Genomic DNA, 57,671 nt, shown 5'->3' on the forward strand with positions numbered 1-57,671 from the left:
GGTTTTTGGATGATTTCCAATGGCATATCGACACTGTTCTCCCAGAGCTGACTCAGCAACTTGGACAGCGATTTTTGTTGCAGAGAGAGATTGAGCTTTACGGACAGCTGATCGAAGTGAAAAGTGTCAAAATGGAGAACATCGACATACGCGAAAACGAAATTGACATTGTCATGCTCTCTCCATTGACCGTATATAGCACATATGAAACGTTCGACGGAAGAAAGAAAACGCAATTTTTTGACCCCGATGATGAGGTGTTCCCCCACCTGATTGAATTGAATTTCCGTCATAAATATGAAGCGTACTACGGCGTTCCGCCGACGGAAAGACTGTTGATCGAGCCGGTTCACGTTCATCATCGTCATCGTGTGGTGACAATGTTCAAGAATATGTATATTACAGGGTGGCTTGGCTATTACCGCCTCTGTTCTTCGCCAGAACAGTTGACATTTTTATATCATGTTGGTCTAGGCGGCCGAAATTCACAAGGATTTGGCATGTTTCGCGTCAAAAGTGGATAAACGAGTCATGGGATTGTCGTCGACCTCCAATCGTGCAAAAATCCCGGGGGATCGACGACAATGGTTTTTAGCGCCTCAAGCCTACAGCCATCAAGGTTGAAAGCCGTTGACAGAATTTTTGAAACGTGGTATGCTGAAAACAGCTCCAAACCGAAAAGCTTGATGGAACAAGCATTTTTGGGGGTTTTTATCGTACCTATGAGGGATTGAAACACGCGCCGAACTACGACGTGATCGCGACGCCGATCAGCGTTTTTATCGTACCTATGAGGGATTGAAACGGTAATGGCCTTGGATTTTTGCCTTTCAAAAAATATGTTTTTATCGTACCTATGAGGGATTGAAACAATCCAGCGTTCAACTCTATCATCTGTTTCAACGCCTCGTTTTTATCGTACCTATGAGGGATTGAAACGAAGACGCATATCGCTACTTGGCTAGAGTGCTTCCGTTTTTATCGTACCTATGAGGGATTGAAACTGATGATGTAAGAACTGGAACGAAGACAAAAGTGACGTTTTTATCGTACCTATGAGGGATTGAAACCCTCTTTTTCCTCTGGTGTATGTTTCGAAATTGGCTGTCCGTTTTTATCGTACCTATGAGGGATTGAAACAAAACTTCTCCGAACCAGCCCCCAATATCTTCACCAGTTTTTATCGTACCTATGAGGGATTGAAACAGGCATTGGGCACGATCAATTTGCGCTGGGAGTATCGTTTTTATCGTACCTATGAGGGATTGAAACAGCAGGACATGGAAATATGCTGACGGCGTTGCGATGTTTTTATCGTACCTATGAGGGATTGAAACCCGATAATCGCTGTAATATTGATTCCGCGTTCTTGGTTTTTATCGTACCTATGAGGGATTGAAACAGCCACATTCAGCTTAACTGGGTGTAACCCCACACCGTTTTTATCGTACCTATGAGGGATTGAAACTGATTCACTTCTGGTAAATTATTTGGATTTGGTAAGAGTTTTTATCGTACCTATGAGGGATTGAAACGTTCCTCCAGTGTAGCCGTTGCAATTTGTTCCGCCGGTTTTTATCGTACCTATGAGGGATTGAAACATTCGTATTCTTCTTCTGTTGGCATCGGAATATTTAATGTTTTTATCGTACCTATGAGGGATTGAAACATGGTGTGAAGCAAAATGTAAATTTGGACATGGTAAGGTTTTTATCGTACCTATGAGGGATTGAAACTTTTTCACGCTCCGCGGCCCCCTTACCCGCTTCGTCGTTTTTATCGTACCTATGAGGGATTGAAACAGCTATACAAGGATGGGCGAGTGCGGGCTGGATATAGTTTTTATCGTACCTATGAGGGATTGAAACTGAGAGCTTCCTCGCTTCCGCAAGTCGGCGACAAGCGCCGGTTTTTATCGTACCTATGAGGGATTGAAACAGTTCCTCCAATCTTAATCCATAATAGCCTGTACCTGTTTTTATCGTACCTATGAGGGATTGAAACACATACAATCACGAACACTTGCGCAAGGAAGCCCCTGTTTTTATCGTACCTATGAGGGATTGAAACTGAGTAATAAGGTCGCTCGTTCTTATCGCCTCTCGTTTTTATCGTACCTATGAGGGATTGAAACCCGCTTCCACACCATATCCTTCAAAATGATAGGTGGTTTTTATCGTACCTATGAGGGATTGAAACAAAAATGCTATCCCTGCTGAAGAAATGAGAGCCGGAGATGTTTTTATCGTACCTATGAGGGATTGAAACAAGACTAAGCAAGCGGTCTCTGGGATCAATTTGATTTGTTTTTATCGTACCTATGAGGGATTGAAACGCCCGGCGACGGTCGAAGTCGATCGTCACATATACAACGTGTTTTTATCGTACCTATGAGGGATTGAAACCAATCCAAAAAATAATGAATTCGTTTTCCATCCATGTTTTTATCGTACCTATGAGGGATTGAAACCACTTGTAATGTAATCACTCGACGCGCTCACCGCGTTTTTATCGTACCTATGAGGGATTGAAACTGTCCGCTATCTCCCATACATCCATGCCATCCGAGTTTTTATCGTACCTATGAGGGATTGAAACGCCAAAACGGCCAATCCATCCATTCCCGATCCAATGTTTTTATCGTACCTATGAGGGATTGAAACAAGATTTGGACGAAAAGTTCGAGGCGTTTGCGAAAGTTTTTATCGTACCTATGAGGGATTGAAACCCCATCGCCACAGCCAATTTATCGTAGTCCAATACAGTTTTTATCGTACCTATGAGGGATTGAAACGCCCGGCGACGGTCGAAGTCGATCGTCACATATACAACGTGTTTTTATCGTACCTATGAGGGATTGAAACCAATCCAAAAAATAATGAATTCGTTTTCCATCCATGTTTTTATCGTACCTATGAGGGATTGAAACTGCGATGAGATGCTTGGTTTCTCCGAAACTCACGGTTTTTATCGTACCTATGAGGGATTGAAACTCCGATACACGAAGACCCTATGCATTTGATTCCTGAATCGTTTTTATCGTACCTATGAGGGATTGAAACTCCCATGACGCTTGGGACGGTGAAGAGTTCGACGGCCTCGTTTTTATCGTACCTATGAGGGATTGAAACTTGTACCTTTGATCGTAACGGCTGGATGAAATCTGGTTTTTATCGTACCTATGAGGGATTGAAACACTGTAAGCGTTAGTGTTGTCTTTGCTTCGCAAATGTTTTTATCGTACCTATGAGGGATTGAAACTCAGCATGATAAGAAGCGTATGTGTTTTGCAACACGTTTTTATCGTACCTATGAGGGATTGAAACTCGATGTTCACCGTTTGCGGCATCGAGACGCTATCGTGTTTTTATCGTACCTATGAGGGATTGAAACAATCGTCCGGATGAATTGCTTGATCCGAATCCGAATCCGAGTTTTTATCGTACCTATGAGGGATTGAAACTATTGCAATTGTTGAATAAACATATCATAAGGAATTTGGTTTTTATCGTACCTATGAGGGATTGAAATGCCATAGCAGCATTGAACTCTTCAATGCTTTGAGGTTTTTATCGTACCTATGAGGGATTGAAACTCATGATCTTGCTTCCGTTCGATGAGCTTGTCCAGGGTTTTTATCGTACCTATGAGGGATTGAAACATCATGGATCATGCGGATCATTCCAAGCCATTAAATGTTTTTATCGTACCTATGAGGGATTGAAACCTCCGGCTGCCCGAACATCTTCGATGCCCGCGTCGAGGGTTTTTATCGTACCTATGAGGGATTGAAACTCCATGCCGTAGGCCTTGGCTTCGCCGTTCGCGTCGTTTTTATCGTACCTATGAGGGATTGAAACTTTTCGCTTGCGGCGGTCAAGCCAATCTATGATGTTTTTATCGTATCCACAAGGAACTGAACCCTCTCCATCTTCGCGCGCAGGTGTGATGGGGGGCTCGTTGTTATCGCAGAGTTAGTTTAGACCACATCTCTCATGTGCTTCGTTTGCGGTGATGAAGCATTGTGCGTAACGGATGGGTGCCTGCGGAACAGGCAGTACAGCATTCTAAGTTGGGCAAAGGCATTTCTAGTCTCACGGGTTGCCTTTCTAAGTGACAGGAGAAAAAAATAAGATGGCAGCGATCTATGTTGGCGGCATCTTTCGATCGAGGGAATCCCTTCTGAGCAGGGGATTCTTTTTTTGTGTTTCGTCCTCCGACGTTGTTTTGCGTCGCTCCTTAAAAGGGGGAAGCAACGGAAAAACCAGCTGGAAGAGACGCTCTTTTACTTTCGAGGGGCCTTGTTATTTTCCATTCGCCTTCGCGGAGTTGGGTGGAAAATTCGTTTTTCACCCGTCTCTTCAGTGGAAAAATGTTTGAAATTGTTAAAAAATATCCTCCTCTATAATTGAAAAATAGGATATAATTGATATAAACATAGCTATATTTTCCTGAGATGAAAGAAATATGGAGGGGAAGGGCGGTTGTACCAGCATATTGTTGTAACGTGTGGTGTGTCGTTGCTGACAGGAAACAGGAACGTTTTCTCGATGAATCGGGATGAAATCATGGGGGAGATTCGTCCTTGGTTGAGCGCGACCAACATCGACGAGGAAAAACAACGAAAAATTGACGAATGGATTCGCCATGCCAGGCAGTTTGCTCATGAGGCCGCCCGAGATCCCAATCGTGTGTCGGCGGAGTATTCGATGATTTATGAACTTCGTCGACAAGGGAAATTGGCGGAGAGGCCGACGGTTGTCCTCATTGCGACAGACACGGTGGGAGGACGGATTGTGGAAGCCGTGTTGACGAGATTGCTTGAGGAAGACTTTGCGGCAAATGTTCGCGTCATGTACGTGGATGTGGATGTGAATCATCCAAGACGGATGCAAGAGACATTGGGGGAATACATGTGGAAGGTGGCGGATGCTCTCTCCCACGGGGAACCGTCAACAACTTGTTTTGCGCCGATTGGCGGGTATAAAGTGATGACATCGTTGGGCTACATCGTCGGGGCGTTTCTGCACTACCCGACGGCTTATATGCATGAGGACGGCCAAGTGTTGCATGAGATTCCTCCTGTGCCCATACATATTGACGAGCAATTTGTTCATGATCACTTTGATCTGTTGCGGAAATGCCAAAAGGACATGGTTGATGCGGATTCGCTTTCTTACCGCGAAAAACAATGTATTCTTCAATATCCGTTTTTGTTCCAGCAAGAGGATGGTCTTGTGTATTTAAGTGCATTTGGACAATTTTTGTTTGAACATGAAAAATATAAACATTTGTTTGCGACCACGTACCTTGTATCCAAACAAGTCGCCAATATGTTGCAACACAATCATCACCAGTTGCTGTTTGTGCACCAACAAATGCGGGAGCTGGTAAAGAAGCTGAAGCATGAAGAGGGAGACATGGGCGTTTTGTACCACGAAAAGTCATTCAAAACGATTGATGTCCGAAAAGTGAAATATCACTTGTACAAAGGAGCGAGCAACGGACAGACGGCGTTTCGCCTTGCTTACCGATACGATGAAAAAGAAGATTGCTTGTATGCCAACTATTTATGGCTTGACCATAACCGATATGAGCGGGAAGCGGAAAGAGGAAAAGGGATTTATGAAGAGGATTCTGAGTTTATCGATATCACGAAACAATTGGCGGGAGTGGGGAGATAAGCGTGGGGAGAAGGGTATTGTTGTCGTTTCTTGGATTGAGCGATTATGAATATTGTTATTACACATACGAGGGCAAATCGTCTTCTTATACGCGTTTTATCCAGACAGCGGTGTATGAGTTGTTTCGCGGGGATGGGCCGATGGATGTGGTGGTGTTTGCGACGAAAGAGGCGCGGGAGCGGAATGGGCAAGACCGCTTGAAAGGGGAGGAGCGGCTGGAGGGCTTGACCACCGCTTTTCAGCGCATCGCCCCTGAGGCGAATGTGAAGCTCGTGGAAATGGAAAGCCGTCAGGATGAACAGGCCAATTGGCGATTGTTTGACTGCATTCTGAATGAAATTCGGGAAGGGGATACGATTTATTTTGACATCACCCACAGTTTCCGTTCCATCCCGTTTGTCGCGCTCATCGTGTTGAACTACGCCCGCTTTGTGAAAAAAGCGGACATTGGCGCGATCGTTTACGGCTGGTTTGAAATGCTTGGGCGTCCAGCCGATGTCAAACAGCTGTCTCCAGAACGGCGGTTGGCGCCGATTGTCAATTTGACGGGCATGGCGGGGTTGCTCGATTGGACGAACGGGGTCGACCAATTTTTACGCACCGGAGATGCTTCCATCATTCGGGCGCTGACCAAGAAGGAAAACAGTGAAGTGTTCCGCAATCCGTCTTCGAGCCAAGAGATGCGGAAGGAGGTGGCGGGGTTAAACAAGTTGACGGAACAGCTCGATCAGACGGAGAAAGTGATCCGCACGTGCAGAAGCCTGCAAATCGATGAGGAAGTGCAGAAATTTCGCCAGCAGCTCGACCGTGTTCGTTCGTCGCCGACGGAAGCGATCAAACCGCTCGTTCCGTTGCTGGATGCCATGGAGAAAAAGTACGCGATGTTTGATGATGACCCGATTATGAACAGCTGGAAAGCCGTGCGTTGGTGCTTGGACCACGGATTGATTCAGCAGGCGCTGACGATGTTGGAGGAAAATGCGGTGACAGCCGTTTGCCGAGTGTTGGGGTTTGATTTGCGGGATGAGAAGGCCCGGGGAGATGTTCATTCGGCTATTGAAATTTTATTGCGAGATATTCCGAAAGAGAAATGGCGCGTTCGTTCCGTAGAGCGGGTTGAACAAATAATCGATTTCTTATCTCCTTATAAGGGGGATTTGAAACCATTTAGCATGCTTAAAGAGCGGCGCAATGACATCAATCATGCTGGGGCGCGCCCGCAGCCGTTAAAAGCGGAAAAATTTTGGCCGGATGCCGAGACGACATTTAAGGAACTTTTTACATTCTTTGAGAAAATGTCGATGTTGGCAAAGTCGATGCAAACGTAAAGGAGAGCGGATGATGGAACGTTTGAAATGGAACGAAGCGTCTGCCATTGTTCAGTCGCCGTATCAGCTTGTTCTGTTGACGCCGGCCGCCATTCACGGGTTTGATCCGAAGGCAAAGGCGGAGTTTCGCATTCCGTCGCTGCGCGGGGTATGGCGGTACTGGTGGCGGACGTTGCAAAGCGAGACGAACCACCGCGATTTGCTTGCCAAAGAAGAAGAATGGTTTGGCGGCACGCGAGAGACGAAGCAGCAATCCCCCGTTCATTTATCCATGGCGGGCGTGATGGAAGGAACGAAACGGGAAAACATGTTGCCGCACCGCACATCTCCTGTGCCTGTCCCCGCCCTTCCTGCCGGTGGGGAGGTGACGGTGACGCTTTCGGTGCGGAAGCGGCATGAGCAGCTGCTTCCGGCGTATGAATGGCACTTTCAGTATATGCTTCACCTGGCGGGATTCGGGCAGCGGTCGCGCCGCGGGTTCGGAGCTGTGCAATGGACGGGGCATCAGTGGAATAACGTTGGGGAATACGCCAAAAGTTTGCGTACGGTGCTTGAGCACATCGGAGTGGCGGAGGCGTTTTCCTTTGCGGAGGACGGCTGCCTCGTGGCGCGCCGCGAGGACATTCGGACGCTGCACCCTGTGTTGTCCGCAGTGTGGATTGGGGAGGGGAAAGAAAGCGCCGCGGAAGTGACAAGGGCGTTTGGAAAAGCGTCGCATGAAGCGAACCGCTATGGAAATCTCGGTTTTGTGCAAGGAAGCCAAAAGCTTGCTTCCCCATTATGGTGCACGGTGAGAAAAATTGGGAATCGGTACCACCCGATTGTGACGGAAGTGAGAAGCGGCGGCTCGCGCTACAGCGAGCCGCGCTATGAGCGAGATCGAAACCGGTTTTTAGAGATCGTTGGGGTGAGGATATGACCAATCGCTATATCGTCATTTTTACGGTCGGGCCTGTGCAGTCGTTTATCGCTTCAGCCCGCAAAACGGAAGATTTTTGGAGCGGAAGTTATATTTTGTCCCACTTGGTGCGAGAGGCGATCAAACAGTTTTACCAATTGGACGCCAACTGTGAAGTCGTATACCCGCTCGTCACAAGGGAGGAGTTGCGGTCGCCGTCTTTGCGCGATGCTCGCATTGCGTCCATCCCGAACCGTGTGACGGCCGTTATGGAGGGAACAGAAGAAAAGGTTGGCGGCTGGCTGCGCGAAGTGGAGGACAATGTTCGCCAAGTGTTTCTGGACTTCTGCTTTCAAGCGCTTCAACGTGTGTTTCCACATCTCACTGCTGAAGAGTATGAATGGCTGGAGATGATGGTGGAACAGCAAGTGCAGTCGTTTTTAGAAGTGTACTGGGTCGCTGAACCGTATGAGCCGTCCGCTTCGTTCCGGACCGTGCGTGAACGCGCCGAGCGGCGGTTGGGGGCGTTGAAAAACGAGAAACATTATATCCCCGTTTCCCAATCCGGCCTTGTTTGTTCCGTCTGCAAAGAAAGAGAAGCGCTGCGGCCTGCTGGAATTGGGGAAACGGATCATTACGGTGAAATCAAACGAAAAACGCTTCATCTTTGGAAGCAACGGGCGGCGAAATTTCAAGAAGTTGGAGGCGAAGAAGACGACCGACGTTCGGGGCGGATCAAGGACAACGAATTTTTATGCGGCATTTGTTTAGGAAAACGGGTGGCGCGCGATTATTTTTCCACTTTGTTTGGCGCTTCTGTTTTGTCGTTTCCGTCTGTTCTTGAGATCGGAGCGGGCGATTATTACGCTGTGCTCATGATGGACGGGGACAACATGGGGAAATGGTTCTCCGGGGAGCGGAAAGAGGAGTATAGCGAAACGAGCCAAAAGTTGGCGCGATTTGCGAAAGAAGTCGTTCCTCAAATTGTCGAAGAACAATGCCATGGCAAGCTTGTTTATGCAGGAGGCGATGATGTTCTCGCCTTCTTGCCGACCGAGACGGTGCTGAAAGCGGCGGAGGAGCTCCGATTGGCGTTTGGCGATGAATGGAAAGGATTAGGTCATGGAGCGACCGCCTCGTTTGGCGTGGTCATCGCTCACAAAAAGTCGCCGCTCCATCTCGTTCTTAACGCTGTCAGAGCGTTGGAGAAAAAGGCGAAACAGTATTCCAACGACAAGACGGGGCAGCAAAAGGACGCCCTTGCTTTAGCGCTTCACACCCGCTCTGGTGAGATTTCGGAAGCGGTTCTCCCATGGATGATTGGGGGAGAGAAGGTTTCACAATTATTGGATCAATGGATTCATCTGTTGAAAACATCCCTGTCGCCGAACTTTATTTTTCATTTCGCTTCCGCGTTTGCCCCGCTGCTGCATGAGCGGCACTGTCCTAAATGGGAGAATGGCGACATGCTCGCGACAGAGCTTCGGCGTTTGCTTAAGCGGTCTGTAAAAGAGGGAAGCCATCTGAGCGTCCAAGAGATCGCCAATCACGCGCAAGTTCTTTTGTCTTTGCATGAAGCGGTTCGCAGCGGCTATGACTTTTTGTATCTGTTAAAGATATTGACCTTTTTCAAACGGAGCGAGGGGAACGGGCAATGACAAAATTAGTCTTGACACCGGTAGACACGTTTTTCTTTAAAAACCATCATGCGACGCAAGCGGGGGAGGCGACGGTGATGGAGTCGATATTCCCTCCGCGCCCGAATACGATTTACGGCGCGCTGCGGGCGGCGTACATTTATGCGTACAGCACGTTTGACGACTTTGCGAGGGGCAGTGATGAACAGGTGAGGAGATGGATGGGCACCCCGACAGAGCGGGGGCAGTTCTGTCTCCATTATTGCACGCTGGCGAAAGAAGACGTCTTGTTCTTTCCCCTGCCCTTTGATTATCAAGTCATAGAGGAGGAAAAATCGCTCAAAGCGTATCCATTGCAGCTTGTCCGAGACCGGAAGCTTTCGTCATCTTCTTCAATGTGGCGACTTGCTTCTTCACGGCGTGACAAAACGAAAAGTCCACAGCACTATTACGTCCCGATGGAGGAATGGAAGCAGGCGCTTCTGGAGAATAAGCCAATCTCTTCCCTTTGTTCATTGTCATCGTTCATCGCTTGGGAAGATAAGGTGGGAATTCAACTCGACACGTCCAGCCGAACAGCCCAAAAGGGGCTTTTATACCGGGTGGCGAAAGGGCGTTTTGTAGACGGGGCGTCCCTTGTCGCTTTCGTCGGTGATGGACCGGATTTCTCTGATGTCAAGTGGGCTCGGATCGGCGGGGAAAACCGGCCGTGGTCTGTCCGCCAGCAGCCGGAAATGCTTCGTATATGGAATCCGGACGAGAAAAAGAGGATTGAACAAGACATCGAGCGGACGAGGCTGGCAAAGATTATCTTTTTGTCCCCTGCGATTTTCGCCAACGGCTCTCGTCCGATTGCGATGGACGGTGATCGGTGGACATGGCCGAACGGAGCGGTGGTGACATGGCTTGCCGCTTCCATCGGACGTCCGGAGTTGTACGGAGGATGGGACATCGTCCGACATCGGCCAAAACCGCGAAAATGGATGGTTCCAGCGGGTTCTGTCATTTACGTGAAGATCGAGCGGGATGATGATTTGCCCCATGTCTTTTCTGCCCTTGACGGTGTTCATTTCACTGATGAAGGGGCAGAGGAAGGATTTGGGTTTGCGGTGATCACGAGTGCAAAAGAAAGCGAGGAGGAGTTGTAATGTATTCGATCGTACGGCCTTTTCTTATGCATGCCATTACGTCTGTCCATGCGGGGAGTGGGAGCGAGATCGGGTTTGTCGACTTGCCTATCCAGCGGGAGAAGCATACAGGATTTCCAAAAATCGAAAGCTCCTCGCTCAAAGGCGCGCTTCGGTATCACATGACACAGTCGCTTCCTGAAGATAGGAAGAAGCTTGAACTGATTTTCGGCGCGGACAAAGGACAGGAAAGCGTCACACAAGCGAGCGCCATTGCTCTGAGTGATGCACGTGTTTTGCTGTTTCCGGTTAAATCGCTTCGCGGCGTATTTGCTTGGATTACGTGCCCGTTTGTGATTGAGCGGTGGAATCAAGAGATGAGCGTTCATCAGCAATCGATCGGGAAAGAAGTTCAACTTCTTCCGATGCCCGCACCGAACACGGTCAGTTCCGACCGGTTGATGGCGGTCAATGGACGCATTGTGTTGGAGGAGTATGCGTTTTCGGTCACCGTCTCTTCTGAAGCGAAACAGCTGGCGGAACAACTTGCCGCCCTCCTTGGGGAGCATTGCCGCCTGCGTCTTGTAGATCGACTCGTTGTTCTTTCCGATGACGATTTCACGGATTTCGTCAAATTGTCGACCGAAATTAACGCGCGCATTCGCATTTCACCGGAGACAGGGACCGTTGACAACGGTGCGCTCTGGTATGAGGAAAATGTTCCGCCAGAAACGATTTTTTACAGTTTCCTCTACATTGGTGATGTACGGGGAGACGGAATAGACGGTCTTGCGAAGGCTGCGGATATTGAACGGTACTTTCTGAATGAAAACAAATTTCCATCCGTCTTTCAGCTTGGCGGGAACAGTACATTAGGTCGCGGAATGATGAGAACGATTTGGGTGTGAACGGAGGAGAAGCCATGGAAACAAACGTGAAGCGTGTGGGGATTGAGAACGGGAGAGCCGCATTTGCGTTTCAAGAAGTGAAACAGGCAAAAGAACGATTGAGAGGAAGCTTCGAAAACTATCGTTCTTACGTCAAAAAAATGCCGTCCTTAATTCAAGTCAACGGTCTCGGACAAGCATTGGCGTTTTGTTTTCAAAAAGGGAAGGAATACAAGGCGATTTATCAATCCCTCGCAAAATGGATGAGGGAACAGTTTCCGGATCAATTTTCATCGGCAAACCAAGAACTCGTCGAGGCTGTCGTCAACTTATCGAGCGCTGATTACCGGTTATGGACGATGGAAGCCATGGCGCTGTTAGATTGGATGCGCAAGTTTGCCGACGGGATGGCGAAAGACGATGCAAAGGCGGCAGAGTAAGGAGGGGAGGGCATGCTTTTTCATCCAAAGGACACCCAAGAAGTCGTGCAGAAAGCCAACAAATCGATGGCGCATTTGGCGTACCATCTCCACTATTTTTTAGAGCATCAGTGGAATGAGAAAAAAAGAGTATGGGAGCCATCGAAAAAACTGAAGCCTGTCGCCATTCTCCCTGAATTGCAAGAAGTCGGCGAGCAGCTGCGGGTGCAACGGGAACAGGCCATGGTCGAATGGGCGCAAACGGGGGGCGTCAAAAAACTGAAAGCCCGCCTGTCCGGGCGAATCGTTCACGGGCTCGGCGCCGGGCATGTCCGGGAGACATCATTGACGATCCATCCTGTGTACGGCCTGCCCTACATCCCCGCTTCCAGTGTGAAAGGCCTTGTCCGCCATTGGTTTATCGAAGCGTATTGCGAAGGGGACGAGAAACGGCTCAGCGAACATGAGATCGGCCGGGAGATATTTGGAACGCAAGGAAACAGAGGACGGGTGCAGTTTCACGACATCTTCCTCATCGATGGTTTGCAGCTGGCGGGAGATGTGCTCGCTGTACATATGAAGGATTATTATGAAGGGAAGCAAGCAGCGACGGATGATCAAAAACCTGTCCCTGTTTCATTTTGGACTGTTATGGCCAAAGAGGTGGACGTCTATTTGACAGCCCATCGCTCCGCGCCGCAAAGCGGTGAGGAAACCACCCGCCTGTTGGAAGCCGCGGCATTCTGGACGAAACAAGCCTTGACGGAATGGGGCATTGGTTCGAAAACGTCGTCAGGCTACGGCCGGTTTTCCGAAGTGTACGACGTGACGGAAACAGAATTTCTTCCAATGGTGAAAAAAGAACGCATTCGCCTTGAACGTCAGAAAAAAGAGCAGGAAATGCTTGAACAGAAAAAACGCGAAGAAGAAGAGCAAGCCAAACTGGCTCTCCTTTCACCGGAAGAACGGCTCGTGGCCGAAATTGAACGGCTCGCCGACAGCGAAGCGGATAAGCAGCGAAGCAAAGACGTGCTGTACCAGCAAGTCCTTGAGCAGCGAAACAAACAAGCCGCCCTTGCCTTGCAGGCGTATTGGCAACGCATCGGCGAATGGGGAAAAGGCATCAGCAAAAAACAAAAGCAAAAAATTGACAAGCTTCAACAGCTGCTAAATGACGAATGACACCATCCCAGTTGTCGTCGACCCCCATTGTGTCCAAATCCGGGGGATCGACGACAAGATTTCGAACTTCAATAGAACCTGTTTTCTTTTATGGATAGATCATTTCTCTATATAAGTTGAAACTTTGTTTTACATCCAGTAGAACGCCCGCTGCATTCTATCAAAATGACTTGTTATGAAGGAAAACAGAATCGAACAATCGGAAAATCTTTATTGCAACTTATATAGATGAGCAAATGAACTGTAGTGAACTACCCCCACTTAATTTTCTAGCGAAAATTTGAAGTGGGGGCTTCCAAAGAAGTTTGACTGCTTCAAGCAATCCTTATTCTTTGAGGCGTGTCCACTTCGCCGCTAGAGCATAAGACACTCAGGTCTACAGCTTTACTTTTCTTTAAGATGTTTAATGCGCCATTGACATCAGCATTCATTAGTTTGCCAGACTTTGTTCGATACAAGCCGCGCTTAATACGTTTGCCGCTGAACTTATATTCTTTTGGATTGTCGGCATTATATTCAGGAATCTCATCGCCGTCAAAAAAGCTGGCTTGAGACGTATAGGATTCTTCCTGTTTCAAGAATTCAATGCCGTAAAATTCACAAAGATATTCTAGTTTTTCTTTTATGTTACCGAGAGGAATATTGACAAAGTTTTGATTTGTCTTTTTTCCTAGATTAATATTGCGTTGCCATGTTTCCGCATAGCCAATGACAAGTTTGCCAATTTACAATCCGACGTTGTACATGTTCTTGGCAATATGGCACAGTTCTCGAAGAGTCAAGTATTCTTCTTTGGTCAAACCATTTAGCTGTTGTTTGATACAAAAATACATTTTTTCACCTCCCATCTAACTATATGATACTATATTTTACTGAATCTATCCTATTTTCAGCAAAATATAGTTAAGGCGATTCATCTCCCACTTACTCCGCTTCGCTTCGTTGAAGTGGGAGTCTTCTCGCCTAATTAAGATAAATTTGCAACCAAACAAAAAAGGAGACATGAACCGGACTCCTTGGTTAGAATCAATGTGCCAACCATTCCTACAGGTTCATGTCTCATGAATGGATAAGCACGTTATCAAGGAGCTCACAAGTTTTTCATAACATTGGGGTTCACCTTTTCGGTTTTGAAGCATCACGTTCGTCTCGTCGCAATCAAAAACCAGCCTCATGCCGACTAAGGGGCCCCTTGTTTGCCTCTCTTAAAAATGCACATCTACTAATTTGAAGGCAGGATTCTGACACAATGTGCTGATGTACATCCTAGCTCTCCATTTTTTCTATCTTCCATGCAGGATTTTTGCCTCTTGCCCGCGAATCGATATGTTGAACATGTTCAAAGAGGGGTGATGGAATGGCCATTGACCATGACCGGCTGTTCAAAGAACTGATCCAAACGTTCTTCGAAGAGTTTCTCCTTCTCTTTTTCCCCGACATCCACGAGCATATCGATTTCCGCCATTTGTCCTTTTTGTCCGAAGAGCTGTTCACGGATGTGACCGCAGGAGAAAAGTACCGCGTCGATCTGTTGGTCGAGACGAAGCTGAAAGGAGAAGATGGGCTGATCATCGTTCATGTGGAGAATCAAAGCTACGTGCAGCCATCGTTTCCAGAGCGCATGTTTGTCTATTTCAGCCGTCTGTTTGAAAAATACCGCACCCGCATCGTTCCGATCGCTGTCTTCAGCTATGAGGCCCTTCGCGAGGAACCGTCCGTGTTCTCAATCGAGTTTCCCTTTGGCGAGGTGCTGCAGTTCCGCTTTTTCCCGGTGGAGTTGCGCAAGAAACATTGGCGGGACTACATCCGGCATGACAATCCGATCGCGGCTGCCCTCCTTGGCAAAATGGGGTATACTGAAAGTGAGAAAGTCGAGTTGAAAAAAGAGTTTTTGCGCATGTTGGTGCGATTGGAGCTGGATGAAGCGAGGCAACGGCTCTTGTTGGGCTTTTTTGAAACGTATGTGAAGCTGTCGGAGGAGGAAGAGCAACAACTGCAAAGAGAGGTGAGGGCGATGGAAACGACAGAAAAAGAGAAAATGTTGGAGCTGATCATTTCCTATGAGCAAAGAGGAAGAAAACAGGGGTTGGAAGAAGGCATCAAACAAGGAATGAAACAGGGAATGAAACAAGGAATGAAACAGCTGATTCGTAACATGGCACGCAAAGGAATGACGGTGGAAGACATTGCTCGGTTGGTGGATCTTTCAGAGGAAGATGTTCGGGGATTGCTTAGAGAGTAGGGAAATCAAACACAAGAGGTGGCCATCTAACGAGGGTATTTCGATGTGATGATTGTGGAATTGAACTTGACAGAGATCGAAACGACAGTATCAATCTTTCGAGATATCCTGCATAGCGACTGGTACCGTGAGTTGCACGGGAAGTGAAGCCTTCGGAGCGTCAATCAAACGAGAGCAGTTTCGGCGAAATCGGACAAGGATCAAGCAGGGAATGAAGCATGGGATTGAACAAGGACGCCAAAAAGGATCGAGGAAGGGAAACCCGACATCGCGAAGGAAATGTTGATGAAAGGGTAGGATATCGACACGATCCACGAACTGACCGGGCTGCCGGCGGAAAAGATCGAACAGCCGAAGAAGTCAACCCGCCTTTGCATTGTCGTCGACCTCCAATCATGCAAAAAACCCGGGGGATCGACGACAATGGTTTTTGACGCTCCAAGCCTACAGCCATCACGATTGAAAGTCATTGACAGAATTTTTGAAACGTGCTATGCTGAAAATAGCTCCAAACCGAAAAGCTTGATGGAACAAGCCTTTTTGGGGGTTTTTATCGTACCTATGAGGGATTGAAACTCTTTTGGAATGTAATAAATGCTCACGTTATTAACGTTTTTATCGTACCTATGAGGGATTGAAACACATCTAATGATGTTGAGATTTATATTAGTGGTGTGAGTTTTTATCGTACCTATGAGGGATTGAAACATCGTTGCATGTGTCGCTATGGTGTTTTCATATTCTAGGTTTTTATCGTACCTATGAGGGATTGAAACTAGCTGGAGCATCTTTCAGGCCGATCTTAACGGTTCTCCGTTTTTATCGTACCTATGAGGGATTGAAACTAATAATTGCAGTATCTGCTCTTCGAAAAATTCATCGGTTTTTATCGTACCTATGAGGGATTGAAACTTTGACAGGTTCATGCTCAGTTTTTCCATTTTATAGTTTTTATCGTACCTATGAGGGATTGAAACGGAAATGCCAAGTGCACGAAATGAAAATCGGCGTCGTTTTTATCGTACCTATGAGGGATTGAAACTCGTCGGCATGAAAAACGTCATGCCGACTGTAAAAGGTTTTTATCGTACCTATGAGGGATTGAAACAACGAATGACATCTTTTTTGTTGTTCCGTTTACGGCATTGTTTTTATCGTACCTATGAGGGATTGAAACTCCCATACGGCAACCATGCACAGTTCCAACTAGGTTACGTTTTTATCGTACCTATGAGGGATTGAAACACAGAAGACGACGGAGACGTATCTGGGGCAACAAGATGTTTTTATCGTACCTATGAGGGATTGAAACGCGTGTCTCGAACGGAACTGGCTCAAATTTTCTTTGTTTTTATCATACCTATGAGGGATTGAAACTCGATCCCCTTCTTTCTTTAGTGTTGTTCTGCATAGTTTTTATCGTACCTATGAGGGATTGAAACTTCGATGTGTTCGTCAAGCTGTCGTTGCATTTCAAAGTTTTTATCGTACCTATGAGGGATTGAAACCCGGTATCAAAGATGAGACAACACAGAATGCGCTCGGTTTTTATCGTACCTATGAGGGATTGAAACCACTATCTCCATTTTAACAAAGTATGTTTCATGTATGAGTTTTTATCGTACCTATGAGGGATTGAAACTCAAACGCAAACCCGTTTGGAATGGCGAGTATTGGGGTTTTTATCGTACCTATGAGGGATTGAAACAGTTTTACCCCGCCTGCCACCGCGGGAAGATGGTGGTTTTTATCGTACCTATGAGGGATTGAAACACTCACGTTCGCCAATGATCGTGATTTCACCGAGTTGGTTTTTATCGTACCTATGAGGGATTGAAACTAGTTTGTGGCTTGCAAAGGTTTAACGTTGTACCCGGTTTTTATCGTACCTATGAGGGATTGAAACCGTCGGCTAAAATCGGCACGGCAGCGGTGGGAACAGCGTTTTTATCGTACCTATGAGGGATTGAAACTGATTTCCATTTTCATTCTCCTTTCAATCAGTTTTTTCTTACCCGTTTTTATCGTACCTATGAGGGATTGAAACGTGCTTCATCGAGTTCTTCTGGTGTACTTGGTGTACCATGTTTTTATCGTACCTATGAGGGATTGAAACTACGCATCTTCAGAAATAACAATTTTCAGCAAAACGTTTTTATCGTACCTATGAGGGATTGAAACTACGCATCTTCAGAAATAACAATTTTCAGCAAAACGTTTTTATCGTACCTATGAGGGATTGAAAACCGTTTGACCTTTGTAATATTTTGGCTGTTATCAATGGTTTTTATCGTACCTACGAGGGATTGAAACCGGAGTCGGCCGCTTTCTCCACGCGTTTCCGCCCAGTTTTTGTCGCGCCTATAAGAGGCGAAACCCTCTTCAATGTCACGCCATCGTATGAACGTCTTCCGTTTGAAGAAACCGGATGGCTGCACTTCCCCGATCGACCGCTTCGTTTTGCTTCGGCTGCTCATTCTTGCGCCGCTTGCTTTGCAGGAAGCCGCTTTTTTGTTTCGCACATGGAGAACGTTTTGGCATCTGCTTTTTTTGTATGGCCCCATTGATCCACCAGGCATGGTTGTTCACCGCCTTTCTTTGCCGCTGCTGCATTTCCTCAGTCCGATGCGATATACTTGACATGGGAACAATCACGCTTCTTTCTCGTTCACCGTCGTGTCGGCGGACATGCTGCGTTGGCGTTGGACGGTTTGAAAGAAGGCGGAGAAAAGCGACGGGGGTGGGATGGATGCGCCGCAAGCTTCGCGATCTCGGTTTTTCCATCGGCACGCTTCCGGTGGGGAGACGCAATCAAATCACGGATGTGCCTGGGGTGCGGGTCGGTCATGTGACGATTCGTAAAGATGTCGATGAACGGACGGTGATTCGCACCGGGGTGACAGCGGTGCTGCCGCACGGAGGCCATTTGTTTTTGGAGAAAGTGCCGGCGGCTTGTTTTGTGTTGAACGGGTTTGGGAAAACGACCGGGTTGGTGCAGGTGGAGGAGCTTGGGACGATCGAGTCGCCGATTATGCTGACGAATACGTTCAGTGTCGGGGAAGTTTGGCAAGGGACGCTCGAATCCATGCTTGCTGCGACGCCGGAGATTGGCGATACGACCGGGTCGATCAACATTGTCGTCGGGGAATGCAATGACAGCTATTTGAATACGGCGCGGGCGCTTTCGGTGACGAAGGAACATGCGAAAGAGGCGATTGCCGCGGCGCGCGTCGATATGGAAGAAGGGGCGATCGGCGCGGGGACGGGTATGATGTGCTTCGGCTGGAAAGGGGGCGTTGGCAGCTCGTCGCGGGTCGTGAGCAGGGGATATACGGTCGGGGCGCTGGTCGTGAGCAATTTCGGCCGGCGTGAGGAGTTGCGGTTCGTGCCGTATATGCCACCGTCGTTTGATGAACGGGATGTGCCGCCTGGTTCGATTATGATGATCGTCGCGACCGATGCGCCGCTTGATGCGCGGCAGTTGAAGCGGCTGGCGAAGCGGGCGGCGGTGGGGCTCGGGCGGACGGGAAGCTGCGTCCATCACGGGAGCGGCGACATTGTCATTGCGTTTTCCAATGCTTATACCATTCCCCATTTTTCGGATTCTGCTCTTCAACCGTTCCCTCCGCTCGTCCGTGATGACGCGCCGCTCATGAATGAGCTGTTCCAGGCGGCGATTGAGGCGACCGAGGAAGCGATTTGGAATTCGCTTACGATGGCCGAGACGACGACCGGGCGCAACGGGCGGGTGGGGGAGGCGATTCCGTATTCGCTGCTTCGACGGATGAGAGAATGATCGAAAACGGCCTGAAAGGGATTCCTCTCAGGTCGTTTATTTATGATCTTGGCCGCGCTGTCAGTGCCGGATGTGAAGGCGGTGCGCCCAGGCGGCGATTTTTTCTTTCATGTCTTCACGCCATGCGCGGTCGTGGGTGGTGGATCCGACCAAAGCCCCTGTGGCGATGAGGAGCAGCCCTGACAAGGCGAAAATGGCCGAAATGGATGCGAATCCTGCGATGGCTCCCGCTGCCGTCGGACCAGCGAGGTTGCCGAGAAAGCGGGAGCTGGCTGTGATGCCGAACACGCGGCCTTGGATGCGGCGCGGGCATTGCGCGTTGATCAGCGCTTGAAGGGCAGGCCATACCCCGCCGACGACAAGCCCTTGCAAGAAGCGCCAGACGTACAATTCATAAAGATGGTCCGTCCATACTTGCGGCAAGGCGAACAAGCCGGACAGCACAAGCAGTATCGGTAATGTTTTCTCCTGCCCGATCCGGTCGCCGAGTTTCCCTAAGTACGGTGCGCCGATGATCGTCGCGATGCCGGTGATCGACGAGGCGAGGCCGGATAGAAAGGCGAGATTGCGAGAATGGCCGACGAGCGACTGGACACAAAAATCGTCATCATCGAGTTGACGCCAAGAACCGCAATTTGCACGAGAAACGTGGCGATAAATAAGACGATGAGCGGCCGATGGGCGAATACTTCTTTGAAACTGGCATGGCGCTCTTGCGTCTGCGGCGCGACGGGATCTTTTTCGAGCCAAAAAATGACCGGCAAGAGCGTCAGTAAAATGCAAAGCCCGGTCACGAGAAACACCGGGCGGAAGCCGAACCAATCGGATAAGGCGCCGCCGATGAGCGGCCCGATGATGTTGCCGGCGATGCTTCCCGTCTGCAGCGTCCCGAGCGCCTCGCCGCTATGGTCTTTTGGCACGACGCGCGCCAAGTATGAAAACGAGACAGTGATAAATCCAGAGAAAAAGCCGACAAGAAATCGGAGAGCAAGCAGCGTCATCGGTGAGGCGGCGAACGCCATGCATCCGGTGATCAAGCCCATGCCGATCCCCGCGCGGATGAGGTTGGCGCGCTGGCCGTACTTATCGGCGAATACCCCCCAAATCGGCGCCATGACAGCGGCTGATAGGAACGTGACGGAAAACACAAGTCCCGTCCAGATGCTCAAGGCGTGGTGCTCAGTGACGCCCATTTGCCATAAAAAGAGCGACAAAAAGGGAATGACCATCGTCATCCCGGCAGAAACCATGAAATTGCACAGCCAAAGAACGCGGACGCTTCGCTTCCAGTTCATAGGAGGTCATCTCCTGTATTATTTCGTTTCTCTAATGATTTTACCACGATGGAAAAACAAAGGAAACGATTTTGCTTCCGAACGGGGGAAAGCGAGAGTCAGGCCGTGCGACGGTGGGGAGCAGTGCCATTTCCCTGAACAAACACCATCCCCCTTGCCTGCCCGGCAAGGGGGTCATCTATGTCAAAGGGGGAGGGGATTAGGCGTTATTGGCTTGGGCTTCCTTCCATTTCGCTAATTCACGTTCCACTTCTTCCTCAAACGGCACGGGGGACAACGCAGCATTCGTCCCGAACCGGGCGGCGGCCGCTTCGGCTTCTAAGGCGATGACGCGCTCTTCCATGCGGGCGAAGCCGCGCAGCGCCTCGTCGGCGGAAAAGGAGGCGAGCGCCGAGTCGATTTGCTTCAACGCTTGCGCGGCGTTAACGCGGGTAGCGAGCTCCAGCTGCTTAGCTGCGAGCTCGTCGTACCGCTCGCGCAGTTGGTTTAGACGGTTGGCGACTTCGGCTGTTTTCGCTTTGATGGCTTCGTATTGTTGTTTGTACGCCTCCAGTTTTTTCTCATACAACAGCTTGTCGCGCAAGGCGAGTTTGGCGACGGCTTCTTCGTTGCGCTCGAGCGCCAGTTTCGCTTGGCGGCTCCGTTTTTCAATCGTCGCCTCCGCTTGGGCGATGAGCGTCTCATAGCGCCGCTCGGCGACCCATTGCTGGGCGAGCGCCTGGCGCCCTCGTTCTAGCTGTTCTTCAAGTTCGCGCAAATATTGTTTCGTCATGGCGACAGGGTCTTCCCAGCGGTCGATTTGTTCGTTCACTTCAGCGAGAACGATCGTCTTCATTCGGCGAAAAATGCCCATTTGTTTGTGCCTCCTTTTGAATCGTTTTTTCCCATTCATCAAGCCAATCGGTGGAAACGGATGGCGCCGCTGGCATCAACGCCTCAACAGCAGATGGTTTGCGCGCTTGGCGACGTCCCAAGGCGTACACCGCGGCCAGTGCAAGCAAAAGCAACACCCATTTCGGCAGCAACGCCGCAATTCCGAGCGCGACGAGCACCCAGCCGATCCAGCGCTTCGACCGCGCCGCGGCGAGCCATACGGCCCCGGCGGCGGCAAGCAAAAGAGGGATGAGCCACTTTAGGAACAACATCGGCATCATCCAGCCTCCACGCTGCTCCATGATGAACTCCCGATGAAACGCTGAAGCGGCTCATAACGCCTGTCTCACCGTTCAAGAATCATTAGTTGAAATGTGAGGAAGAACATGAAAAACTGTTCTCCATCATCGTCCCTTGCATCGGAGAAACATCATGAAAGAATGATAACGATGGCAAGGGTCGATAGAAAAAACAAGCTTCTGAAGCATTACGCTTCAGAAGCTTGTTCGACGGCCGTGGCAAATTGGCGGCGATGTTGGATAGTCAAATAAACGAGTGTTCCCATCATCATGGCAACAACAAATAGAAGCAGCTTGCCGATGTTTTCCCACATAAACGAGAAATCACCGCTTGAGATGACCGCTTTCAATCCGAAAACCGAATACGTCATCGGAAGCCATGCGTTAAAGTGTTGCAACGAGCGTGGAATCAGTTCGAGCGGGAATGTTCCCGCGCTTGTTGTCAATTGCAAAATCAGCACGACAATCGCGATAAATCTTCCTGGATCGCCGAACACGGTAACAAGAAATTGAATGACAGATAAAAATGTGATGCTAGTGACAATGCTAAACACGATAAAGAGCGGGACGCTTTTTACGTGTAAATCGAGTCCAACCAGCAACACGACATCCGCCAGCAGTGCTTGCAAAATCCCAACGCCGAGCAAGACGCCGAATTTAGCCAAAAACCAATGCAATGGCGAACGTGGAACCCCTGCTGGTTCGCGAAGCGGAAAGACGATGGAAAGCAACAGCGCACCCACAAACAATCCGAGTGACAAGAAGTACGGCGTAAACCCTGTTCCGTAGTTCGGCACTTTATTGATTTCTTCCTTGTGGAGATTCACTGGTTGGGCAAACATGTCGTAGACAGCCTCATTGGCCTTGACATCGCTTGCTTGTTCGGCTCCTTCTTTCAACTTATTCGCCAATTCTTTTGAGCCGTCTGTCAGTTGGTTGACACCATCTTGCAAATGTTTTGTCCCGTTCGTTAATTCCTTCATTCCAGCCGCTACTTGTTGTGAACCGTCCCTCAACTGGCGCGTACCATCTTGAAGCTGATCCGCTCCTTGAGCCAATGTTTGCAGGCCTGAAGAAAGTGTTCCACTGCCATGGGCAAGCTGGCTTGCTCCTTGTGCAGCTTCTTGCATTTTGTCATACATTGTTTTCATGCCGCTGACGAGTTGTTCTTGGCCATTCGCCAGTGCGTCTGCGCCATTGACAAGTTGTTGTTGACCGGCAAGCAGTTCATCGACTCCGCGATCGAGAGCGATATGCCCTTCATGCAGCTGTTTCGCCCCGCTGTTTAACGACGCTGCTCCTGATTGTAATGCTTTGGCTCTATCGTTTAACTGCGCAATGCCGTTTTCGACTTGTTTGCTTCCGAATGATAATTTCTCAACATTTTCCTTTAGCCGCTCATACACCGCCTTTTGTGTCGGATCGGGGGTTTGAGCAATGAGTGCATCAAGCTGCGCCGCTAACTGTTCAAGCCCGCCTGTTACTTGGGTCGCCCCTGTTTGAACCCGAGCCGCCCCTTGTTGCCATTGCGCAAGCGATGATGCTAGCTTTTCGGCTCCCCCGCTTAATTGTTCCGAACCTTGCAAAAGCCGCGGCATGCGGGCGTCGAGCGCTTGCATTCCCTCATATACGCGTCTTGTCCCTGAAGCAAGATTCGCTGTTCCTTGTTGAGCCTGCTTGGCTCCGGAGAGGAGTTTCTCTTGCCCAGCGGTCATTTGTTTCATCCCGTTGTAAAGCGCTTCGGCCCCGGTTTGAACTTGCAATGAGCCACTGGCAGCTTGGTGCAGTCCGTCAGTAAAGCTCACGGATTTTTCCGCGAGTGTCGCTAAATGGTGATATAACGTTTCAGTTCCGTCTTGTGCTTTTTTCATGCCATCATACAGTCGGTTTGTTCCGTCTTGTGCTTGGCTGAGTCCGTCATGCAGTTGTGCGGCTCCGTCGCTCGCGTTTGTCAATCCGTCAGCGACAGTTTGAATCGTATCAAACATGCTTTCGGCATATGTTTCTGTTATGGCGTTCGCTACTTCGTTTTTTATTTTTTCAACTGCAGTTTCGCCGATTTGTGCCGATAGAAAGTTAAATCCCTCATTCGGTTTGTAAATGAGCTGCAGTTTTTTCGGATGATCGTCTTGCAACGTCGTCGCATTTTGTGAAAAATCTTCAGGGATTTGAATGAGCATATAATACTTTTGTTCTTTTAACCCTTTTTCCCCTTCATGTTCGGTTACAAAATGCCAGTCAAACTGCTTGTTCTCTTTTAACTTTTCGACAAGATCTTCCCCAAGATGAATCTCTTTGCCGTTGAGAACCGCCCCTTTGTCTTGGTTGACTACAGCGACGGGAAGTTCATCCAAATGATCGTATGGATCCCAAAATGCCCATAGAAACATGCCGCTGTATAGAAGAGGGATGAATAATACAGCTATGACAGGAATCAGTACTTTGCGGTTGGTCAGAATGGCCTTCCATTCTTTTAACCATAATTGAAATGCGTGCATGCCCGAACCTCCTTTGTTTATAATTATGACTGATTCGTCCATTTAGTCATTTTTAGCCCAAAAAGTGAAGGATTATCATGGAGACAATCCTTTCAGCAAATACATATCAAACAGTTCGGCAATGGTTTGTTGAGACAATGGTTCGTGATCTTTTTCCCATTCAATGCTTAGTGCGATGTACATTTTAAACATGAAAAATGCCGTCAACTCAGGATCGCAAGGGCGAATTTCCCCTTTTGCCATCGCTTCTTCAATTTTTTCGCGAATATAGGCAATCATTTCGCGATCAAGGCGTTTCATCACCTCTCGTACAGCTGCGGTGCCAATATCGCGAACTTCCTGCAAAAGTTTGATGGTTAATTCATGTTCCTGGCGGAACGTAAAAATACGTTGCAAGGCGCGTTGGACGTTTTCGCTGAACGGCAAACGATCATCCATAGCCGCATCCGCTTCATGCTTAATTTCGGATATAACAGAGGAAACGATATGGTCAAGCAGCTCTTCTTTGCTTTTGAAAAATGTATAAATCGTTCCTTTCCCGACATTAGCCATCTTCGCTACTTGATCCATTGTCGTTGCTTTGTAGCCGAACAGCGAAAATGATTTGGTGGCGGCATCAATAATTTGTTGTTTTTTATCCGACATGGGCATTCATCCTTTGTTTTGACTAAATGGACGATTTGGTCATCACGTTTTAAATCATAACATGAATACGTTCGATTCGCAACAACAATATTTATGTTTCATTTTTCTCACTCGACGGCGCGTTCTGTTGGGGGAAGGAAGCCTTGGCCTTGCTGTTTTGTCCCCCGGATTTAGCAAGGAAGACGAACAAGAAATTCGGTTCCTTCCCCGATTTGACTATGGACGTGGATCGCGCCGCCGTGGGCGTCGACGATCCATTTGGCGATCGACAGCCCGAGGCCGTGGCCGCCTTGTTGGCGCGAGCGCGCTTTGTCGACGCGGTAAAAGCGGTCGAAAATGCGGCCGATGTCTTCCGGCGGGATGCCGATGCCGGTGTCTTTGACGGAAAGGAACACGTGCTTTGGCTCGGTGCGGATCGACAGCGTCACCTCGCCGCCTTCGGGGGTGTATTTGATCGCGTTGTCGAGCAAAATGTACAATAGCTGCGTCAATTTGTCCGGGTCAGCGGTGACGAGCGCTTGCTCGGGAGCGTGAAAATGCATTGTAATTTGTTTTTTCGCCGCCAGTTCCGACATGAGCTGGAACGTGCGCTCGGCGTGCGGGCGGAAATCGAACGTTTGTTTTGAAAGCTCCAGCGCGGCGTGTTTCGCATCCGCACGGGCGAGCGTCAACAAGTCGTTCATCAGTTTCGTGATCCGCTTCAACTCTTCACGCAGGCGGTCGAGCAGGCGGCGGGCAAAGTCGTTTTTCATCACATCCTCCTCAAGCGAAAGCGCCTCGACGGACGAGAAGACGACGCTGAGCGGCGTCCGCAGCTCATGAGAGGCGTCGGCGACGAACTGGCGCTGCCGCTCGTACGCTTCTTCAATCGGTGCGAGCGCGCGCTTGGACATAAAGAAGCTGAGCGCCACGCCGACGGCAAGAAACAGCACCGATAAGCCGATGAGCACAATGAGCAACCAATGGAACACGCCGAAAAACGACGTGACGTCCATGCCGATATACAGCATGCCCACGAAATCGCCGTGGATGACGAGCGGACGGGCGGCAGCGAGCACGCGCCAGTCGCGGGCCGATTCGCGCGCGAGGCCGGGCATATGCTCGGGCAGCGACACGGTCACATATACAGGGGTGCGCTCGCCTGTGTCCATACGGGACAAGACGTTCAAAAAATACGGACGCAGGCGCGGGTGGACTTCATCCCCGGCGAGCAAGCCCCCGTCCGGGCCGATGACGTAAAAAAAGAGTTGGTTTTCGCTTAACAAAATGACATTTTCATCATCAAACAAGTCGAAATTGCTTTGCTTGAGCAGCACTTGTTCGATCGTATTCGCCTCTTGCTCGGCGAGGCGGCTGATGCGCCGCTCTTGGTCAGAAGTGGCGATCCAGTAAAACAAGGCCGCGGCGATCATGACAAACAAGGCGAGAAACAACGTGAAAATGCCGCTGTAGAGCGCTGTCAGCCGCCAATGGGCGCGGCGGAACAAGTCGGCGCTTCCTAGGCGGCGCAGCCAGTCGCGCCATTCCCTCCAGTTATTTTTCAATTTTATATCCCACTCCTCGAACGGTTTGGATGACATCGTCTTTCAACTTTTTGCGCAATAGCTTGATTGTCGCGTCGATCGTTTTCATTGACACATCGGCATCCCACCCCCAAACGCGGTCCAATATCGTTTCGCGCGGCACGACTTGCCCTTGGTTTTGCACGAGCAAATCGAGAAGCTGAAACTCGCGTGGAGTGAGGAAAATCTCTTCATCGCCGCGATGGAGCGTATGGCTTGTCCGGTTTAAGGTGAAGCCGTGAAACGCCACTTTTTCCTCTTGGAGCGGGACGAACGTCCGCCGTGCGAGCGCCTTGAGCCGCGCGACGAGCTCGTCGATTTCAAACGGTTTGACCAAGTAATCGTCCGCTCCCGCCTCAAGCCCGGTGACGCGGTCGTGGACGGCGTCTTTCGCCGTCAGCATCAAAATCGCGCCCGTGTAGCCGTTTTGCCGCAGGCGGCGGCACACATCGACCCCATCGCCGTTTGGAAGCATCCAATCGAGCACGACGACATCGTAAAACTCCGCCATGGCGTAATCGTACGCATCTTCCCCTTCCTGCACCCAATCGATATGGTCGATGCCTTTCTTTTTCAATAAGTGAACGATCAGCTCCCCTAGGTGAAGATCGTCCTCGGCCAGCAAAATTTTCATCGCCATTCCTCCCGTTCTGTCTCTCTTCTTAATCATATCAAATCGTTCGTGAAAAAACGGTGAAAACGCAGCCCATTCGCCGCGCAGAAGGCTGTTCTCTCAAAAAGAATTTTCACCATTTTTTCACCTTCCTTGGCTATCATGATGGACGAAGAGGAAAAGGAGGCAAACGGCGATGAGGAAAATGAGGAATTTGCATCTTTGGATTGGGCTGATCAGTTCGATCTTTTTGCTTGTTGAGGCGGTGACGGGGCTCCTTCTATCCGAGCCGTGGCTGATCGGTCAGGCGGAGCGCGGCGAGATGCACCGCGCCGCGCAGGAAAGAATGAACGCGTTCGGGGCGGGGCAGACGTCGGGAGCGGGGGCATCTACGGCCCCGATGGCACCGCGCGCCGAGGGAGGCGGATCGTCGCTCATGATGTTCGTCCGCCAGCTGCACGAAGGGAGAATCGGTTCGCTTGACATCCGCTGGGCGGTTGATGTCGCGGCGGTGGCGATGATCATTTTGACCGCGACGGGGATTTTCCTGTCGATCCGCACGCTCGCAGCCGGGCGGAGGCGGAAGCAGAAGCGGATGACGCCAGCGCCGGAGACGACATAACGTATGCAGAAAGGGATGAAACGATGCATCGGAACAATCGGAGGAAACAGTGCCGCTGGTCCTCCCTTTATGCGAGACCGATCGATGTCGGTGGCATCGTCGTATGTCGCCCGCCATTTCACTGCTTGGCGGCCATTCGCTCGAAGATGCTGCATATCCCATCATGGATCATGAAGGAGGAGAGGACAAATGGACATGATGCCATTTGAACCAACCCCAACGCCAGAACCGAAACGCCGCGGCCGCTTCGTATCGTGGCTCGCCGCTTCCGTCGCAGGGGCGGTGATTGGGAGCGCGGCGACGTGGTATGTGGCGCCGAAATGGATGCATGAAGAAACGAATTCCCAAACGGAAACAGCGGAAACGACCGCAAAAAGCGAGGCGCTGCCGCTGCAGCCGACGGCGAACGTCAACACGAACATGATCGCTGCCATTAATAAAGTGGCCGATGCGGTCGTCGGCGTCGTCAACATTCAGAAGCAAGTGGACTTTTTCTCTGAACAAGCGCAAGATACGGAAGCGGGGACGGGGTCGGGCGTCATCTTTAAAAAAGAAGGCAATGCGGCCTACATTGTGACGAACAACCATGTCATTGAAGGGGCAAACAAAGTCGAAGTGGCGCTTCCGAACGGCAAAAAAGTGAAAGCCGACATCGTCGGCGCGGATGCACTCACCGACCTCGCCGTCTTGAAAATCCCTGCTGAAGGGGTGACGAAAGTGGCGAGCTTCGGCGACTCGTCGAAGGTGAAAATCGGCGAGCCTGTCGCGGCGATCGGCAACCCGCTCGGCCTTGATTTGTCGCGGACGGTCACCGAAGGGATCGTCAGCGGCAAGCGGACGATGCCTGTTTCGACCTCAGCGGGCGATTGGGAAATCGACGTCATCCAAACGGACGCCGCGATCAACCCGGGCAACAGCGGTGGGGCGCTCATCAACAGCGCGGGGCAAGTGATCGGCATCAACAGCATGAAAATCGCGGAAACGGGCGTCGAAGGGCTCGGCTTTGCGATCCCGAGCGAAAACGTCAAACCGATCGTCGAACAGCTCATGAAAGACGGCAAAATCAAACGCCCGTACCTTGGCGTCCAGCTTGTCGATGTGGCGGATTTGTCCGATGACGTCCGCACGAATGAATTGAAATTGCCGTCGAACATCACAAGCGGGGCGGCCGTCACGTCCGTCGAACCGTTCTCCCCAGCCGCGGAAGCCGGGCTGAAATCAAAAGACGTCATCGTCGCCATCAATGGCGACAAAATCGACAGCGTCAGCGCCTTGCGTAAATATTTGTATACGAAAACAGCGGTGGGCGATCGCATCAAACTGACGATCTATCGCGATGGGTTTGAGACGACCGTATCGGTCACCTTAAAAGCGAGAGACAGCAGCCAATCGTAAGAAACAGCGCCTCTTTTCCAGCGAATCGGCGGGGAAGGGGCGATGTTCATTTTCGTGTGGAGCGCTTGCTCATGATGCTGGAGTATAAAGCGAAATGAGACGGCTGTACGTTGATCCGTGTCGTCAGCACTTTGTATCGAGTCTGCTCATATTGCGAGAGCTGGCATGACGACGCGCAGCCGCTGCATGTCCGAGAGTGGGTGCGCCCGCAATGCAGGGCGCACCATGACCCGGATCATAACGCCGCTCGGAATGATGTTGAAGGAAGGGCTTCGTTTGCTGTTGTCACAAGGACCGAATTCCTTGGCTAGAATAGGCGTGCCTACTACGAGCCACAAGGACGTTCGTGCCTCATATGTACAACAGCGAAGTCTCACGAAGGGATCTCAGTTGTCCATGGAGATGAGTAAGTTTGCTCACCTACGGTTTCAATTGGGCAACGACTCTCGGAAGCGGCTGCACCACCATAATTTGATTTTCCTGATGCTCCATTCGGTTTCTGTTGTTTGAAGCGCATGAACACGCCAATACATGGGCGGATGGGACATAAACTGGAATTCCAAAAATCTAAAAAACCAAGAATCTCTTTCTAAGGAAGAGATTTTTTTGTCCTTTTTATTTGCTTCTTGCTCGTTTTTAAAATCAATGTGGTATCCTACAGACTTTTCCAATGCTCGATCTTGATATTCACACAGGATCGTCAAACTGTTAGCCATTTGAGCATTCCCACCGTCCAACAGCGTTGCTCCTAAATGATCTGCCCGGACTTCCATCCACTGTGTGAATAGAGATTGGAAAGCAGGAAGCAGAAAAATCAAGAGCCATAGGCCGAGAAAAACAAAGATTTGATTATGTTCTATATACATGCTCATTGAAAAGTTAACCTTCGCATAAGCGGTGCCCACTCCGGTTATACGGCCCCTAAGGAAAAATATGGAAAAGGAGCGGGTTTCTGCATAAAACGTCTCAAAATCACCAACGATCACGGATGGACACCTCGGACACTTCGCAAACAGGAACGGAAAATCAAAAACACCCAGGCGTGTTGATTAACCAATAATATCCATAAAAAACATAGAAAAAAGAGCACCTTTCCTGTAGAATGTAAGTAACAACACAAACAAACCTAGGAGGTGCTCTCTATGCACAAGCATACCACACTCCCAAATTTGATGCAAAAAATTGTTTCTGATGAAGATCTCCAGTCGATTACCGAAGCCGTTGGCTACCATGACACTTCGCGGACGTTTACGGTGCGCACGTTGGTTGATTTTTTTCTGCTGGCGGCACTTCACGAATGGAAAAGTTTCCGTCATGGTGCCGATGTGGCGAAAATGTACGGATTGCCGACGTTTCATTACTCGACGGTTTCTAAGAAAGCGAAAGAAGTTCCGTACGAGGTGATGAAGCGCTTATTTGCTTTGGTTGTTTCTAAGTGCAATCGCCAAACCCGCCGTTCGCTTCGCTTTCCAAAAGCATTGCGTATAGTAGACTCCACGACCGTCACCGTGGGGAAAAACCGCCTGACATGGGCACCCTATCATGGGGAACGATCCGGAGTGAAAATGCACGTCGCGTATTCCCCTGAGCAACAAATGCCGAGCGACATCGTAGAAACCGTAGGGTTGCGCCACGATGGACCGGTGGGAGAGCGGCTCACAGACGTACAAACGGTTCTTGTCGAAGATCGAGCGTACTTTAAAATTGAACGCCTCGATCGGTTTGTCGAACAGAAGCAACCGTTTGTGATTCGGATGAAAGACAATGTCGAGATCCATCAAAAAAAGAGCCTAAAGCGCCTTTCTTCCTCCTCTTCTTCTATTGTGGCGGATTTTACTTGCCAGTTAGGAACGAAACAATGTCGTTCCAAAAAGCGCCATCGCGTCGTGATCTTTCAGGATGCGAACGGGCATGAAATCCGTGTGGTCACGAACGTCTTAGAGGCATCGGCGGAAAAGATTGCCGAGATGTATCAAGAACGTTGGACAGTGGAAGTGTTTTTCCGATGGATCAAGCAATATCTAAACGTTCCGACCTTATTTGGCAACAACGAGCATGCGGTATACAACCAACTTTTTGCGGCATTTATCGCTTATGTGTTACTGAGATGGCTATATCATCGAACGGAAAAACGGACAACCTCGTCCCTTACCTTTCTTTCGTTTGTCCGTCGTTTTTTCTCTGGGCAACTTCCTCTCGAATGGAAATCCGAGATGGCAGCTGTCTTATTTGAGTATGCCCGAATATATGGGAGGAGTATGCCTAATTTTGGATAATCAACAGCCGTGAAAAACACCTTTCTTCGCCAACGGGTGATGGCCGTTCGCCTCGTCATGGAAGGCTATTCGGGCAAAGAAGCGGCCTCCATGGTCAACGTGTGCCGACAAACCGTTTCCCATTATGTCTCGCTGTTCAACGAAGGCGGCTTTGAACTCCTGCTTCATCGGGATTTCGCCCCCGGGCGAGAGCCGTTTCTCACCGAAGAACAGCAGGAAAAGATCAAACAGCTTGTGTTGACCACCACTCCCGCCGAACTGGGGCGGGATGTGGCTTCGGCGTGGAACACCAAACTCCTGCAATCCTATGTCGAAAAGCACTTCGGTGTTTCCATTTCCCGCGAAGCGCTGCGAAAACTCCTGCACCGCAAAGGGCTGTCGTGGACGCGACCGACGTACACACTGGCGAAAGGGAATCCGGATGAGCAAAAGCAATTGGAAAAGTAAATGGATCTGATCAAAAAACTTGATCACCAAGGAGACAGAAGATGCCGTTCTTCTGTACATCGATGAAACCCATATCCGCTCTTACCATGTCTTGCGGTCCACATGGTCAGAAGTCGGCCGCCAAAAACAAGTGCCGACGTTCGGCCATCATGCCCACGTATCGCGGTTTGGCGCGGTCAACATCCACGATGGCGAAACGGTGCTTCATCAAACGACTGCCGCGCCAATGCCGCGACGTTCTTGAATTTCTTGAGAATGCTCAAAGAGCGCTATCCGGACCATCTCATCGTCTTGGTGTTGGATCACGCCCGCATTCAGCTTGTGGAAATGGCTGAAAGACACCGTGATCGCCAATGTGTTTCACAAACATCGAAACGATATCGTCTAGGCCATTGCTCGGTTTGCGGACGACATCCACGAACGTCCGCAGGAAGTGCTGCAACGCTTAGGGTGTGCAGGATGAAAGGGGGAAAGGGAGATGGAATTCCGCGATTATGAAGAGTTTTGGCCATTTTATTTGACTCAGCACCGGAAACGAGCGACAAGGCGTTGGCATTTTGTCGGAACGAGCTTCGTGTTTTTGTTTGTGATCATCGCGATCGCGACGAGGAATGCGTGGTGGCTGCTCGGCGCGCCAATCGCCGCCTATGCGCTCGCCTGGTTCAGCCACTTTTTCATCGAAGGAAACAACCCTGCCACCTTCGGCCATCCGTTTGGGTCGCTTCGGGCCGATTTTCGCATGTACAGGCTCATGCTTACGGGGCAGCTTGGGCGGGAATTGGAGCGGCTGGGGATTTCAGAGGAATAAAGCGAAGAACGATGAAAAGGCCTTCTCCCTGAAGATGTTTCAAAGTTCGAAGGAGTGGGGGCGGCCATTCGAATGATTCAGGGAGAAGGGGTTTGCCTTCTCATGGCTTCAATTGTTCAATCGTTTCCAGCGGCAGTCCGGTCAGTTCATGGATCGTGTCAGCATCAAATCCTTTTGCCAACATTCGTTTCGCAACATCCAACTTTGCTTTCTCCATTCCTTTCTCTATTCCTTTTTCCATTCCTTTTTCCATGCCTTTCTGTTCGTATGACACGATAAGTTCCATGACTTTGGCAGCCTCCTTCTCCTCCATGGTCTTCACCTCATCTCGCAGTCGGACTTCTTCTTCCTCCGATAACCGCAAATACGTTTCGAAAAAGCCGAACAACAGACGCTGTTTCGCCTCATCGAGCTCGAGGCGGGTGAGCATGCGCAAAAATTCCTTTTTCACTTCCACCTTCTCATCTTCATTATACCCCATTTTGCTTAACAGGGCGGCGGCGACCGGGTTGTCATGGCGGATGTACTCGCGCCACGGGAGTTTGGACAATTCCACCGTCAAAAAACGGAAATCGAGAACGGTCAAAAACGGAAACGAAACGGTGAATGACATTGGAAAAATGATGAAACCAACGGCTGCCCTCGCCGTATGTATAAGCAAAGGGGAAAGGAGGGAGGGGAGTTGTTCAGCCATTCGCCTGAAGTTGTGTACGGATGGGTGCTTGTCGTCAGTGCGTTGTTGACGGTTTTGTATTTTTTCTTCAGCGATGTGCTTGACGGTTTGTTCGATGTGGCTGATCATCCGCTGTTCAGTCCGCAGCTAGTTTTATCGTTTTTCATTGTTGGCAGCGCGGTCGGATTGCTGGCGGAATGGTACACAGACTGGGCATCGAGCATGGTTCTGTGGCTTGCCATCGGCGTGGCGCTTGTTGCTGTGTTGCTGTTGCACTTTTTCGTTTTTTTGCCGCTCCGTTCGGCTGAGGCGTCGCTTGGGTATACGGACGCCGATTTGGAGGGGGCGCTTGCTAAAGTGATCGTCTCGGTGCCGCCTGACGGGTTTGGTGAAATTCTCATCTCCCGCAAAAGCGGCGCGGTGGCCAAAGCGGCGAAAAGCGCAAATAATGAGGCCATTCCGTCAGGGGAAGAGGTCATCATCGTACAAATGGAAAACGGCGTCGCTGTGGTGGCGAGGCACGATCCGTATCACCTTTCCATCTAAAACAAAGAAAGGGGACCTGTCAATGGTTGCGCCATGGTTGATTGTCATTGGTGTCGTCGTCCTGCTTCTTGTCGGACTCATTGCCATTTTCATCGCCCGCTACCGCACGGTCGGGCCGGATGAGGCGCTTATTGTCACTGGCAGCTATTTAGGAAGCAAAAACGTTCATGTCGATGAATCGGGAAACAAAATCAAAATCGTCCGCGGCGGCGGCACGTTCGTCGTGCCGATTTTCCAACAGGCTGAGCCGCTGAGCCTATTGTCGATCAAGCTTGACGTGCAAACGCCCGAGGTGTACACCGAACAAGGCGTGCCCGTGATGGCGGACGGGGTGGCCATTATTAAAGTCGGCAGCTCAATCGGCGAAATCGCGACCGCGGCCGAGCAGTTTTTAGGCAAAACGCGTCAAGACATGGAAAACGAAGCGCGTGAAGTGCTTGAAGGCCATCTTCGCTCCATTCTCGGGTCGATGACGGTTGAAGAAATTTATAAAAACCGCGACAAGTTTTCGCAAGAAGTGCAGCGTGTCGCCTCGCAAGATTTGGCGAAAATGGGGCTCGTCATCGTCTCGTTCACGATCAAAGACGTGCGCGACAAAAACGGCTACCTTGATGCACTCGGGAAACCGCGCATCGCCCAAGTGAAGCGCGACGCCGACATCGCAACAGCCGAGGCGGAAAAAGAGACGCGCATCAAGCGCGCCGAAGCGGACAAGGAAGCGCGCAAAGCCGAGCTCGAGCGGCTGACGGAAATCGCGGAGGCGGAGAAAATCAACCAGTTGAAGCTCGCTGAGTTCCGCCGCGAACAAGACATCGCCAAAGCGCGCGCCGATCAGGCGTACCACCTCGAAGAAGCGAAGGCGAAGCAGGAAGTCATGGCGCAACAAATGCAAATTAAAATCATCGAGCGGCAAAAACAAATCGAGCTCGAAGAAAAAGAAATTTTGCGCCGCGAGCGCCAATACGACTCGGAAGTGAAGAAAAAAGCCGATGCCGAGCGCTATGCGATCGAACAAAAAGCGGCGGCGGAAAAGGCGAAACAAATCGCCGAAGCCGATGCGCAAAAGTACCGCGTCGAAACGCTGGCGAAAGCGGAAGCGGAGCGCGTCCGACTCGACGGGTTGGCAAAAGCCGAGGCGGAGAAAGCGAAAGGGGAAGCGGAAGCGGAAATCATCCGACTGAAAGGCCTCGCCGAAGCGGAAGCGAAACAAAAGATCGCCGAAGCGTTCGAGCGCTACGGCCAGGCTGCGGTGCTCGACATGATCATCAAGATGCTTCCGGAGTATGCGAAACAAGTGGCGAGCCCGCTTGCGAACATCGAGAAGCTGACGATCGTCGACACCGGCTCAGGAGCGGGAGGCGGCGCCAACCGCGTCACGGGCTATGCGACGAACTTAATGGCGAGCTTGCAGGAGACGTTGAAAGCGTCAACCGGCATCGATGTGAAGCAGTTGCTTGAGAACATCGCCCAAGGGGGCGCACCCGCCCATGCCCAGCCGCTCGGTGCGCCAGCATCGTCCCAAGAGGCGAAGACAACAGAATGATGCCTATCCTCCCACAGCGCCCTTCGCTTGAACCCGAGGGCGCTGTTTCTCGCCGCCTTGTTCACGACATTCGTCGGAGTTGCGCATGAAGCGTTGTTTCGTTATGATGGGAACGGGTGGAATGGAAAAAAGGAAGTAGGTTGAGAATAATGAAACGAGCTCGAATTATTTATAACCCGACATCGGGTCGCGAGTTGTTTAAGCGCCATTTGCCTGATGTGCTCGCGTGGTTGGAAAAGGCGGGCTATGAAACGTCGTGCCACGCCACCGAAGGGCCGGGGGATGCGACGGAAGCAGCGCGCCAGGCCGTCCTGCGGGAATTTGATCTCGTTGTCGCCGCAGGGGGCGACGGAACGATCAACGAAGTCGTCAACGGCATCGCCGATCAGCCGTATCGGCCGAAACTGGGCGTCATTCCTGTCGGGACGACGAACGATTTCGCCCGCGCCATCGGCGTGCCGCGTTCGATCGAAGGGGCGTGCGACGTGATCGCCACGGGCGAGCCCGTACCCATTGACATCGGCTGTGTGACGAACGAAGACAAAACACGCTATTTCATCAACATCGCCGGCGGCGGCCGCCTGACGGAGCTCACCTACGAAGTGCCAAGCAAGCTGAAAACGATGCTTGGCCAGCTGGCCTATTACTTAAAAGGGATCGAGATGCTTCCGTCCATCAAGGCGACCGAAGCGCAAATCGAGTACGACGGCAAACTGTTTGAAGGCGAGATTATGATGTTTTTGGTTTCGCTCACGAACTCGGTCGGCGGTTTTGAAAAACTGGCACCCGATTCATCATTGAATGACGGCTTGTTCGATTTCATCATCGTCAAAAAAACGAACTTGGCCGAATTCATTCGCCTTGTCACGCTCGCCGCGCGCGGCGAGCACATCAACGACCCGCATATCATTTACACGAAAGCGAACCGGGTGAAAGTGCACTCGCCGATGCAGCTAAACTTAGACGGCGAATTCGGCGGCATGCTTCCAGGGGAATTTGTCAATTTGTACCGCCATTTGGAAGTCATCATGCCGAAAGACAAGGCAGAACAAGTGAGAACAGGACGATGAGCCTGTTCTTTTCTTATGCCTCTAAGCCAATAAGGGAACGCTAACGGTATAAACTGATCGGCAGAAAGGAGACGGACATGACCAAGCAGCAAGCACCAGTCGCCAAAAACGAGTATTATGACGTCACATTCACCGATTTGACCCACGACGGGCTCGGGGTGGCGAAAGTCGACGGTTTTCCGTTGTTTGTGAAACACGCGCTTCCCGGCGAGCGGGCGAAGGTGAAAGCGATCAAAGTGAAAAAAGGGTATGGGTACGGCCGCCTCGTGGAGCTGTACGAACCAAGCCCCGACCGCGTTGCGCCGCCGTGCCCCGTCTATCGCCAATGCGGCGGCTGCCAGCTGCAACACCTCAGCTACGAAGGCCAGCTGAAAGCGAAGGAAAAGCAGGTGAAAGAAGTGCTCGCCCGCATCGGCAAGCTAGAAGGCGTCACCGTCCATCCCGTCATCGGGATGAAGAACCCATGGCGGTATCGAAACAAGGCGCAAGTGCCGGTCGGCGAGCGCGAAGGGGGCTTGGTGGCGGGCTTTTACAAGGAGCGGACGCATGAAATCATCGATATGGACGCCTGCCTCATCCAGCAAGAGGCGAACGATGTCGTCGTCCAGGCCGTGAAGCGCATCGCCGAGCGCTATGGTATTCCCCCATACGACGAAGCTACGCACAAGGGCGTTCTTCGCCATATTGTCGCCCGCTACGGCGCGTCAACTGGCGAGGTGATGGTCGTGCTCGTCACCCGCACGGACCATCTGCCTCACGAACAGGACATTGTCCGTGACATCGTCCGCGCCATTCCGGGCGTGAAATCGATCGTGCAAAACGTCAACCCCGAGCGGACGAACGTCATTTTCGGCGCCAAAACGCGGGTGTTATGGGGAAGCGAGTTCATCACCGACCGCATCGGCGGCATTCAATTCGCCATCTCGGCCCGCTCGTTTTACCAAGTCAACCCCGAACAGACGAAAGTGCTGTATGACAAAGCGCTCGAATACGCGGAGCTGACCGGGCGGGAGACGGTGATCGACGCCTACTGCGGCATCGGCACGATCTCGCTCTTTTTGGCGCGTAAAGCGAAACACGTCTACGGCGTCGAAATCGTCCCCGAAGCGATCGAAGACGCCAAGCGCAACGCCGAGCTGAATGGCATCCAAAACGTCACCTTCGAAGTCGGCGCCGCCGAAGACGTCATCCCGCGCTGGTACGAAGAAGGCATCCGCGCCGACTGCTTGGTCGTTGACCCGCCGCGCAAAGGCTGTGACGCCTCGCTGCTTGAGACGATCATCGCCATGAAACCGCCCCGCGTCGTCTACGTCTCGTGCAACCCGGCGACGCTCGCCCGCGACTTGCGCATCCTAGAAGACGGCGGCTACGAAACGATCGAAGTCCAGCCAGTGGACATGTTTCCGCACACGGCGCATGTGGAGTGCGTGGCGAAAATTCGGTTGAGATAAGACAACGGGCCGTTGGATCCGGCCTTGTTGTTTGCAGTCGAATTGGGCAAACGGCCATGACGACACGAATGACATCTGTAGATGAGCAAATTCGCTAACATAAATTGACAATCAAACAAAAAAGGAGACATGAACCAGACTCCTTGGTTAGAATAGATGTGCTACCAACTACCCACAAGGAGGTTCATGTCTCATGAATCGATTAGCCCATCACCAAGGAATCGACAAGTTTTTCTTCACCTTGGGGTTGACGCTGCAACTTTCCAAACCGGTCTTGAAGCATCTCGTTCACATTGTCGATGCCTTGACCACCAAGGGATTTTCGGAAACGTTGACCGATGTCCATCACTGGAGTTTTCGTCCGAATCATTGAACCACGTTGAGCCACTTTTTCACGAAAAGCCCTTGGAACGAGGAAAGACTGCTTGAGAAGCTTCAAGAGTGGATCCTTTGCCGGGTCGAACGCCTAACCAAACGGAAGAATCAGCCCCTTTTCATTTCGATCGATGATACGATTTGCCAAAAAACAAAGCCTTCGTCACGGGCAACGCACGCCATGCAAGGGTGCGACTGGCACTACTCGCACAAGGATCATCAATCGGTCTGGGGCATTCGCTCGTTTGGCTGATGGTACACACCTTCACGCAGGCGTTTCCGTTCGCGTTCCGCTTGTATGACAAGAAGGCCGGAAGAAGCAAAATCGACCTGGCGATGGAGCTGCTTTCCTCGATCAAGGTGAAGCTGACTCAGCCGGTGTATGTGCTCATGGATTCGTGGTACCCGTCCCAAACGCTCATCGAAACCTGCTTGAGCAAGGGATTCCATGTCATCGCGATGCTCAAGACGAACCGGATTCTCTACCCGAAAGGCGTCGCGGTCTAAGCCAAGCAGTTTGCCCGCTATATCGAGTCCAAAGACACCCGCCTCGTTACGGTGGGTCAGGAGCGTTACCGCGTGTATCGCGATGAGGGGGCGATCCATGGCCTTGATGACGCGGTGGTGCTGCTGGCTTGGAAGGCGGATCAGCCGATGACACCGGAACATCTCCATTGCGTCTTGAGCACCGACCGGGAGCTCGGGGACGAAGACATCTTGCGTTACTATGCCCAGCGTTGGACAATCGAATGCTTTTTCCGGCAGGCGAAAGATCAACTGAAGCTGGATGGATACCGCGTTCGCCACATTCGGGCGGTGAAACGGTATTGGGCGGTGGTGCTCTTGGCCTGCGTGTACAGCATCGCCGAATCCCAACAAAACCTTTCCGTTGGACTGGAGCTTCTTCGATCACGGAAAGGCCACAGCGTCGTAGAGTTCATTTATGACGCCGCGAAGCAAGATATTCCGATTGATGTGATCAAAAAACAGCTCCATGTCGCCTAAGGGGTACCCTGTTTGTCTCTTAGAACATGTAAATTATTGTAATCAAAAATGTTCATCTGCAGTGATTGATAATAAATATAACAAAATTATGTAATAAAATATGACGGATGTGTTGAATCCGTGAAACGTGGACCTTATACTGCTAATCAAGAACAAATCCTCAAAGTGGAGAACATGCATCGCTTTTGAGGAACAAGGGAGGGATGCGCTCTTTTAGATGAACGAGGGGCAGGAATTCATCGATGTTTCAAATGAATAGGGGGAAGGGTGTGCAAATGAAACCAGCATTCATGTGAAAATTATGGAAGCTTTTATGCATCAGTGTTTTTGCTCTTGGGGGATGTGCGACGTCATCAGCAGTGGATCAAGCCAAAAACGAGAATCAAAATGATTCATCTCCTTGCGGCGCAACGGCACGAGCGGTGTGATGCCTTGAACGAAGAGCGCTTCCAGATACTCGGTGGTGCCATACGCTTTGTCCGCAGACAAGGTCCGAATCGTAATCGACGGGTGGCGAAACTGAATCGAAGCCAGCTGCTCCAAACTCGTCTCCCGTTCCGCTGTTCCAGTGGCGAGGCTGGCCCGTCTGGATAAAATCACGCGCGACTGGACATCGATGACGTCGTGCACCCAATACCGAGGATACGCTTCCTGCCCTTTGCCTTTCTTGTACAACCGGGCATCCGGATCCGTCACGCTTCGATGGGTCCGGTTGGAAAACGTGGCTCCACGGAGTTTCCCCGTTCTTCGGCATGGACGCGTTCCCCTGATTTTGGAGACGGAGAGGGTGGGTCGTCATCCGGATCCCGGGCCTCGGTCTGTTCATCTTCCCGAGCAGTGCGGGCCAGATAGTCTTCCAACGTCTCCACCGGAGCGAGCTTGACCTCCCGCAAGCTGTGGATCGAGGCATTCGCCTGCACTTGGGTGCCGTCAGCCGCCGCATGGACATCCGGCGAGACCAACCCCGCCGCGATGCATGGATCCACCACATAGGTCATCAGCCGGTCAAAGATTCCATGTTGGCGCCAGCGTTTCCGTGTTTTGACGAGCGTCGTTCGATCCGGCAGTGTGGGGTGATGAGGATCCGGATGGAGCACGGATTCAAAGTCGAGACCGCAAAACCACAAGTATCCGGCATGCATGGGGAGGATCTCATACAACTCCCGCTCAGAGTGGTCGAACAAATACGAGAGCAGCATCAGGCGAAGCAACCGTTCCGGATCCGCCGCCGGGCGACCCGTTTTTTTCCGTGTACAGGGGAGCCACCCAATCGTGAATGACGGAAACGTCAACCGCTTCGTTGATTTGGCGCAAGATATGATGTGGAGGAACCAGTTCTTCCATGTCGATGACTTGAAACAGACGAGGCTGAGTCGAAGGGTTTTTGGGGGCTTTCATGATCCGCTCACGCTCCATTCCAACGATTTTTCTTCCTTTTTCGACATAAGCCCCCTAAATCCCTGCCTCAGAGTGTACTTTTTCACCGGCCTTCTAGGGGCAGTGCACGATAAGGAGCGCTGAACGTGAGCATTTCGTCTCTCATTTTGCTTTTGTTGATCATGTCGATCGTGTTGTTCGTGTATGGTGTTGTCCAAAAGAACAAAGCCGCGAAACGGATCGCCTTTGGCCTCCTCATAGCATCGGTCGGATTAGCGGGTTTTGTCGTGTTTCTCATCGGCTATATGTAACAACAGTCAAAGACGAACACGCTGTTCTGTGTGTTCGGCTTTGCGTTTGCGGCGATTCAGATGGGGATCATTGGGGGAGATGGGGCTCACGCTCAAGGCCTCAAGGACTGGCATTAGGGGATCATGCGGGGCGGATTTCTCCGTCTTGCCTCATCTATCATTTTTGGGATTCAAAGTTATTTTAAAAAAAAGCGAAGAAAGTCGTTCATTTTTCTACACGAGGACAAGTGCAGGAAATATAAAGAAAATGCAGAAAAGAATGATATATGAAAAAATTATTGAAGCCGAAATGTGTAATATTTTATAATATTATTTGGTTATGTGTTATACAACAAAAGTAATTAGCTGGCATAGGAGGGATTGGGTTGATTGAAAAGCTTGTAGAAACGGTGAACGGGTGGCTATGGAGCCCTTTTTTGATTGCATTCATTGTTTTTTGCGGTTTGTATTTTAGCATTCGCACCCGTTTCCTGCAAATCCGCCATGTGAAAGAGATGGTCCGGCTTGTGACGACGGGGAAAAGCTCTGAGGCCGGGGTGTCTTCTTTCCAGGCGTTGACGATGTCGTTGTCCGGACGCATCGGCGTCGGGAACGTGGCCGGGACGGCGACGGGGATTGCGTACGGGGGGCCGGGCGCGGTCTTTTGGATGTGGGTGATCACCTTTATCGGAGCGGCGACGGCGTATGTCGAGTCGACGCTGGCGCAAATTTATAAAGAGGAACAAGACGGACAATACCGCGGCGGTCCGGCGTTCTACATTGAAAAAGGCCTTGGCTGGAAATGGTTTGCGGTGGTGATCGCCGCGGCGATCATTCTCTCGATGGCGGTGCTGATGCCGGGAATTCAAGCGAACTCGATTGCCGACAGCTTTTCGAATGCGTTTGGCATTCCGAAATTGGTGACGGGAATTTTCGTGATCGCTGTTCTTGGCTTTACGATTTTTGGCGGAGTGAAGCGGATCGCGAAAACGGCGGAAATTGTCGTGCCGTTTATGGCAGTTGGCTATTTGTTGGTCGCGATTGCCATTATTGCGGTGAATATTGAGAAAGTCCCGGATGTGTTTGGTTTGATTTTCAAAAGCGCGTTTGGCGCTGATCAAGTGTTTGGCGGCATTCTTGGTTCGGCGGTGATGTGGGGGGTCAAACGCGGCCTTTATGCGAATGAAGCGGGGCAAGGGACGGGCGCCCACCCGGCAGCGGCGGCGGAAGTGTCCCACCCGGCGAAGCAGGGGCTTGTGCAGGCATTTTCGATCTATTTGGACGTGTTCTTGGTCGTGACGGCGACGGCGCTGATGATTTTGTTTACAGGTCAATACAATGTGATCAATGAAAAAACGGGAGAGACGATTGTCGAGCATTTGAAAGGGGTGGAACCGGGCGCAGGGTATACACAGGCGGCGGTGGACACGCTCTTTCCAGGATTCGGGTCGGCCTTTATTGCGATCGCTCTGTTCTTCTTCGCGTTTACAACGATGTACGCGTATTACTATATTGCCGAGACGAACCTCGCCTATTTGGTGCGCAGTGAAAAGAGGGGAACGGCCTTCTTTGCCTTGAAGCTCATCTTTTTGGCGGCCACGTTCTATGGAACGGTCAAAACGGCGACGACGGCGTGGGCGATGGGCGACATCGGGCTTGGCATCATGGTGTGGCTCAACTTGATTGCGATCTTGTTGTTGTTTAAACCGGCCTATATGGCCTTGAAAGATTACGAAGAACAGCTGAAGCAAGGGAAAGATCCGGAGTTCAACGCGTCGAAATACGGAATCAAGAATGCGGAATTCTGGGAAAATGGATATAAGAGATGGGAAGAAAAGAAAGAGAAGGCATTGTAACAGGTTGATTGGTTGGAGTCGACGGTGTCCCGGATGCAGCGGGACACCCTTTTTTCATCATCATCTATATGGATTAAGGAACACTTTCGTTAGACATTCTCTAGGATGGGCATCCTCGAACCATCTTGACCCCCGTGAATTCATGCGATTTTGCCATTATGATGGCTCCTCATCCGCTTCCACCACACGCTTGAGAGCCGCAAGCCGTTCATCCCAATACCCTTCAAAGAAGGAAAGCCACGTTTTCAGTTCGACGAGAGGTTCGGGCTCCAGCCTGTACCTTGTTTCGCGTCCCGTTTTCCGACAGCTGACCAACCTTGCTTTATTGACAGCTGTGCGGCTGATCGGGAAGGATTTGGCAATCGCGGCAATCGACAATTCGTTGTCCGCGAGCAGCTGCAACATCTGGCGGCGGGTTGGATCGGCGATGGCGTGAAACACATCGTGCTTCGGCGCGGAAACGGTTCGTTTATCCTTCGAGATATGCGGGAAGTTTTTGGTTGACAATGTTCTCCCACCCGTCATCCATAATCTTGCGAACGACTGTGTGAGGCTGCCCAAATTCGGTTGTTTTGTCCGCATCCCATCCGGAATGAATCAAGGTGCATTCCGTTTTTCCGTCTTCCAATGCTTTTCATTCCCAATCTTTTCCCCTGCGCGAAGTTTCTTTGGATTCGTCCACTGATCGTGTACAATACATAAAGGGTGACAACATCGTTCATCTCGGAAGGAGGAAAGCCATTGACAGACAGCGGAAAACAATCGTTCATTACGGACATTCATCAGTTGGATAAAAAAGGAGCGGGACAAGCGGTCGTTTGGCAGGAAGAAGAAGGAAGGAGAAAAAAGCTCAAACTCACTGTTCCGTCCACGCTTCCTGGTGAAAAGGTGCGGGTTTTGATCGATTGGCCGAAACGCCGGAGGGCCCATGCCCGAGTGGAAGAAGTGATCGAGCGGCATCCAGAGCGGCTCGATCCGCCGTGTCCGCACTTTGACCGCTGCGGCGGCTGTGTCTGGCAGCACTGGCGCTATGAGGGACAGCTGCGGCATAAGACCGAACAGGTGAAGGCGCTGCTTGCCCAGCACGGATTTGATCCGGACGTTGTGCGCGAGACGATCGGGATGGAACATCCGTGGCATTACCGCAATAAAATGGAGTTTACGTTCTCTCCTGAGGGCCTGCTTGGACTGCACGAGCAAGGGAATTTCCGGCAAGTGATTTCGTTGGAGACATGTCTCATTGCCGGCGAGAAGATCGTCAAAGCCGCTATGGAAGTGGCGCGTTGGGCGCGCGATCATCAGCTGCCTGGGTATCACAAAGACACCCATGAAGGGCTGCTTCGCCACGTCATGGTGCGCGAGTCGTTTGCGACAGGAGAGGTGATGGTGGCGCTCTTTGCGACCGAGGCGCCGGAAGGGGAGTTGAAAGAAGCGGCGGCTGATTTGACGGAGCGGATCACGAAGGCGCTCCCGGACGTGAAAAGTTTGCTTTGGCTGGAGAATCGGGCGTGGGCCGACCGCACCCAGGCGGAACGAACGCACGTGCTGGCCGGACGGGATTTCATTTACGATGAATTGTGCGGGTTCCGCTACCGTCTTTGGTTTGATACGTTTTTCCAAACGAACCCGGTGCAGGCGGCCAAATTGGTTGAACTGGCGTTGGAGATGGGCGAGCCCAAGCCCCATGAGAAAATGATCGATCTCTTCTGCGGAGTCGGCACGTTTTCCTTGCCGTTCGCCAAGCGGGTGAAGGCGTTGGCGGGCATTGAAATTGTGGAAACGTCGATCGAGTCGGCGAAACGAAACGCGAAAGACAACGGCGTTGACAATACGTACTTTTTGGCGCGGGATGCGCGGCGCGGGATTGATGACGTGTTGGAGCAGTTCGGGCGGCCGGAGCTGCTGCTTTTGGATCCTCCACGTTCTGGCGCAGGCGGAAAAGTGATGCGCAAAATCGGCCGGGCGCAACCAAATCGGGTGGTGTATGTCTCCTGCAATCCGGAGACGTTTGTGGCTGATATTGCGGAGCTAGCCCCGTTCGGCTATGTGTTGAAAACTGTCCAACCGGTGGACATGTTTCCGCATACGGCGCATGTCGAGTGCTGTGCGTTGCTTGTCAAATCATCATAAATCAGGAAAAGCCCGTTCCCCCAAGTGAGAGGGAAACGGGCTTTATAATTGTCGATTGGAAAGTCTTTCACCTCCAGGCGTGGCATAAGGGGATAATAGCAAAAAACGGCCCATATTCGCGATTGTTTCGATCGGAAGCGGAAGAAAAAGGTTATATTTTTCGACTGTACGAATGTATAATATAATGTGCTGAATATACAGAAAAAATAATCAATTCTTAATAAGGCGGGATGAGCGGTGGATTACTCCATTTCCATCGACGACAAGGCGAGGGAATGGTTGAAGAGAAAAGGCGGTGTACTGACCATTTCAAAGTTTCAAGCGGCCCATTGTTGTGTCCCGGGATCGGAACTTTGGATTGAATTTCGAAAGCCTGAAAATGAAAGCCTTTACGAAAAGATTGTGCAAGAGGGGATTACGTGTTTTATAGAAAAAGGGTTAGAGTGTAAACAAAACCATCTGCAGATAAAGATGGACCTCTCTCCTTTTTTTAACACGATTCGGGTGGAAGGGTTCAAATATTTTTAAAGAAGGGAAAGATGGATGGTGGGAGATCGGTTGACTCGTTTTGCCCGTGAGTTGGCTAACAAATTCACCTTATATTTTGATGTATACCGCGACGAACAACCAAGCGATTTCCCCCTTTCGTTTATTGCCCATTACAAACGGAGAGACGAACGGTATATGGTGATGAAAAAGATTAAAGTGTACGGCGTAGAAAACCAACAGCTTGTGTTTGCCGCTGTCGCAAATGAGCCCGTCTCGCTGGAGTTTGTCAGACGATTTCAAGATGTCATCGATCAACATAAACATCGGTTTATTCAAGAAGATGCGGAACATATGTCTACGATTGTGCTCGGTCTTATTGTTGCGGAGGGCGCGCTCGATAAAGCGGTTTTGAAGGAGGTGAGGAAGTTTCGAAAAGTAAAATTTTTAAAATTCGGCTGGCATGGGTGGGTTGAAACATATGTAGCCATCCTCCATCCCGATCAAAAAACCGTGCATATCCACCCGAAAGGAAGGTCGTTCGTTAAGTCGATCGAAACTTTAATGAGGGAGGATAAAATCAGCCTATGAGCGCGGTGACGTTATTGCTGATTTCGGCCATTGCCTTTATCGTTGCTTATTTTACGTATGGCAAGTATCTGGACCGGAAGCTCGGGGTCGATCCAAACCGGCCGACGCCGGCGGTGGAGATGGCGGATGGAAAGGACTATGTTTCCACCAACCGGCCGGTTTTGCTTGGTCATCATTTCTCCACGATTGCAGGCGGCGGCCCGATTGTCGGTCCGATTTCTGCAGCGGTATTCGGTTGGATTCCGGCGGTGCTATGGATTGTGCTGGGAAGTATTTTCTTTGGCGGGGTGCACGACTACGCCTCATTGCAAGCATCGATCCGCCATAAAGCGCAGTCGATCGGGGCAGTAATTAAAGGGTATATCGGCAAGCGCGGCCAAACATTGTTTTTATCATTCTCCACGGCGACCATTATTTTGATTGTCGGTGTGTTTATCGTGCTGGTTGCCGATACGTTTGCGAACGTCCTAGAGGCGGCGACTGCTTCTGTCCTTTTTATTTTCGTTGCGATGTTGTTCGGCTTTTTCGTTAACCAAATGCGCGTTAATTTCGTGTTGGCGAGCGTCATTGGCGTCATTGTCATGTTTGTCTGCGTGTGGGCCGGCATGATTTTCCCTATTAAAATGAGCGCTACGTTTTGGGTGTTTTTCTTGATCGCTTATTCTTATATAGCATCCGTGTTGCCGGTTTGGCTGTTGTTGCAGCCGCGGGATTATTTAAATTCGTATTTGTTGTACGGCATGATGCTCGGCGGGTTTATCGGTGTTCTTTTCGCGAATCCGACACTTCAGCTTGCCGGGTTTACCGGTTTTTACAATGAGAAGTTGGGTCCATTGTTCCCGATTCTCTTTATTACGATCGCTTGCGGTGCGATTTCCGGCTTCCACTCCCTTGTAGCGAGTGGCACAACAGCCAAACAGTTGGACAACGAACGAAGCGGCCGCTTCATTGCTTATGGGGGAATGTTGATTGAAGGGTTTTTGGCGGTGATTGTAGTCTGCTCTGTGGCATATTTGACGACGGAGCAGTTCACGCAGCGGCTCACTGAGTTGGGTGGCCCGATTCCGGCATTCTCTGCAGGTCTTGGTTATTTTATGAGTCATTTTGGCATCCCGGAAACAGTGGGCACGACGTTTGTCGCATTGGCTGCCTCCGCATTTCTCATGACGACACTCGATTCGGCGACCCGGCTTGGCAGATACGGTGTTCAGGAGCTTGCGGAAGGAAGATCGAAAGCTTTTGCCAACCCGCATGTCGCAACAGGGGTGGTCGTTGTCGGTGCAGCGGCGTTGGCGCTTTCCGGAACGTGGAGTGATTTATGGCCGCTGTTCGGTTCCGCCAATCAAATGCTTGGTGCGTTAGCGTTGCTTGCCGTCAGCGTATGGCTTGTGAAAAGAGGGACGAAGTCGTGGTTTACGATTATCCCAATGGTATTTATGTTTATTGTGACGCTTTCCGCTTTGTTGGTTTTCATGAGAACGAATTTCCTGGGCGGCAACATTTTCCTTGCAGTCTGCGGATTTATCTTGTTTGTCCTATGCATCTTCCTTGTCATTGAGGCATACCGTTCATTTACCAAACCGAAAGATACAGATACGACGGTGAAGGTGTAAAAGGCGGAAGGTCATAACAAGATTGGTGAAACATCCCCTTTCGGCAGATTTTTGTTTAGTGAAAGGGGATGTTGTTGCGTGATGCGGTGGTTGTTAGGGAGCGCATTGGACTTTTTTCATGCAATCCCCTAATATCCCGTTCACCAAGAGCATAATATTCCCTTCTTCTGTCATGCGTTTTGGCTGACACCAACCGAAATTCATCTCCCACCTACTCACTCGGTTACACCCTTCACGTTTCTTGAGGTGGGAGACTTTTTTTGGAAATCCGCTAAAAATAACAAAGCTTCTCACATGTCTTCATCAAGTAAAACAAGAAAGGTTTCAGTTGCCACCCGCTCGTTTTGCATGAAATTCAGCTTCGATGATGACGGCGTTTTTTTCTTTGCGTCTCTTCGCATATTCCGCTGTTGCGGTGAAAAGAACATCGGAAGAGGAGTTCAGGGCCGTTTCACATGAATCTTGCAACACGCCAATGATAAAACCAACCCCTACTACTTGCATGGCAATATCATTTGGGATGCCAAACAAACTGCATGCCAACGGGATAAGGAGAAGCGAGCCGCCCGCGACGCCGGATGCCCCTGCAGCGGCGATGGTGGAAAGAATGCTAAGAATCAGCGCTGTACCTAGATCGACTTCAATCCCCAATGTGTGAACCGCAGCAAGCGTCAACACGGAAATCGTAACGGCGGCGCCAGCCATATTAATCGTTGCACCGAGAGGGATCGAGACCGAATACGTATCTTTGTTTAATCCGAGTTTTTCAGCCAAATTCATATTCACCGGAATGTTTGCGGCCGAGCTGCGCGTAAAGAAGGCGGTCATTCCGCTTTCCCGAATGCATCTCCAAACGAGCGGGTACGGATTTTGGCGAATGTTCACAAAGACAATCAGCGGATTCATGACGAATGCCACGAAAAACATCGTCCCAAGAAGAACGGCCAATAACTTTCCGTACTCGATGAAAGCGGAAAGCCCGTTGGTGACTATCGCGTCAAAAACAAGCCCCATGATTCCGATGGGTGCCAAATTGATGACCCATGTGACAATGTTTGAAATGGCGTCAGAAAAACTGGTGATGACGTTTTTGACCGTCTCCGGTGCAGGTCTTAATGCGATGCCAAGCAGCACCGCCCAAGTCAGGATACCGATATAATTCGCATTGATCAGTGCATGAATAGGGTTATCAACAATATTAAGCAACAAGGACTGAAGTACCTCTGTTATGCCGCTAGGGGGAGAGATATCTTTCGCCCCTTCAGCTAAAGATAAATGAACCGGAAAGATGAAGCTGGCCACGACGGCGGTAAGACCGGCTAAGAACGTGCTGGCCCCGTATAGGACAAGAATGTGTTGGATATTTGTTTTTTGGCCGCTTTGATGGCGGGAAATGGCGGAGACCACGAGAAAGAACACCAATACGGGTGCGACGGCCTTTAGAGCGCTGACAAACAAGGAACCAAAAATGGACACCCATTTTGTTGATTCCGGGACGGCCATGGCGAGGACAATCCCGATGATGATACCGACAAGGATACGTCTGACAAGGCTAAGCTGATTCCACCTTACAATGAGTTGCTTCATAACGTTCCTCCTGACACTCATGGATGATCAAGAATGAAATTCACCGTACATGCACAAGTGTTTTCTAGTGGTGAACAAACACTATTTTAGCATGAATATTATTGATTAACGAATAGATTGTTATATTCGAATAGTTTGAATTATCCAAACGTTGCATTGCCTTTTGCGCTTATGGCAAGGTCGAAAAAGAAGCCAGCCGCGATGGGGCTGACACCGGTTGCAAAGCAAAAAGCTCACTGAATCCTAGCCGTATGAATCAAAATAAACAAAAGGAGTGTGTGGTGCAATTTGAAATTGTAGTAATGTGGTTTTTGCAGAACAGTTGGGTCGACTGCAGGGAAGATAGACAAGCTTTTCACTGCATCCGTATAGCACATAGTACAAAAGGGCCGAGTGGCCCCTTCGTTTTTTGCCCCTTTTAGCTCAGCTATACCGGCTAATTGCATTCGCCAACCGTTGCGCCAATGAAGCGACATCGCTCGGCCCATAGGTGAACCGGACAAGCGTTTCGTCCATATCAAGCGCCTCGGAAAGCAATCCAGCAAACCCGCGCGCTTTGCGGTCAATCTCTAAAATGGCTTCAACCCCATGCTCGGAGACAAAGAAAATGGCCTCCAGTTCGTCAAGTCGGCCTTTAAACGGTCCGCTTGCCGGCTTGAATTCAAACTCTTGGACAAACGGCAGCCGCCGTTGCCAATAGCGCGGCGCTTGTTCGCATTGCACATGGCGAAGGCGGAAACCTAATTGGCGGGCCGCCTCGAGAAACGCGGCGACAAGCGGGTGCGGCTCGATGGTGAGATAGTCGCGGTCTTGCGGGTCGAGCGCCATTTTAATGTCAAGGCCAGTTTGCAGCCATACCCGCGAAGAACCGAGCGTGACCGGTACGTCGTACGGCAAGGCGAATTGAAACGGGATCGTTTTCGTTTCGTTCGGCGCGATCGTCAGCGGGCCGCTCACTTTGTAGCGCGCCAGCACGGCTTTTTCTTCAAATTTCTTATCATCGATTTCGCGGATGTACGTTGTGACTAATGCCAAATAAATTTCATCAATGTGCTGTTCGACGCTGCCGCCGCGAATGTCGACAACCCCTTCGACGGTTTCGCCTTGGACATATTGCGCTTTGGCGAGCTTCGTATCAACAGTGGCGGCACCGATGCCGATCGAACTTAACAGTTTTTTGAACAACACGTTCTCCCCCTTGTCAGCGATTTCAGTTGAGAATACGGAGCACCTGGTGAAAAGGTTCTGCTCTTCTTTAAAGTAACATAACGCCTAAAGGGGTTCCACTGTTTTGGAAAGCGAGACGGTTTTTGCTAAAATGGCGTATATGGATGAGAAGGGCGGGTTATGAATGAAACGGGTCATTCATGTTGTCGGGGCAGCCATCTTCAATGAACAGAGGGATGTGTTATGTGCGTTGCGCGCGCCGAACATGTCGCTTCCCAACGTGTGGGAGTTTCCGGGCGGCAAAGTGGAAGAGGGGGAGCGGCCCGAAGACGCTTTAGTTCGGGAAATTCGCGAGGAGCTTGGCTGCACCATTTCGGTCGGTGAGTTGTTGGCTGATGTGTTCCATGAGTATGAACACGCCATCGTGCATTTGCGGACGTATGAAGCCCGCTTAGTCGATGGGGAGCCGCGGGCGCGGGAGCATGCGGAGCTTCGGTGGGTACCGCTTCAAGCATTGCGCTCGCTTGAGTGGGCGCCGGCGGACATTCCGACTGTTGAGGCGTTGTTGGTTGAGGAGGAAGCGCAGAAGAGCGTTTTGGACGTTCTGATGAGACCGAGATCTATCGCTGATTGAGGTGAAGAAAGCCTGGTTGCGGCCGTTTGCCATGTGGCCGCACCAGGCTCTTTTGGTGTCAGCAGTTAGCGGATGTCAAGTGGGTCGATTGCTTTATCCGTCACGGTGCACGTTTCGGCCAAGGAGAGGTCGGCGGCGGCGTCTTCGGCGGTGACGAGGACGCGCCAGTTTGGATTTTCAATCAAACGACAAAAATCAAGAAAGCGCGTTTGAGCGATCGCTTCGTACCACCCGTGGCGGTCCGAGAGCACCACAGTGCGCTCGTATGGGCGGCGCGGAGCGGCTGAAGGTTCCGTGGGCGGCAACAGCCGGTCGGCCGCTTGCTGCAGTTGTTCGATAGCGTCAGCCGACGGCTTTGTCGGGATGGCGTCAAGCCAGGCGTCAATGCAGGCTGCCTCCTCGTCAGTAACGAGGCCGGAGACGGACAGCTGCGTCGGAATCCAGCCGTCAAGCACGATGCGCCCGCGTTTCGTATGAATGTCCCAGTGCGTCGATTCTGAAGCGGCAGGGTCCATCGTAAAGCCGTGGTAATAATGAACGGGGATGCGCCGGCCGTTGTTTTCATGAATCACCGTGGCGCCGACGCGCGGCCGTGTGCCGTCTGTTTCCTGAAGCGCGAATCCGTGGGCGGAAACCGCTTCGCCAAACCAATCGCGGCCGACTTCAAAAAAGTGGACGCCGTGTTCAATGAGAATGCCTCCGCTTCGCCGCTCGTCCCAAAACCAATGGCCTTTGGCGACGCGGTGAGCCGCGTTGTGAAGGCTTGCGTAGTCCACTGGGCCAAGAAGCGCGCGGTGGATGAGTTGCTTGACGGCTTCTGTGAGCGGGTGGTAGCGAAGGACGAGATTGACCGCCAACGCCCGGTTTTGGCGGGCGGCAAGCCGGATGTTCGCCCGCAGCGCCTCGGCGGTGAGGCCGCCTGGTTTTTCAAGGAGCACATGTTTTCCTTCCTCAAGCGCCCGCTCGGCAAGCGGGGCGTGCAAATGCGGCGGGGTGGTGAGAATGACGATGTCAACGTGCGGGTCAACGATCAATTGTTCAGCTTCGCGGTATTCGCGCACGTCGCCCGCTTGCGGCTGACGGCGGCGATAGGCGTCGATGACGCGCTGGCGCTTTGCGTCCGTTCGGCCGGCGACGGCAGCAAGCTGAAAGGAAGGAAGCGGGGCGAGCGCGCCGGCTAAAAATTCAGCGAACGCACCGGCGCCGGCGATGCCGACACGGTAACGGAAAAATGAAGAAATCATGGCGTATTCTCCTCCTCCCTCACATATATATAGCATTAACGATGTTCATTATACCGCAAAGAAAAAGAAGAACGAGAAAATGAAAGTTTTGAAATTTGCAAGCATCAATCATTCCTCATCGACACTATCCGACAATCATTTCGCTTGCGCAACAGAAGGAATATTATGTATATTATTATTAGCAACCATCACAGCCGAGTGCTAGCAATCTATGAATCACTTTCATTTTCTCGTTCATCCATCAAGAATCGTGTCTAGTTTTGTGAAAAAAATCGTATGGAGGGATGACGAAATGAAAGCATTGTTGCTGGCAGGAGGATTAGGCACACGTCTTCGTCCATTGACCGAAAACATCCCCAAACCGATGGCCCCGATTGCGAATCGGCCATGGCTTGAGCACCTCATCATTCATCTTCGCGACCAAGGAGTCAACGAATTTGTCATCGCTGCCCATCACTGCTCTCACGTGATCCGCCGTTATTTCGGCGACGGAAAACGTTTCAATGTGAACATTACATACGCGCTTGAGCCGTCTCCGCTCGGAACGGCCGGGGCGATTAAAAATGCCGAACGTTTTCTGAATGAACGTTTTCTTGTGTTTAACGCCGACATCGTGCACTTGCCGCAATTGATTCCCCTGCTTGATTTCCACCGTCAACACGGCGGGCTTGCGACCATTGTCTTAACGGAGGTTGACGATCCTTCTTCCTATGGAGTCGTAGAACAAGACGACAGCGGGCGAATTTTGCGCTTTATCGAAAAGCCGCGCCGCGAAGAAGCGCCATCGAACCGGATCAACGCCGGCATGTATATTTTGGAGCCAGAGGTGATGCGCTATATCCCGGCGGAGCGGGAAGTGTCGATTGAACGCGAAACATTCCCGCTGTTGATCGAAAGGAATGTCGGTGTCTATGGCATCGTCAGTGACGGATACTGGCGCGATATGGGAACGCCGGCCCGCTATCGCCAAGTGCATTGGGATGCGTTGCGTCGGGAGTTTCCGGTTCCGCTGAAAGGCCGTGAAATCCAGCCAGGGGTATTTGTCGGCGAACATGTCGAGATTGGGTCGGGTGTCTTGTTTGTACCGCCTGTGCTCATCGGCGACCATGTGAAAATCGGACCGCAGGCTGTGATCGGCCCGAATGCGGTCATCGGTGACCACTGCCAAATCGGCGCCCGCGTTCATTGCTCGCAAACCATCGTTTGGGACCGTTCTGTCATCCGCGACCGCAGCCGGTTGCAAAACAGCATTTTCGGCTACCGGACGGTGACGACGGCGGGAGAAGTGTTCGAAGATTCAATCATCAACCAGTTTAAGGAGGCGGTGCAAGCATGATTCGAATCGCGTACGTCAGCACGTATCCGCCGCGGCGGTGCGGGCTGGCGACATTTACGGAACATTTGCGGCAAAGTATTGACGGCGTCCGCGAACCGTCCGATGGCGACCGCGTCATCGTGTTGTACAACGAAAGCGACGGCGATGACGCCTATCGCCACAACCCGGCGTATTGGCCGCTCCCGGCGCAAAACCGCGCGGCGTATGCCGAGATGGCCAAACGGGTGAATGAGAGCGACATCGATATTGTTTTATTGCAGCATGAGTTCGGCATTTTCGGCGGCGAGGCGGGCGAATACATTCTCGATTTCATCGCGGCGCTCGAAAAGCCGCTCGTGACGACGTTCCATACGGTGTTTGCCGAACCGCCGCTGCCGTACCGCCCGATTCAAGAAAAAATCGCTGCGGCAAGCGACGCCATCATCGTCATGAACCGGCAGGCGATCCCGTATTTGGTCAAAGCGTTTGGCTTGCCGGAAGGAAAAATCGTCTACATTCCGCACGGCGCCCCGGGGCCGAGCTGCGAGAGCCGCGAATCGCTGCGCCGGCGCCTCGGGTTTAGCGGGCGCAAGGTGATGTTTACGTTTGGACTGTTAAGCCGCGGCAAAGGAATCGAGTCGGTGCTCGCCGCGCTGCCGGGCGTCATCCGCCGCGTACCGGACACGTTGTATGTCATCGCCGGCCAAACACATCCGGAAGTGAAAAAACGGGAGGGCGAGGCGTACCGCGATGAGCTGAAAGCGTTGATTCATCGGCTTGGACTCGACGGCCATGTCCGCATGGAGGACCGGTATTTCAGCGAAGAAGAGCTGATTGATTATTTGACGGCGTGCGATTTGTATGTCACCCCGTACCCGGGCATGCAGCAAATCACAAGCGGCACGCTCGCCTATGCGGTCGGCGTCGGCCGTCCGGTCGTTTCGACGCCGTATGAGCATGCGCGCGATTTGTTGCGGGGCTGCGAGGAGCTACTGTTGCCGTATGGCGATACCGCCCGATGGGAAGAGCGGCTTGGGCAGCTGTTGGCCGATGAGGCGGCGTTAAAACGCTGGGAAGAAACCGTGCGCCAAATTGGGGCGAACACGCATTGGCCGCGCGTCGGCGAACAGCATGTCGCCTTATTTGAGCGCGTGTGCGCCGCAAAACGCGGGGAGGTGAAGGCGGTTGGCTTCGTCGGTCATTAAGTTCGACCATCTCGAGCGCATGACTGACGACACCGGGTTGCTCGAGCATAGCCTCGGCCGCATTCCGCGGCGGCGCGAAGGGTATTCGACCGATGACAACGCCCGCGCCGTATGGGCGTGCCTCGAGTGGCTGGCGTTGCTCGACGATCAAGAAACAAAGGAGCGGCTGTATCGTCTGCTTGACCGATATTTGGCCTTTTTGCTTTGGGCGCAAAACGATGACGGGACGTTCCATAACAACTTTTTCTTCGATCGGACGAAAGAGGAAGAGACGCCCTCAGACGACTGCTTCGGGCGGTCGTTTTGGGCGGCGGCGATCGCGTATAGGCAATTGGATGACGCGGCGCGGCGCGAGGCGGCTGCGGACATGTTGAGGAGGGCGCTGCCGGCGGCATGGGAGCTTCGCTCGCTGCGCGGCGTCGCCTGGGGGCTGGCGGCGTGCAGCGGGTTGCTTAAAGAGGAGGGGGTGCCCGGCGTTGACAAGAAGGAGTTGGCCGCGTTGGCGGGGCGGTTTGAGCGTCAGCTGCTTGAGGCCTACGAAACGCACGCGGATGGCAGCTGGCGCTGGTACGAACCGGAGCTGACATACGCCAACGGGGTGTTGCCGTGGTCGCTTTGGACGGCGTACCGGCGCATGCCAAGACAAGAGGTCAGAAAGGCAGCGGAAGAAAGCCTCAACTTTTTGATCGAGAAGATGAGCGGACCGGCGGGCGTCATTCGCCCGATCGGCAACCGCGGCTGGTGCAGCCGCCGTTACCGCGCCGATTGGGATCAGCAGCCGCTCGATGTGATGAAGCTCGCCCTGGCGGCGCGCGAGGCGTATTGGGCGACGGAAGATAAGCGGTATCGCGACGTTGTTCGCCGCTGCCTGGCGTGGTTTTATGGAAGCAATGACGGCCGCGTTCCATTGGCTGACCGAAGCGATGGCAGCTGTTGTGATGGGCTTGGTCCAAACGGCCCGAACCCGAATCGGGGGGCAGAGTCGACGCTATCTTACTTATTAACGGCAGCAATCGCTCAGTCGATTTCGGTGGAGGTGGTTATGGATGAGCTTTTCAGCAACGAAACGATTCACATGGCCAGCACACGTGTTTAAAGAATACGATATTCGCGGGCGCGCCGGCGAGGAGCTTGACGAGCCGTTTGCGTATTGGCTCGGACGGGCCTTTGCCGACATGATGCAAAAGGAAGGAGAGAAGAGGGCGGTTGTCGGTCATGACAATCGTCTGTCATCGCCTGGCTTGCATCGGGCGCTCAAAGATGGGCTGCTCGATGGCGGCTGCGATGTCGTCGATATTGGGCTTTCGACGACGCCGATGTTTTACTACAGCTTATACTACACGAACATTCCATGCGGCATGATCATCACCGCCAGCCATAACCCAGGGGATGAGAACGGATTTAAGATCGCTATGGGGAAAACGACAATTTATGGCGAGCGCATCCAAGCGCTGCGGCGGGCGATGGAGCGGCTCAGCCAGGAACAGCCGCGTCCTGAAACAGCGCGCGGGCGCGAGGAAACGCTTGACCTTGCTCCGGCCTATATCAAGATGTTGAAGGAGAAAATTAAGCTCGGTCCGCGCAAGCTGAAGGTCGTCGTCGACTGCGGCAACGGCACCCCATCGATCATTGCGCCACAAGTGCTCAAAGAGTGGGGATGCGATGTCATCCCGCTTTACTGTGAATCCGATCCGACGTTTCCGAATCATCATCCGGACCCGGTCGTGCCGGAGAACTTAACGGACTTGATTGAGATGGTGCGCAAGGAGCAGGCGGATCTTGGCATCGCGTTTGACGGCGACGGCGACCGGATCGGAGTCGTGGATGAAACGGGTGCGATCCGTTGGGGCGACCAACTGATGGTGTTGTTCTGGCGCGAAATTTTGAAGCGCCATCCGGGAGCCGACGCGCCCGTCGAAGTGAAATGTTCGCAAGCGCTCGTTGAGGAAATTGAGCGACTTGGCGGGAAACCGTTCTTCCATCGCACCGGCCACTCGCACGTCAAAGCGACGTTGCGCCGTCGTCCGGAGATCCCGTTTGCCGGTGAAATGTCGGGTCATTTGTTCTTCAATGATGAATTTTACGGCTATGACGATGCGCTGTACGCCGCTGGGCGCTTGCTTCGATTACTGTCGCACGATGAGCGCCCGCTGTCGGCGTGGTTCGCCGACGTGCCGCAGTACGCCGCGACGCCGGAGACGCGAGTTGCTTGCCCGGAAGAGAAAAAAGCGGCTGCCATTGCCAGAGTAAAAGAGAAATTTGCCGGCCGTTTCCCTGTTGTCGATGTGGATGGCGCCCGCATCCAGTTCCCAGACGGCTGGGGGTTGGTGCGGCCGTCGAACACGCAGCCGATTCTTGTGTTGCGTGCAGAAGCCAAGACGGAGGCTGCATTGGCGGAGATTAAGCGGCAGCTGGCTGATTGTCTCCATGCTCTTGAATTGTGCATCGATTGGTGATGTTCATTTCCAAGCTGCCCGAAATGCTTGGGCCTGTTCTTGATGGTGCGCTCTGTTTGGCGCAAAAACTCTTTTCCGGCGCGGCGCCCGCTATCTCGTGCGGGCCGCCGGCGCCGGTTTGTTTTTGCTGTCGCAGGGGGTTAAAGCTTGATTTCTTGCCAGTTATTTGTCCATAATAGACTCCTATGACAAAAAGATTTCGTCACCATCGAAGGGATGAAAATGCCGCTATGTCGAACTCTGAAACCTTGCACATTTTGAAGTTCGGGTATTTTCAGGATAGATAGGGGTAAAAACGAGTTGTAGGAGAGTTGAAGGCGTGGTGATCCGTGAATCGTTGCAATATATTCAAGATGCATACGCGGCATTGACGGAGTTGAGCATGCTGATCGTCGATGATCACGGCGCTCCCGTGACGAAAGTATCGAATATGACCGAGCTGGCGGAGCTCGTTTTGTTTGCAGCTGAAAAGGAAGCGCCATCGTTTTTCTGCCCGCGAGAACTTGTTATTGACGGATGGCAGC

Annotated in this window: 43 protein-coding genes, 10 pseudogenes and 2 CRISPR repeat arrays (2 of these 55 only partly in view); of the genes and pseudogenes, 35 read left to right on the top strand and 18 right to left on the bottom strand. The window is 51.4% G+C overall.

Annotation, left to right across the window (positions count from 1 at the left end; genetic code table 11):
* The 9 genes from cas6 to cmr6 form a co-directional block, all read left to right on the top strand.
* Positions 1 to 524 carry the 3' portion of a CRISPR-associated endoribonuclease Cas6 gene (gene cas6, locus ACR1UW_RS03590; RefSeq protein ID WP_498934566.1) on the top strand. It extends 223 nt beyond the left edge of the window, so only the last 524 of its 747 coding nucleotides appear in the window; its start codon lies off the left edge, out of view; it ends in the stop codon at positions 522 to 524.
* 183 nt (positions 525 to 707) lie between these two features.
* A CRISPR array of direct repeats spans positions 708 to 3,860; the repeat unit is 30 nt; unit sequence GTTTTTATCGTACCTATGAGGGATTGAAAC.
* A gap of 624 nt (positions 3,861 to 4,484) precedes the next feature.
* Positions 4,485 to 5,684, top strand: coding sequence for a putative CRISPR-associated protein (locus ACR1UW_RS03595; RefSeq protein ID WP_498934568.1), 1,200 nt, complete (start codon positions 4,485 to 4,487; stop codon positions 5,682 to 5,684).
* A 2-nt stretch (positions 5,685 to 5,686) separates the two neighbouring features.
* Positions 5,687 to 7,012: a TIGR02221 family CRISPR-associated protein gene (gene csx2 / locus ACR1UW_RS03600; protein WP_498934570.1), complete on the top strand. Its 1,326-nt coding sequence runs from the start codon at positions 5,687 to 5,689 to the stop codon at positions 7,010 to 7,012.
* Positions 7,013 to 7,022: 10 nt separating this feature from the next.
* Entirely contained in the window at positions 7,023 to 7,931 is a 909-nt protein-coding gene (locus ACR1UW_RS03605; RefSeq protein WP_498934572.1) for an RAMP superfamily CRISPR-associated protein, read from the top strand.
* Positions 7,928 to 9,568, top strand: a complete 1,641-nt coding sequence (gene cas10 / locus ACR1UW_RS03610; RefSeq protein ID WP_498934574.1) for a type III-B CRISPR-associated protein Cas10/Cmr2 — start codon at positions 7,928 to 7,930, stop codon at positions 9,566 to 9,568. The genes ACR1UW_RS03605 and cas10 overlap by 4 nt, the downstream gene beginning before the upstream one ends.
* Positions 9,565 to 10,695, top strand: a complete 1,131-nt coding sequence (locus ACR1UW_RS03615) for a type III-B CRISPR module-associated Cmr3 family protein (protein ID WP_025039254.1) — start codon at positions 9,565 to 9,567, stop codon at positions 10,693 to 10,695. The genes cas10 and ACR1UW_RS03615 overlap by 4 nt, the downstream gene beginning before the upstream one ends.
* The gene (gene cmr4 / locus ACR1UW_RS03620) at positions 10,695 to 11,582 is read left to right on the top strand and encodes a type III-B CRISPR module RAMP protein Cmr4 (RefSeq protein WP_498934577.1); all 888 of its coding nucleotides are present in this window, start codon (positions 10,695 to 10,697) and stop codon (positions 11,580 to 11,582) included. Before ACR1UW_RS03615 ends, cmr4 begins: the two co-directional genes overlap by 1 nt.
* A 14-nt stretch (positions 11,583 to 11,596) precedes the next feature.
* On the top strand, positions 11,597 to 12,001 hold the full coding sequence (gene cmr5, locus ACR1UW_RS03625) for a type III-B CRISPR module-associated protein Cmr5 (RefSeq protein ID WP_025039256.1): 405 nt from the start codon (positions 11,597 to 11,599) through the stop codon (positions 11,999 to 12,001).
* A gap of 12 nt (positions 12,002 to 12,013) precedes the next feature.
* Positions 12,014 to 13,162, top strand: a complete 1,149-nt coding sequence (gene cmr6 / locus ACR1UW_RS03630; RefSeq protein ID WP_044743574.1) for a type III-B CRISPR module RAMP protein Cmr6 — start codon at positions 12,014 to 12,016, stop codon at positions 13,160 to 13,162.
* A 314-nt stretch (positions 13,163 to 13,476) separates the two neighbouring features.
* Here cmr6 and ACR1UW_RS03635 read toward each other — a convergent pair.
* Positions 13,477 to 13,887, bottom strand: a pseudogene (locus ACR1UW_RS03635) (zinc ribbon domain-containing protein); the annotation flags it as partial.
* A gap of 632 nt (positions 13,888 to 14,519) precedes the next feature.
* Between ACR1UW_RS03635 and ACR1UW_RS03640 the strand changes: the two are divergent.
* Both ACR1UW_RS03640 and ACR1UW_RS03645 read left to right on the top strand, forming a co-directional pair.
* The gene (locus tag ACR1UW_RS03640) at positions 14,520 to 15,404 is read left to right on the top strand and encodes an Rpn family recombination-promoting nuclease/putative transposase (protein ID WP_498934580.1); all 885 of its coding nucleotides are present in this window, start codon (positions 14,520 to 14,522) and stop codon (positions 15,402 to 15,404) included.
* Positions 15,405 to 15,436: 32 nt separating this feature from the next.
* Positions 15,437 to 15,520 (top strand): annotated as a pseudogene (locus ACR1UW_RS03645) (hypothetical protein); the annotation flags it as partial.
* 430 nt (positions 15,521 to 15,950) lie between these two features.
* Positions 15,951 to 17,717: a CRISPR direct-repeat array (repeat unit 30 nt; unit sequence GTTTTTATCGTACCTATGAGGGATTGAAAC).
* Positions 17,718 to 17,792: 75 nt separating this feature from the next.
* Here the strand turns inward: ACR1UW_RS03645 and ACR1UW_RS03650 are convergent.
* Positions 17,793 to 18,017, bottom strand: coding sequence for a hypothetical protein (locus ACR1UW_RS03650; protein WP_011229827.1), 225 nt, complete (start codon positions 18,015 to 18,017; stop codon positions 17,793 to 17,795).
* Between the two features lie 136 nt (positions 18,018 to 18,153).
* Here ACR1UW_RS03650 and ACR1UW_RS03655 point away from each other — a divergent pair, with 136 nt between their 5' ends.
* Positions 18,154 to 19,200: a DmpA family aminopeptidase gene (locus ACR1UW_RS03655; protein WP_498934582.1), complete on the top strand. Its 1,047-nt coding sequence runs from the start codon at positions 18,154 to 18,156 to the stop codon at positions 19,198 to 19,200.
* Positions 19,201 to 19,260: 60 nt separating this feature from the next.
* On the opposite strand, the gene ACR1UW_RS03660 is transcribed toward ACR1UW_RS03655, so the two are convergent.
* From ACR1UW_RS03660 to ACR1UW_RS03695, 8 genes and pseudogenes are all read right to left on the bottom strand, one after another.
* Positions 19,261 to 19,950 (bottom strand): MFS transporter, encoded by a 690-nt coding sequence (locus tag ACR1UW_RS03660; protein WP_498934584.1) that lies wholly within the window; start codon positions 19,948 to 19,950, stop codon positions 19,261 to 19,263.
* A pseudogene (locus ACR1UW_RS03665) lies at positions 19,842 to 20,495 on the bottom strand (MFS transporter); the annotation flags it as partial. The pseudogene ACR1UW_RS03665 and the gene ACR1UW_RS03660, both read right to left, overlap by 109 nt.
* Positions 20,496 to 20,694: 199 nt before the next feature.
* Positions 20,695 to 21,348, bottom strand: coding sequence for a PspA/IM30 family protein (locus tag ACR1UW_RS03670; RefSeq protein WP_237419741.1), 654 nt, complete (start codon positions 21,346 to 21,348; stop codon positions 20,695 to 20,697).
* A pseudogene (locus tag ACR1UW_RS03675) lies at positions 21,308 to 21,685 on the bottom strand (hypothetical protein); the annotation flags it as partial. The gene ACR1UW_RS03670 and the pseudogene ACR1UW_RS03675, both read right to left, overlap by 41 nt.
* A gap of 170 nt (positions 21,686 to 21,855) precedes the next feature.
* A complete protein-coding gene (locus ACR1UW_RS03680; RefSeq protein WP_237419742.1) occupies positions 21,856 to 24,165 on the bottom strand; it encodes a YhgE/Pip domain-containing protein in 2,310 nt (769 codons plus the stop codon).
* A 75-nt stretch (positions 24,166 to 24,240) separates the two neighbouring features.
* Entirely contained in the window at positions 24,241 to 24,810 is a 570-nt protein-coding gene (locus ACR1UW_RS03685) for a TetR/AcrR family transcriptional regulator (RefSeq protein ID WP_237419743.1), read from the bottom strand.
* Between the two features lie 170 nt (positions 24,811 to 24,980).
* The gene (locus ACR1UW_RS03690; RefSeq protein WP_498934587.1) at positions 24,981 to 26,354 is read right to left on the bottom strand and encodes a sensor histidine kinase; all 1,374 of its coding nucleotides are present in this window, start codon (positions 26,352 to 26,354) and stop codon (positions 24,981 to 24,983) included.
* Complete coding sequence (locus ACR1UW_RS03695; protein ID WP_033011729.1) at positions 26,344 to 27,006, bottom strand: response regulator transcription factor; 663 nt, start codon at positions 27,004 to 27,006, stop codon at positions 26,344 to 26,346. Before ACR1UW_RS03695 ends, ACR1UW_RS03690 begins: the two co-directional genes overlap by 11 nt.
* A 163-nt stretch (positions 27,007 to 27,169) precedes the next feature.
* On the opposite strand from ACR1UW_RS03695, the pseudogene ACR1UW_RS03700 reads away from it, so the two are divergent.
* Positions 27,170 to 27,607: pseudogene (locus ACR1UW_RS03700) on the top strand (PepSY-associated TM helix domain-containing protein); the annotation flags it as partial.
* 189 nt (positions 27,608 to 27,796) lie between these two features.
* Positions 27,797 to 29,002: a S1C family serine protease gene (locus ACR1UW_RS03705; protein ID WP_237419745.1), complete on the top strand. Its 1,206-nt coding sequence runs from the start codon at positions 27,797 to 27,799 to the stop codon at positions 29,000 to 29,002.
* 428 nt (positions 29,003 to 29,430) lie between these two features.
* On the opposite strand, the gene ACR1UW_RS03710 is transcribed toward ACR1UW_RS03705, so the two are convergent.
* On the bottom strand, positions 29,431 to 29,988 hold the full coding sequence (locus tag ACR1UW_RS03710) for a M48 family metalloprotease (RefSeq protein WP_237419746.1): 558 nt from the start codon (positions 29,986 to 29,988) through the stop codon (positions 29,431 to 29,433).
* A gap of 156 nt (positions 29,989 to 30,144) precedes the next feature.
* On the opposite strand from ACR1UW_RS03710, the gene ACR1UW_RS03715 reads away from it, so the two are divergent.
* From ACR1UW_RS03715 to ACR1UW_RS03730, 4 genes are all read left to right on the top strand, one after another.
* A complete protein-coding gene (locus ACR1UW_RS03715; protein WP_064214037.1) occupies positions 30,145 to 31,278 on the top strand; it encodes an IS4 family transposase in 1,134 nt (377 codons plus the stop codon).
* A 9-nt stretch (positions 31,279 to 31,287) separates the two neighbouring features.
* A complete protein-coding gene (locus ACR1UW_RS03720; RefSeq protein WP_498934590.1) occupies positions 31,288 to 31,725 on the top strand; it encodes an IS630 family transposase in 438 nt (145 codons plus the stop codon).
* Between the two features lie 19 nt (positions 31,726 to 31,744).
* The gene (locus ACR1UW_RS03725; RefSeq protein WP_049625057.1) at positions 31,745 to 31,969 is read left to right on the top strand and encodes a transposase; all 225 of its coding nucleotides are present in this window, start codon (positions 31,745 to 31,747) and stop codon (positions 31,967 to 31,969) included.
* 234 nt (positions 31,970 to 32,203) lie between these two features.
* Positions 32,204 to 32,533 (top strand): Mpo1-like protein, encoded by a 330-nt coding sequence (locus ACR1UW_RS03730; RefSeq protein WP_044745340.1) that lies wholly within the window; start codon positions 32,204 to 32,206, stop codon positions 32,531 to 32,533.
* Positions 32,534 to 32,633: 100 nt separating this feature from the next.
* Here the strand turns inward: ACR1UW_RS03730 and ACR1UW_RS03735 are convergent.
* Positions 32,634 to 33,149 (bottom strand): annotated as a pseudogene (locus ACR1UW_RS03735) (Rpn/YhgA-type helix-turn-helix domain-containing protein); the annotation flags it as partial.
* A gap of 66 nt (positions 33,150 to 33,215) precedes the next feature.
* Here ACR1UW_RS03735 and ACR1UW_RS03740 point away from each other — a divergent pair.
* The 5 genes and pseudogenes from ACR1UW_RS03740 (at position 33,216) to ACR1UW_RS03760 (ending at position 39,196) form a co-directional block, all read left to right on the top strand.
* Complete coding sequence (locus ACR1UW_RS03740; protein ID WP_498934592.1) at positions 33,216 to 33,752, top strand: NfeD family membrane protein; 537 nt, start codon at positions 33,216 to 33,218, stop codon at positions 33,750 to 33,752.
* A 22-nt stretch (positions 33,753 to 33,774) separates the two neighbouring features.
* Positions 33,775 to 35,295, top strand: coding sequence for a flotillin lipid rafts scaffold protein FloT (gene floT, locus ACR1UW_RS03745; protein WP_429879228.1), 1,521 nt, complete (start codon positions 33,775 to 33,777; stop codon positions 35,293 to 35,295).
* Between the two features lie 149 nt (positions 35,296 to 35,444).
* A complete protein-coding gene (locus ACR1UW_RS03750) occupies positions 35,445 to 36,365 on the top strand; it encodes a diacylglycerol kinase (protein ID WP_061580528.1) in 921 nt (306 codons plus the stop codon).
* A gap of 77 nt (positions 36,366 to 36,442) precedes the next feature.
* Positions 36,443 to 37,816 carry a 23S rRNA (uracil(1939)-C(5))-methyltransferase RlmD gene (gene rlmD, locus ACR1UW_RS03755; RefSeq protein ID WP_498934594.1) on the top strand — a complete coding sequence of 458 codons (1,374 nt, stop codon included), beginning with the start codon at positions 36,443 to 36,445 and terminating at the stop codon, positions 37,814 to 37,816.
* Positions 37,817 to 38,009: 193 nt separating this feature from the next.
* Positions 38,010 to 39,196 (top strand): annotated as a pseudogene (locus tag ACR1UW_RS03760) (IS701 family transposase).
* A 393-nt stretch (positions 39,197 to 39,589) separates the two neighbouring features.
* Here the strand turns inward: ACR1UW_RS03760 and ACR1UW_RS03765 are convergent.
* A pseudogene (locus ACR1UW_RS03765) lies at positions 39,590 to 40,612 on the bottom strand (transposase); the annotation flags it as partial.
* Positions 40,613 to 40,719: 107 nt separating this feature from the next.
* Between ACR1UW_RS03765 and ACR1UW_RS03770 the strand changes: the two are divergent.
* The gene (locus tag ACR1UW_RS03770) at positions 40,720 to 40,884 is read left to right on the top strand and encodes a hypothetical protein (RefSeq protein WP_498934596.1); all 165 of its coding nucleotides are present in this window, start codon (positions 40,720 to 40,722) and stop codon (positions 40,882 to 40,884) included.
* A 365-nt stretch (positions 40,885 to 41,249) separates the two neighbouring features.
* Positions 41,250 to 42,719: an alanine/glycine:cation symporter family protein gene (locus tag ACR1UW_RS03775; RefSeq protein ID WP_498934597.1), complete on the top strand. Its 1,470-nt coding sequence runs from the start codon at positions 41,250 to 41,252 to the stop codon at positions 42,717 to 42,719.
* Positions 42,720 to 42,875: 156 nt separating this feature from the next.
* On the opposite strand, the gene ACR1UW_RS03780 is transcribed toward ACR1UW_RS03775, so the two are convergent.
* Together ACR1UW_RS03780 and ACR1UW_RS03785 are read right to left on the bottom strand one after the other, a co-directional pair.
* Positions 42,876 to 43,226 (bottom strand): ArsR/SmtB family transcription factor, encoded by a 351-nt coding sequence (locus ACR1UW_RS03780; protein WP_498934599.1) that lies wholly within the window; start codon positions 43,224 to 43,226, stop codon positions 42,876 to 42,878.
* Positions 43,189 to 43,353 (bottom strand): annotated as a pseudogene (locus ACR1UW_RS03785) (SRPBCC domain-containing protein); the annotation flags it as partial. The pseudogene ACR1UW_RS03785 and the gene ACR1UW_RS03780, both read right to left, overlap by 38 nt.
* A gap of 107 nt (positions 43,354 to 43,460) precedes the next feature.
* Here ACR1UW_RS03785 and rlmD (ACR1UW_RS03790) point away from each other — a divergent pair.
* From rlmD (ACR1UW_RS03790) to ACR1UW_RS03805, 4 genes are all read left to right on the top strand, one after another.
* A complete protein-coding gene (gene rlmD, locus ACR1UW_RS03790) occupies positions 43,461 to 44,849 on the top strand; it encodes a 23S rRNA (uracil(1939)-C(5))-methyltransferase RlmD (protein ID WP_498934601.1) in 1,389 nt (462 codons plus the stop codon).
* Between the two features lie 237 nt (positions 44,850 to 45,086).
* The gene (locus ACR1UW_RS03795; protein ID WP_498934602.1) at positions 45,087 to 45,377 is read left to right on the top strand and encodes a CC/Se motif family (seleno)protein; all 291 of its coding nucleotides are present in this window, start codon (positions 45,087 to 45,089) and stop codon (positions 45,375 to 45,377) included.
* Between the two features lie 15 nt (positions 45,378 to 45,392).
* Positions 45,393 to 45,926, top strand: a complete 534-nt coding sequence (locus tag ACR1UW_RS03800) for a DUF8052 family protein (RefSeq protein ID WP_063166828.1) — start codon at positions 45,393 to 45,395, stop codon at positions 45,924 to 45,926.
* Positions 45,923 to 47,539, top strand: coding sequence for a carbon starvation CstA family protein (locus ACR1UW_RS03805; RefSeq protein WP_498934604.1), 1,617 nt, complete (start codon positions 45,923 to 45,925; stop codon positions 47,537 to 47,539). Before ACR1UW_RS03800 ends, ACR1UW_RS03805 begins: the two co-directional genes overlap by 4 nt.
* 324 nt (positions 47,540 to 47,863) lie before the next feature.
* Here the strand turns inward: ACR1UW_RS03805 and sstT are convergent, their stop codons facing one another.
* A complete protein-coding gene (gene sstT, locus ACR1UW_RS03810) occupies positions 47,864 to 49,126 on the bottom strand; it encodes a serine/threonine transporter SstT (protein ID WP_498934606.1) in 1,263 nt (420 codons plus the stop codon).
* Between the two features lie 423 nt (positions 49,127 to 49,549).
* Entirely contained in the window at positions 49,550 to 50,314 is a 765-nt protein-coding gene (locus tag ACR1UW_RS03815; protein ID WP_020754998.1) for a sporulation protein, read from the bottom strand.
* Between the two features lie 163 nt (positions 50,315 to 50,477).
* Here ACR1UW_RS03815 and ACR1UW_RS03820 point away from each other — a divergent pair, with 163 nt between their 5' ends.
* On the top strand, positions 50,478 to 50,927 hold the full coding sequence (locus ACR1UW_RS03820) for a (deoxy)nucleoside triphosphate pyrophosphohydrolase (RefSeq protein WP_498934609.1): 450 nt from the start codon (positions 50,478 to 50,480) through the stop codon (positions 50,925 to 50,927).
* Between the two features lie 65 nt (positions 50,928 to 50,992).
* On the opposite strand, the gene ACR1UW_RS03825 is transcribed toward ACR1UW_RS03820, so the two are convergent.
* Complete coding sequence (locus ACR1UW_RS03825; RefSeq protein WP_498934610.1) at positions 50,993 to 52,171, bottom strand: Gfo/Idh/MocA family protein; 1,179 nt, start codon at positions 52,169 to 52,171, stop codon at positions 50,993 to 50,995.
* Positions 52,172 to 52,463: 292 nt separating this feature from the next.
* Here ACR1UW_RS03825 and ACR1UW_RS03830 point away from each other — a divergent pair, with 292 nt between their 5' ends.
* The 5 genes and pseudogenes from ACR1UW_RS03830 to ACR1UW_RS03850 all read left to right on the top strand — a co-directional run.
* Positions 52,464 to 53,507 carry a nucleotidyltransferase family protein gene (locus ACR1UW_RS03830; RefSeq protein WP_498934612.1) on the top strand — a complete coding sequence of 348 codons (1,044 nt, stop codon included), beginning with the start codon at positions 52,464 to 52,466 and terminating at the stop codon, positions 53,505 to 53,507.
* The gene (locus tag ACR1UW_RS03835; protein WP_498934614.1) at positions 53,504 to 54,691 is read left to right on the top strand and encodes a glycosyltransferase family 4 protein; all 1,188 of its coding nucleotides are present in this window, start codon (positions 53,504 to 53,506) and stop codon (positions 54,689 to 54,691) included. Before ACR1UW_RS03830 ends, ACR1UW_RS03835 begins: the two co-directional genes overlap by 4 nt.
* Entirely contained in the window at positions 54,672 to 55,787 is a 1,116-nt protein-coding gene (locus ACR1UW_RS03840) for a glycosyl transferase (protein WP_498934616.1), read from the top strand. The genes ACR1UW_RS03835 and ACR1UW_RS03840 overlap by 20 nt, the downstream gene beginning before the upstream one ends.
* Positions 55,738 to 57,147, top strand: coding sequence for a phosphomannomutase/phosphoglucomutase (locus tag ACR1UW_RS03845; protein WP_498934618.1), 1,410 nt, complete (start codon positions 55,738 to 55,740; stop codon positions 57,145 to 57,147). Before ACR1UW_RS03840 ends, ACR1UW_RS03845 begins: the two co-directional genes overlap by 50 nt.
* 319 nt (positions 57,148 to 57,466) lie before the next feature.
* Positions 57,467 to 57,671 (top strand): annotated as a pseudogene (locus ACR1UW_RS03850) (PocR ligand-binding domain-containing protein); its annotated part runs 104 nt beyond the window's last position; the annotation flags it as partial.

This window comes from Geobacillus lituanicus (assembly GCF_050994965.1).
GTDB lineage: Bacteria > Bacillota > Bacilli > Bacillales > Anoxybacillaceae > Geobacillus > Geobacillus stearothermophilus.

Excerpts from the sequence above, each read along its gene's own strand:
- ACR1UW_RS03605 (WP_498934572.1), top strand. The coding sequence starts at position 7,023 with ATGATGGAACGTTTGAAATGGAACGAAGCGTCTGCCATTGTTCAGTCG.
- cas10 (WP_498934574.1), top strand. The coding sequence starts at position 7,928 with ATGACCAATCGCTATATCGTCATTTTTACGGTCGGGCCTGTGCAGTCG.
- ACR1UW_RS03615 (WP_025039254.1), top strand. The coding sequence starts at position 9,565 with ATGACAAAATTAGTCTTGACACCGGTAGACACGTTTTTCTTTAAAAAC.
- cmr4 (WP_498934577.1), top strand. The coding sequence starts at position 10,695 with ATGTATTCGATCGTACGGCCTTTTCTTATGCATGCCATTACGTCTGTC.
- cmr5 (WP_025039256.1), top strand. The coding sequence starts at position 11,597 with ATGGAAACAAACGTGAAGCGTGTGGGGATTGAGAACGGGAGAGCCGCA.
- cmr6 (WP_044743574.1), top strand. The coding sequence starts at position 12,014 with ATGCTTTTTCATCCAAAGGACACCCAAGAAGTCGTGCAGAAAGCCAAC.
- ACR1UW_RS03640 (WP_498934580.1), top strand. The coding sequence starts at position 14,520 with ATGGCCATTGACCATGACCGGCTGTTCAAAGAACTGATCCAAACGTTC.
- ACR1UW_RS03650 (WP_011229827.1), bottom strand. The coding sequence starts at position 18,017 with ATGCAGCAGCGGCAAAGAAAGGCGGTGAACAACCATGCCTGGTGGATC.
- ACR1UW_RS03655 (WP_498934582.1), top strand. The coding sequence starts at position 18,154 with ATGCGCCGCAAGCTTCGCGATCTCGGTTTTTCCATCGGCACGCTTCCG.
- ACR1UW_RS03670 (WP_237419741.1), bottom strand. The coding sequence starts at position 21,348 with ATGGGCATTTTTCGCCGAATGAAGACGATCGTTCTCGCTGAAGTGAAC.
- ACR1UW_RS03680 (WP_237419742.1), bottom strand. The coding sequence starts at position 24,165 with ATGCACGCATTTCAATTATGGTTAAAAGAATGGAAGGCCATTCTGACC.
- ACR1UW_RS03685 (WP_237419743.1), bottom strand. The coding sequence starts at position 24,810 with ATGTCGGATAAAAAACAACAAATTATTGATGCCGCCACCAAATCATTT.
- ACR1UW_RS03695 (WP_033011729.1), bottom strand. The coding sequence starts at position 27,006 with ATGAAAATTTTGCTGGCCGAGGACGATCTTCACCTAGGGGAGCTGATC.
- ACR1UW_RS03705 (WP_237419745.1), top strand. The coding sequence starts at position 27,797 with ATGGACATGATGCCATTTGAACCAACCCCAACGCCAGAACCGAAACGC.
- ACR1UW_RS03715 (WP_064214037.1), top strand. The coding sequence starts at position 30,145 with ATGCACAAGCATACCACACTCCCAAATTTGATGCAAAAAATTGTTTCT.
- ACR1UW_RS03730 (WP_044745340.1), top strand. The coding sequence starts at position 32,204 with ATGGAATTCCGCGATTATGAAGAGTTTTGGCCATTTTATTTGACTCAG.
- floT (WP_429879228.1), top strand. The coding sequence starts at position 33,775 with ATGGTTGCGCCATGGTTGATTGTCATTGGTGTCGTCGTCCTGCTTCTT.
- ACR1UW_RS03750 (WP_061580528.1), top strand. The coding sequence starts at position 35,445 with ATGAAACGAGCTCGAATTATTTATAACCCGACATCGGGTCGCGAGTTG.
- rlmD (WP_498934594.1), top strand. The coding sequence starts at position 36,443 with ATGACCAAGCAGCAAGCACCAGTCGCCAAAAACGAGTATTATGACGTC.
- ACR1UW_RS03800 (WP_063166828.1), top strand. The coding sequence starts at position 45,393 with ATGGTGGGAGATCGGTTGACTCGTTTTGCCCGTGAGTTGGCTAACAAA.
- ACR1UW_RS03805 (WP_498934604.1), top strand. The coding sequence starts at position 45,923 with ATGAGCGCGGTGACGTTATTGCTGATTTCGGCCATTGCCTTTATCGTT.
- sstT (WP_498934606.1), bottom strand. The coding sequence starts at position 49,126 with ATGAAGCAACTCATTGTAAGGTGGAATCAGCTTAGCCTTGTCAGACGT.
- ACR1UW_RS03820 (WP_498934609.1), top strand. The coding sequence starts at position 50,478 with ATGAAACGGGTCATTCATGTTGTCGGGGCAGCCATCTTCAATGAACAG.
- ACR1UW_RS03825 (WP_498934610.1), bottom strand. The coding sequence starts at position 52,171 with ATGATTTCTTCATTTTTCCGTTACCGTGTCGGCATCGCCGGCGCCGGT.
- ACR1UW_RS03830 (WP_498934612.1), top strand. The coding sequence starts at position 52,464 with ATGAAAGCATTGTTGCTGGCAGGAGGATTAGGCACACGTCTTCGTCCA.
- ACR1UW_RS03835 (WP_498934614.1), top strand. The coding sequence starts at position 53,504 with ATGATTCGAATCGCGTACGTCAGCACGTATCCGCCGCGGCGGTGCGGG.
- ACR1UW_RS03845 (WP_498934618.1), top strand. The coding sequence starts at position 55,738 with ATGAGCTTTTCAGCAACGAAACGATTCACATGGCCAGCACACGTGTTT.